Raw genomic sequence first — 50,790 nt, forward strand, 5'->3', positions numbered from 1 at the left:
AACTTTCCAATCGCGAACAACCGCTTTTCAACAGGTAATGTACCCTTGGTAGTAAATCCCTTTTTTCTGTATATCTTTTCCTGAAGGGTGTTTGTTACAAAAAACAAGATAAAGACTGTAATGAATACAATGTTAACTAGCATGCGTGTATATTATCAATTTCTCTATTTTTATAATACCAATCATTTAATAATTTCTTGTGCACCCTTCCGACCTCAAGGATCGCGTACTTCTCTTTCACCACTCCACATGTACAATACTGTACCACACCTATTAGAATGTGTAGCAGAGTACGGTTGCAAATTCAAATAAGAAGGCTTCATAGGAGAGACGATTTAATGAATGGAAGCAACGGGGTCCGCCCTTGAAATGTGTAATGGATTGACAAGCGAGCGTAGTAGAGCAGATGAACGATCATGTCCAGACTATACAGGCTGAAAGGCGAAGACCGTTTTTATCACATCACCAGCCGGGACAATGGCCGGCAGAAGATGTTTATCAGTAACCCTGCTTGAGCGCTGGTTGTGTTTATCGGATTTTCGCAGCAAAAAAAGTCGTCATCGTTTCACTATATGTGGTTGAAAGTTTCCGGTTGGTCTTTGACTTCTGATGAAACTCTGAAAACTCCGGATTTATATTGATAGATGTTCGTGTATCTCGTTAGCAACGTTTATGGGTATGGCCGTTCTTTTTGATATCTCCTCCGGCGTTGTATGCCTGATCTCATCGATACTATTAAAAATGGACAATAAAAGCCTTTTTCTCTTTTCGGATACGCCCGGTATCCCGTCGAGCTCCGATCGCAGAGCTGTCTTTGAACGAAGCTGTCTATGATAAGTAATTGCAAATCTGTGCGCCTCATCTCTTATCCTTTTTAAGAACAATAAAGGTTCTGAGCTGTACTCTAAATTTACAGGCTCTTTTCTGTTTGGAATGTATACCCGATCCTCTTCTTTGTTTACTTTTTGATTGTTCAGTACTGCCCCATCTTCACTGCGTGCTTTTGCAATGCCAATAACATCGGGATATGTAATACCAAGTTTTTTTAATACAGCCATTGCAATACTCAATTGTCCTTTACCTCCATCTACGATAATCAATGATGGGACATCAATGCTGTCTGCATATCTTCGAGACAGTACCTCGTGCATCATTGCATAATCGTCGGATTTTTTTACATCTAATAATCTATAATGCCTGTATTTTGCCTTTACTGGTATACCATTTTCAAATCTTACCATCGAGGATACACTGTTTGTGCCCATAATGTTTGAATTGTCAAAACACTCAATGGACTCGGGCAGGTTTTTTAAGTGTAGAAGTTGTTTTAATGATTCAATAGATGATTTGGACGACTCAAGGTTTTTTAACGTTGCGTGCAAAAACTCGGATGCATTTTTCGCGGATAGCCTTATAAGTTCAAGATTTTTCCCTTTTTCGGGTATGATCACCTTTACCCTTCTGCCCTTCAGGTCGGAAAGCCTTTTAACGATCATATCAAGTTCCGGTATGTCAAACGGAACATACAGCACGTCCGGAATAAAATGACCGTTTTCATAGTACTGGCTGATCGCAGAACTCAACAAGTCTTCCTGTTCAAGCATTGTATTATTAAATGTATAGTTTAATGAGTTTATCATTTGGCCGGAGCGGATAAACAAACCGTTCATAACAACCATAGGACCCTCTTTTGATAGGTTAAATATATCCGCATCGATATTTTTCCCGAGTTCAACTTTTTGAGTTTCGATTGTTTTCTCAATATTAAAAAGAAGATCCCTTATCTGGGTTGCCTTTTCGAATTGTTCTTTACCTGCCTCCTGCTTCATTTGAAGCCTCAGCTCTTTTAAAGCAGTATCCACTTTGCCCTCAAGAAACAATTTGGTCTTTCTTACATAGTCCGTATATTCATCTTTTGATATACGGTTGACGCATGGGGCGGAGCATCTGTTAATCTCATACTTTAAGCATGGTCTTATCCTGTTTTTAAATTCCGCATCGCTGCACGTCCTGAGTTTGAAAAGGCGGGTAATAAGTTTGATCGTTTCCCTTGCAGCATAAGCGGATGAGTATGGTCCAAAAATATAAGATCCATCTCTCATCGGCCTTCTTACGACGTATATGCCCGGGAATTTGTGTTTTGCATTAATGCGGATATGTACATAAGTTTTATCATCCTTTAATCTTATGTTGTATTTTGGTTTATATTTTTTTATCAGGTTGTTTTCGAGAAGCAAAGCCTCTTTTTCTGTGTCCGTGATCATAAAATCTATGTGTTTAATTCTTGGTTTTAAGAAGTTTATAAACGCACGGGTATCCTGATATGATGAAAAATAAGCCCTGACACGATTATTCAGATCAGCGGCTTTCCCGATATAGAGGATCTCAGGATTATCATCTTTGAATATATAAACACCCGGTTGTTTAGGAACAAGATTTAATTTTTCATAAATAGTATTGTCAACATCAATCATACGGTTGTTATAATAAAAAGTTTTTCGAAGTGCAATATCACACAGTCGGACGGGCAAGATTTATTTTTACACAGCACCTTTTTTCTGAAATGATATTAACACAAAAATTGCAGCAGACAATCAGAGGCTTATATCTTAATAAGCTCATGATTCAAACCCGGGATCAACACTTCTAAGTGTTATGGCCCATTATCAGGATGGGTTTTCTTCTTCCTTAGATTTAGGTAAGACAACAGGCTTAAAAGGAATAGAAACAAGCAAACCTTTTCGCGTGTCAGAGCAGTAAGTGTCATTAACCTTTAAGAAGATGCTTTCATTACCACTCCTTCTTGTAATTATTTATATGATAAAAAAATCAGGTGCCGATTGTTTTCGGATATGTTGTGATAGCATATACTGATATGGAGCCGGAAAAAATCCCTGCGATACGATTTTAAGGGGCAGCTGCGTATCTCCAGTAGAGAGCTTCTTATGTAATGCTGCAAACAGCGTTATGGAACAATCATGAACCCATTACCTTATCCATGGCCCTTGTGTGTCCCATGTCTCGGGTAATGCCGTGAAGGGTGTCATATCGGGGGTTGCCTGGAACATGTCATACATGGGCAGTGAGGTAGCATCAAACTCCGTCATGGGCGATAGAGGTTTATTTGTCGACTGGCTCAGTATCAGTTCTATGGTTTTCAACGCACTCGGGAATCCGTAGTGTGCATTTGATATATATCCGTGCTTTGCATAAGGGCTTACAACGATAATAAACGACCTCTCCTGATCGATATGATCAAAGCCCGGCTGTGGATCATCCTCATCAATGAATATTGCTGTAGATCCCCAGTACTTGCTGTTTGCAATTGCCTGAACAATCATTGCTGTTGCAGCGTCATTTTCCGTGTAAGCGGCTATAGGGGTATCGGTTGGTTCATATCCGTCATCACCTAACGACATGAATACAAAGTTGGGGAAGCTGTTGTTTTGAACCATGGTGTTAAATGCCGAGACAAAGTAATCAGCCCTCACGACATCGCTTATGAGATTTCCATAGGTTTGATCAAACTCCGGTAACGAGTTTAAGGGATTGTTGCTGTTGAAGGCACCGTTGTATAGGCTCGGCATGCCCTGTCCAAAATCAGAGAACGATATGCCCGCATTCTTCAGTGCATCAAAGATCGTCCCGCTCGGGACGGACGCTATCGGTTCATCGGAATCTCCCTGTCGGTTCAAACCTCCATAGCCTGTATTTATGGACCAGATTCTCTGAAGATAATCGCTTATCATCCCCTGAAATGACATCGGGTGTCCACATATTGAGGGTACAATGTCGAGATAAAAATTCGTATCAAGGGCGAATTGCCTTGCCATGGCATGGGTGTTGGGTGTTGTAAACCCAATGCCGGCATTGCTGGGATCGCTGCATCCATACGATGCAGGCAATATGTTAAAAGCAGCAATACTACCGGCAGAAAACATCGGGCATGGTACAGGTTCACCATTTGCCTGAGGCCCAAGATCTCCAAACTCCATATCATAAGTTTTATTTTCTCTTAAGATATAAACAACATGTGTTATATGCGACCACGCACTCATGATATTTGCAGGAACAGCAGGGTGCGCCGGTTTAACAAAATCATTTGCGAGCACTTGATTGGTGTATTCTGCGAGCTGTGCGGTTGACGGTTGAGGGATATCCGATACAGAACCGTAACAAAACCAGGCATACTTTGAAAGATCCAGAACTTGTTTTGCGTTCGTGGGTAAGTATGGTCCGTGGCCTACACCGTACATATTCGCAACAAAGATATGATTATTCGCCTTATCAAAGGCTACTCCGGCTGGATATGAAGCTGTCGGTATTCTGCCTACAACCAGATCTGTAGTGGTATCAATAACAGCAACGGCATTGTCGGCACCCATTGAGACGTACAGGTACTTTCCATCACCCGAGAGTGTAAGGTTATTAGGCAATCCTCCCATATTCGGTTCACTGCCGTACATTGCAAGGGATATTGTGGATACCGTTTTTTTTGATGTGTCAATGACGCTTACCGTGTCGCTGAGCGTATTCGCAACGTACATCTTGCTGCCGTCAAGTGAAGAGATAATTGCCGCAGATCCCACCTGTTCAAGAGGGATAACCCTTGTTACCGCGGGTGTACTACCGAGTGATATTACAGAAACTGTACCAAGACCGGTGTTTGATTGGCGGTTGCATACATAGGCCTCTTTACCGTCCGGAGTTATTGCTATTGCCCACGGGTAAAACCCGCCTGTCGTTAATGTAAAGGTTTGAGTATCCGTTGTCAGATTTATAATGGAGACTGTTTCACCTGGATACTGTTTGCCGTTTACGTCATAGGCAACATTATTAGCTGTAATTAAGGTATTGCCGGTTACCGCTATACCTGCAGGCGTTGGCCAAACCTCCACCGAACCAAAAGTGGAGGTTGTGTAAGGTAGAAGAGGTATTGCCTTTTTAAAAGTAAGATTTCTGTTTGCATCTATCCTAATATCAAGGACAAACCCCCTTTGTGACTCTATCCCCGGAACATACACATCCGTACCCGAAGCCGAAGTAGTGACAGCCATACCGTCAAAACTCTCATATCCAAGAGGCGGTGTTGTAAGAGATATATAAGATGCAATCTTGTCTGTTGCTGTATCTATTGCTGTTATCATGTGGCTTTTACCAGCGAAGGCAACCCATCCTGTGCTCAGGACTAAAACAGTTTTGCCATCCGGGGTTACGGCGATTTCACTCGGTTGAGGTATACTCTTACGATCAACTGCGTCGTAGGCAATATTCCCGATTTGTACTCCTGCAGGGCTCAGTGTGTAGCCGTTTGCACCCCAGTATTGGGAAGTTAGCGTTGAGCTGCTACTTTTGCCGCAACCGGTTATGGCTGGTAAACCAATAAAAACCACCGAAACAAATGAAAACAAATATTTTTTAAGCATATTACCTCCTACGTTTTTGGTATATTTGCTGTAGCCCGATTTGTCAAGACCGTGTAGTTATTTGCATGCCTGACCCCGATTTTTGTTTTTCCTTAATTTGTAAAAGTACGGATAAAGCGGCATGATGATCCCTCTTACCGGCTAGAGTTACGGGGATGGAAGAGACATTGGCGATCAATCTCGGCATGTGCGTAGGTTCAAGCACACCAGCAAAAGCCCTCCTGATATAAGGCAGTGTCCTCTTCGTCACGACGAGTACAGCGATATCATTCTCGCGTCCTGATACGGAAGGAAGGGACAGAACCCATGCATCCATGATCAAGGGAATGGATTTGATTTTTTGCTCGATCGCAGTTAGATCAACCCGTTTACCTCCGATCTTTACGATTCCATCTGTCCTGCCATGAAGAGTAAAAGTATCGTTCCCGGAATCCGATGCCCTGTCGCCTGTGGTAAAAAACCCCTTTTTATTTGTGTGCAGGTTAGGTGACAGGAATGGAGATGATACGGAAAGTCGTTCACCATCAATCATCCAGCGGACGCAGGAAAAAGGTTTCCATGAGGATTGTTTTGTTGACTGACAGCGTGTTGCGATACCGCCGGTTTCGGTGGATCCGTAAACTTCAGTAACACCGATGCCGGTTGCATGAGCAAAATGCAGGCTGTGAGATTTCTCCAGAAAACCACCTGAAGAAAAGGCAAGCCTGAGGTGCTTCATGCGGGGTGAAGATGTAGAAAGTGCCCGATAGTGCATCGGTGAACCGATGAATGCGGTACACTTTGTCCTGGCAGCTGTACGGATAATTTCCTGTGGAAAATACGGTATGTCATCGATGACGCGCGCCATGGATACGAAGGGCAGGAGTACCGAGAATAACAGACCATAAATATGCAGCGGGAGAACAGCAGAGAGAAGAATGTCTGTTTCAGTTATTTTAAATATTTTCTTAAGATACAGGGCTTCCCCTATAATGTTGTCAGGGGTTTTAGACCAGAGTTTAGGGGCACCCGTAGATCCGCCGGTATACAACCACAGGAATGGTTTGTCTGCTCCTATGGTAAGCCGCCAGGCCGGGACATCCGTCATTTTCTCGTACAGCGGAACGTATCGGATCCCCTTCGGTAACGCAATGGGTTGATCGGATAGAACAGCGTTTGCACCGGTTATTTTGCACGTATCAGCGATTACGTTATCCGACAGGGATGCAGGGATGACAAGCGAAGGACCGCCGCCGAGAGACGAAAGAATTGCAGCCATAATAAGTGTTTTGCTGGAAGTCGCAAGGCATAAATGTCCAGTCCTTTTATCCTCATTGCGGCTCCATGAAGAGATCGAAGAAGCCAAGCCAAAGATATCTCTGTACGATGCCCCTCCCAGGATGTATTCTTTCGCCATCGACTCCTGATCAAGGGCAAAGTCATGAGACATGTCCTGTAATATTGTGTTCATGGTAGAGTTCCGTTCCCGGCCGATCTCATCGTATAGGTACTGAATGTCTGGAGATGGACATGTCCATAGCTTGTGTGATCATCCATTACCTCACCTTCGAATTCACCATATTGGTTGTCAAGGTTTACAAGCATTTTGCAGGAAGTCCTCAGGCGGCTTCCGACGGGTATGTCCGGAACGGTTAAAACAGCTTTTTTTATTCCGACAATAACGCCTTCTCCCATGGTTTTTGTCTTATTACGATTTTGCCATCCTACGAAGGCAGAGGCAGTTTGCGCGACGAGTTCCACGATAATTATGGAGTTGATCTGTTCACCGTGGCATAATGGCCAAAGGGATGTAGCAATGGATTGAGTGACGCAGTGAACATCATCCACCTCAATGATATCATTGATTATTTTCATCCTGTACCGGTGGGGTATAAAATCGTCGATATTATACATTCACCGTATCCTCATACGTCTTCCCTGTTGACAACAAGTATTCCATCGCACACCCTTATGCTGCCTGACATACATTGAAAAAAAACCTGAGAAACATGGTCTTTGGTTTTCAAGGAAATGGATACATTAAAGTGTGCTTCTGATCCTATAATTTGCCTGAACCGGACCCGTTTGATTTCCCGGATTGTCAACCGCGTGCCGTGATGGGATGTATAGGATGAAAGTGTATCATAAACCATACCCAGCATACCTATTCCAGGGAGTATGGGTATGTTGGGGAAATGCCCTGAAAACCATAGTGAATTGCCCGGAATAAAAAAGTAACCTTCTGTACCTGCTTCATTTTGAATGAACTTCTCAGGAATTATCCATGTCTCGCTCATGGTAAAGGGGATATTATGCTGTAAAATTGATTTTGGAAAAGACATAATCAACGACATTCTGGACAGTCCGGATATTGGCAAGTTCATCTACGTTTACATCAATATCTATCTGGGACTCCAGCATACCAACCATATCCAGAGCATCTATACTGTCCATGCCAAGATCCTCAAAAAGATTGGCATCGGGTTTAATTTTTTCCTTAGGAATCTCAAATTGTTCCGTAAAGAATATGGCAATTAGATTATAAATTTCTGTCCGATCCATATCATTCTCCCTTAAAATCTATTAATACTTTATCGGAGTTAATATAACTCCGGTCTAATTGTCAAGAAACTGTAGAAACTATAATATTGCAATCTTTAAATGATGTGATATTATCATACCATGAAGTGGCCGGGGCTTATTCAATATGGAATGATAATAAGCTTACTTGTGATAAATGGGTCATGTGGCTCATCAAGAAACTCATTTTCCGGTGCATCTCGACAAACCGTTGGTTCACCACCTGCAGCAAGCGCACAGCTTCAGGGTACTCAGCCGGTTAGTTATCAGCTCTCTACACCTGCGGCAACAAATCAGTACGTATTCATAGCAAATACAACGAATAACACCGTTGCCGAGATAAACAAGGTGACTTTTTCAATAAAATCCATATCGGTAGGGAGTATGCCTACCACTGTTGATGTAACCCCCGATAATAAGACAGCAGTGGTGTTCAACTCAGGCGATTATTCGGTTTCTCTTATTGACATATCATCAGATACGGTTACGACACTTCCTGTGGATACCTACGACAACACGATGGTTCTTTCTCCTACAGGCAGCATCGCAATTACATATTTTGATCCATCCAAATCGACAAACCTCACGGCAAATCCGACACGCACATTTAATCAGATCACCATGCTTAATATAGCGGCTATGACCTCACAGGTGATCAATGTGAATTACCTTCCGCAGCGGATTATTTTTACTGGTGACGGGACAAAAGCAGTTGTAGTAACTACTTCTCAGATTGGGGTTGTATCTCTAACCGCAGGCTATCCCGTAACCCGTTATCAGCTTGTAGATCCTTCACAACAGCAGATCGATCCGGAATCATTGAAGCTCACGGCTGACGGTAACTACGCACTTGCAGTCATACAAAATTCCAATGATGTGGCTGTCCAGAACATAACGACTGGTGCACAGAGTATACTCGCGCTTGGTCCCACTGTTACAGACATTGAGCTCACTGCAGATAATGCCCGGGCAATTGCTGTAAACAGCGGTAACGGCAGCCTTTCTTTTATTACACTGAGCACATTCAGCACATCTACGATTTTTACAGGGCTTGATATTAACCGGATAGCAATAGCACAGAATGGCACCAATGCACTGCTATACACAACAAACCCGACTACAACTGTCCATGCCGGTGAGTCGGTGCATGTACTAACATTAACGGATGATACCATTCAGGCATATCCCGTCATTAAAGGGGTGAGTTCGGTAATTATGCTGCCATTTACAAGTACTGTTGGAGTATCTTCGGCAATTATTGTCCATGCCGGACCTGGTGGCTCTTCAAGTGATCCTGTAAAACAATTTTTCTATAACCATTACGCTGTAACGCTTTTCAACATGACTACCGGGGTATCAACACCTATTGCCCTGTTATCTGCGCCGACGTTGTTTGCTTTTAGCGATGATGGTGTGTATGCGTATGCTATGATGCCGGATTCGGATGCGATCGCTGTATTTAATCTCCTCACGCAGATCTCTACGGGTGTGTATGTCCCGTCACCACCGTATTTTGTCGGTGTAATGCCTGCCCTTCATACAGCATATATCGGAGAATCATACCCTCTTGGAAGACTAAGTTTCATTGAACCCGATCAAGGTATGCTTTTGATGACCATTACTGGATTTGAATTGGGGACATATTAAAATGAAGATTAATGATATACCTCCAAACATTATAAAACGCATACCATTTAACCATTTTATGTATGAGGCAAAGTACTGCATTGTACCGATTTTTGCTCTTTTGATGGTTTTGTTTGTTTCATCGTGCGGCGGCGGTACCGGGGGCCCTGCTACATCCGCTTATAAAATGACAAACACGGGAAATAAAATCTATATACTCAGCCCGCAATGGGGCATTGTTACAGGCATTGATATGAATTCTCTAAGCCTTAATACCTACTCTGTTGGTCAGGGGGCAAATCTGATAATGCCTGCCCACAACAATGTTGTTGTGTTGAATCCTACAGAGAATGCGGTGTACATTATAGCAGGGAACACCGTTATAAAAAAGACGGTTGCTGCAAATTTAAACAGTATGGTGGTTTCTTCAGATGGAAGTCATGCAGTAGTTTATCACAATTATATACCAGGGGAGGAAGCTTATTTCAACGGCATACTTGTTTTAAACACATTTTCTATAGTAAATCTTACAACGACTACGGATGATACCGTATCCCTGAGCATTGGCAGCGGTGCTCCACAGCAGGTTGTTTTTACGCCGGCAGGGGATAAAATTATTGTTATATCAAGGAACCAGTGCTTTGTAGTGCCTACCGAAACGCCGTTTGCCAATCACTATATAGAGTTGTGGCCCAATCCGTCACAGGTGGTGGTACCTGATCAGGTGGTTGTTACACCGCAGGGAGACATGGCATTAGTGCGATCCGAAGCTCAAAATTCTGTCTATGTGATCAATCTCCTCACCCCATCTATCAGCAATGTACTTACCGAAAATCAGCCAACACAAATAAGCATGTTTCCGGACGGGAATATGGCTATGATTATGAATGCCGGCTCTGAGAGCATTGGTGTTCTCGGCATTGATCATAATGCACTCACTATCTATGAACAATCGGTTAATATAAGTACGCAGGCGGATACGATTGCCACAGCGTTCTCATGTACCGGGGCATGCTCATCATCCACAGCAGTATACTCTGCACTTGCATACTCACCAACAAGCAGTGCTACAGCCATTACATACTTAAGGGTACAGAATGGTATAATCTCAGCCACGGTCTTCGGCGATCTCTCAGCACCTGTCAACAGCATTATTTTTGTGCCCGATAGCCCTTCAAAAGCGCTGATTATACACAATAATCCCAATTCCCCAGCTTCAGCATACGCGATGTCTTTGATTGATGTGGATGCTCAAAGAGTCAACCCATTCTTTATTCAGGGGGCACCGTCTTCTATCCTTTTTGCAAAACAGCAGGATGGGGATGAACTGGTATTTATGACGCTTACTTTAAACAATGAACTTGTGTACTATGATCTGGTTTCAGGGGCTACCGGTCGTATAGAACTTCCTGCATCGCCGGATACACTCGGATTAACTGGTAACACGCTATTTGTTTTGCATGATCAGCCGTTGGGCTTCATCACTTTAATTGATATTAACACATTTGTACAAAGGTATGTAAACGGTTTCAATGTGTATAAGTTATTTAATAGATAGGTATATATGATTAAGACTATGGGTATTGTATTTCTCATTCTTATTACGCCTGCAGCTGGCTTTGCCGGCTATAAGGTTCCTGTGAACACGTCTTCAACACCCTTCGGTATCGGAATAAGCACCGGCTATTTTGGTACAAAAGTCTCAACCCCGGGGTTCGGGTATATATCTCCGGATAACTGGATTGAGTCATGGTACATCGAAGGTTCCTACACTGTTCATAAGCATGTTGATGTGTTTGCAAACTACGGATATTCGAATATGATAGGAAATGGAACAAACTCCGATATTACCACAACACTTACAACGCATATAATTACTGCCGGCGTACGATATCAGTATGAGTTATCAAAGAGGTTTATCCCTTATGGAGAATTGGGTGTTAGCGGATATATCGGAAACGTGGATGTTAGTGCTCAGTTACAGGATATTAATAAAACAGCCTATGCTGTTGCCCCCGAAATATCCGCAGGCTTTTATCTCCCGGTGATCATCCCTTCAAATTCACATACCACTGTTGGTATTCAGTTCTCTTTCGGCTTGTTCAGAGATTATCTGGTAAAAGCAGCTTATTTTGATTTCGGTTATCTCGGGAAAATTACAATTGACGGCCAGCGGATAACCATTGGGCTGAGGGTTGCATTCTAATAGGGGCTGCAGCAAATTTGATTAAGCATGTTATTCGCAGATATTGAATACCAGGAGAAAACTATTATTGCTTTTTAAAGCCGGTATTGTGTTATATGATTCTGTAAAAAATGTTTGTGCTTTGCTGCGCTCTCCAAGCTTTTTGTATATAAATCCCGTATCAAACTGCGCCAATGCTTTGATCTGCGGTAATGTGATAGTCCTTTTATCTCTCCTTTCCGGATTGTTAAGCGAAATACCGGTTTGAGCAATGGCAATTATTTTACCAAGCGTATTCAGTGTATTATTGTATTTATCGGTTTTGTAAAATATGCATGCTTTTAAAAAATACGCATTGACGATATCGATACTGTCAGGGTGCGATGCGTACACATAATCTTTATAAAGTTTAGACTGATCATCCAGGATTGCGATAGCTTTATCATTTTTACCTGTCAAATGATACAGCAATGCCAATTGATTTTGAAAGTACAGATAATGGGGATAAAGTGTTATGGCAATTTCATACATGCGGACAGCGTTGTTGTAGTCATTATTTGACAGGTATAGCAAACCGGCAAAATCATAGTAAAATGCTTCATATGGATCATCTTTTATGGCGTTTCTTATTGCAACAAAAGCTGTATGGAAGGCATCCTTATTATGGGTTTGTTCAAACAACATCAGGTATAGTTTTGCCATGACGGCGTACGCCTGTTCATTGTGGATGTTGAATATGATTGCATGTTTTGCGGATTCAAAAGCAGCATTGGAATTTCTTTTTAATAGATCTGCTTCTGCAATGTGTGCATAGTCTTTACTCAACGTGTATCTGCTTTCAAAGACGATTAACAGCAGGAAGAATGCCGACAGCAGGAAATATTTTAAGAGTTTATCTGTTCGCATAACCTTTGTCCGATAGTATTAAGGATATCCCTGCATAAATGAATACAAGCCAGACAACAGCAGGCGATGCATAATCAAAATCTATGGAAGTGTGCAGCATAAATGAAACCAGAGAGATCAATAATACCCCTGCTAAAACAGAGCCTCGCTTCCATGCTGAACCAAATGACAGGAGCATCCCTGCTATCAATACAAGATATGCCGTCAAGCCCGGTATGCCTATCTCACTTGCCATTTCCAAATAATTATTGTGCGCATATCTCGAATAGATAGCCCCTTTTTGGTACATCCTGTATGCAATGTTAAATGTCCCGGGTCCCGTCCCTGTCCATGGATGATGCCTAATTATGTCTATGGCTCCCATTGCAAAATCTTTTCTTGCAATAAAAGACATGTCATTCACAGCGGTCAATTTTGAAGGCGCATACTTAAAAGATAGTGTGTGCTTATTTAAACTATTGTAAGATGATATAATAAAGACGAGAATCAGAACGGCTAACAATATAACAGTACTTATATATGCAAGAACTTTCTTTGCACCGTTTTCTTTTTTTAACACCATAAAGAGGAATGGTAAAGATAGGATATAAAGAGCAATTGCGGCCCTTGAATAGGTAACAAATAAACCCAATGTAATAATCAATGCCTCGATGTATAGTAATAGCTTGTATTTGCTTTTTATTAAAAGCATATACACAGGAGGAATGACCATAAGTAAAAAACCCGCCATTACATTGGGATGGATAAATGTTCCGAGTGCCCTGAATGTGTTTTTTGCGGTTTCTGAAACATTATGGTTTAAAATAGTATTGGTTTCAAGAATATGCCTATACCAGAAGTCTGTTTGATATATGCCGTACAGGGCAACTGCAGTGCTTGATACCGCCAGTATAAACAATAAGGTGTCTAACTTTTGTTTGTTAAAAATAAGATAAGAGCTGGTTAATAACAGGAAGCCGTTTATATATATATATACGAATCCCTCGCTCTCAAACATATTTATAGAGCCAAACATTGCAATAACGTTTATGCTTGCATATAAGAAAGCACCGGCTATAACTATCCATTGTTTCGGAGTCAATGCTTGGATTGTTCTCATTGGGTCATCAACAAAGCCAAAAGCCATTAAGCCTGCAATAGTAATGATAAATTCGGAGATAAACACGCCGTTTATATTGCTAATTCCAAACAAGGGATTACCCGCAGAGATAACGGGGAATATAAATGCTACAGCATATAGTAATATACCCGCTGCCTGTTTAATGCCTTTGATTTGTTTTTTCAATATGTCCATTGATCTTTATTGATGTAAAGCGTTTTGATATAAAGCCACGTCCTTCCATGTTATATCAGGGGCTATTAGCTTTCCTGTTTTCGTGTTATATTGAAACGGCTTCCATGATACAACAGAAGGTATTTTATTTATATAGCCTTTTGAAACAAGCGATTCAAGGCTTTTCGGCACACGATGCTCTGAATGTTTATAATTATCAATTGCCTGAGTTAATAATTTTTCGTATTTTTTCACATTCAGTCTTAAGATATTATAGAGACATATATTTTTTGTAATTGTGTCATTGCTTGAATTATACATATCCGTCCACATCTTAAGAGCAATGTCTACGCTGCCCTGCTTCTCACTAAGAAAAGCTATATATTGTTCTATTGTCTTGTGGTGTTCGGTTTTTTTATTTGCGATCTTAAAATAATGAAGTGCGATGGCATTGTTTTTATAGATGGTAAAGGCAATAAAACCTGCCTGAAACGGTATCTCCCAGCTATCCGGATCCCTTTTCATACCTAATTTTAGGAGATTCATAGCTGATGGTGCATCTTTATTGTACTGGGCAAGCATAATAGCTCCAAAGTTATACGCATCTATAAATCTTGGATCCAGCTTTGTTACAACATCATAGATATGATACAGGAGATTGAATTCCCTATCTGTTGCGAGGTGTTTGCCTATGTATTGTACAGACTGCATCCAAGATATATCAGAAAAAAAGTTATCATAGTGGAATACCGCCGCCTTTATGAAAGGTTCTGAAGGGAAAAATGCGAGTTCTTGAAACTCGTCAGTTTTTAATGGTTTTTTGTTATAATGATTTATGAGAAAAATGGAGAAAAAGAAGCATAACAGCCCAGCTATACCTATTAAAGGCCTTTTTATCATGTTAGTTCTTTACCTTCAAACAGAATAACAGTAAACAACAGTAAAAATACGGAGTAAAAAACAGCATAACCAATAAGGAATAAAGCCTGGTTTAAAGAAGGGAGTATGCCGTAAATAGCCTGGTTTTTTAAATCTAAAATAGCAAAATTAGGAAGTATATAATAAAAGAATTTTATAATGTATAACAGAACTGGCGATTTTGCAGACTCTGAAAGCTGCTTTAGTGTGCCTGTGGAGATACCGGCAAGATAGATAAAAAATGTAAAGATAGCACTTATTATGGATGAAGAAGTGATCACGGAAAAGAATATGGAAACAACGTTCAATATGATCAACTGCATCAGGACAAAGAGCATGGCAACTGCTATTGAGAAATAATGGAACTCATGGAAATACCAGATTGAATAATAGATACCTTTATTAATAAGCAGGATATTTGTGAACGCGCCTGCCGACATAATAACAATTACCACCATATCAAACAATACCATGCCGGCGAACTTACCTATTATGAACTCGTATCTTTTTATGGGCCTTGAAAGTACAAGATAAATGGTTTTTCCTTCCATCTCTTTTCTAAGCAAGGATGTGCCTACGAGTATGATAAGTAAAACGCTGAAAAAGGAAAGGAATGCGAGGCTGAGATCCTGAACGATCTTTATCTGTTCTCCCATTGTAAGAGGTGTAATAAGCTGGGATGCAAGTAAACCAAGTATCATAAAAAATATAGCAACGTATACGATCCTGTCTCTTATAGTTTCTTTCAATGTATTAAGAGCAATGGCATATATCCTACTCATTTCTAACCTCTCTAACAAATATGTCTTCCAGGGACTCTGTATGCTGCTCCAGTGATACAAGTTTTAGATTTAATGCTATAATGTCTTTTAATATCGCATCTACATCAGCATGCCTATCAATCTTTAAAACGCCCGTGTTATTATTAACCGATATATTGGTAATAAGTGATCTATATTTATCAACAATGCCATTTATATTATTCCCCTTTACAATCATCTCTGCATACTCAATATGCCCTGATAACAGCTCGTTTAAGCTGCCTTCTTTTACAATCCTGCCGTTTATTAGTATGCCGACTTTATCACATATCATTTCGACATCAGGTATGATATGTGTACTGAAGAACAGGGTTTTACCCTGCTTTCTCAACTTTAAAAAAATATCCCTGAAAAGCCTTCTTCCAATGGGATCAAGATTTGCCATTGGTTCATCAAGTATTAGTAAATCCGGGTCACCAACAAGTGCCTGCGCCATACCAAGCCTCTGTGCCATGCCTTTTGAATAATTGCCGATAGGCATGTCTGAATAGCTGCCAAGCCCGGCAAGTTCGATAAGTCCGTGAACAGTATTATCTATGCCTTTTTTGTCAATGCCCTTTAGCCGTGATACGAAGCTTAAAAACTCATAAGCATTAAGATAGGTATAGAACATTGGGTTTTCAGGCATATACCCTATCAAAGCCCTTGCCGATATATCGCGTGCATCGATATTAAAGACCTTAATAATGCCGGAGCTTTTTTTTATAAAATCATTGATCAGTTTTATTGTTGTAGTTTTCCCGGCCCCATTGGGACCCAAAAATCCGTATATCTGTCCTTTTTCAACAGTAAAACTCAATCCTTTTAAAACATGACTCTTCCTAAAAAAGCCTTTTTTATAATAAAGCTCTATATCCCTGCATTCAATGGCATTCATATTAGATAATCCTGTCTCATAAACACAAAAAATGCAATAAGTGTAGGGTTGAGGTACCCTCGCCCCTACAAGGTCTCTATTTTTTAAATGCGTTTTTGGGTTAAAAAAAATGGTAACCGAAAGGTTACCATTTAATGTAAACCAAAAACAGCCTGTTTTAGTTATGCACTACAAAATATGGGCCAGTACCCTGAACACCACCGGGTGCAAGAATACCGCCTGCATCATTACAGCCATCCAGTGCCCATGCAGTAGGACTTGTAGCTGGACTAAAGTAAAAGGTTATATCACCTTCGGTTGTGGATCCGCTACATCCTGAGTTGGTTAATCCATAAGAGCTTGGATCGGATTGATTGCCTGAACCTGAGGTAGGTGTCATTGTGGAACCTGCTACGTAAGGATTTGCAGGTAGTTGAGAATTCGGCAGGTGAGATGCGAAGTTCTGATCGGTTAACGATATAGGATATACACCGCCTGTTCCAACAGCATAATCTTCCAGTGCCAGATCAACAGTATGCATACCTTCTTTTACTGATGCCTCTTTTGCCCTTTGCTCCATAGCAATAAAGTTTGGGATTGCTATAGCTGCGAGTATGCCGATGATCACAACGACCACCATCAACTCAATTAATGTAAAACCTTTTTGTCCTTTCATAATCTTTCCTCCTTTAAAAATTTTCTATCTTTGAGTGTTGCAATTGTTATGCCAATGTATATATCGTATAACTTACTGATAAATAAACACTTACAATATTGTAGTTTTAATTTTAACATTTTATATCCTTAATCATAACAAAAATTGGCATAATGATTTTAGTTATGTAACACAAGATTTTGCCATAAAGGGCTCGCTGTTATAGTACCGACACTATTGCAGCCATTCATTGCCCATCGAGTAGGGTTTGTACTTGGACTAACATAATAAGTAATATCTCCGGCAGTGGATACTCCAGAGCAGCCGCTGTTAGCCAATGCCCATGCAGATGGATTTGTCTGGTAACCGCTTGATGCGGTTGTTTGAATATAGCCGTTTGTATATGGGTTAAGAGGCATTTTCTTGTCTGGTAAATCATTTATAAAGTTGGGGTCAGAAAGATCAGTAGTGGCCGGATATATACCGGAAAAATCAACTGCATACGTTTCTAATGTTATCTGTATTGTATTCATAGCTGATTCTATGGATGCCTGTTTAGCATGATTTTCCAATGTGATAAAATTGGGAATTGCAATTGCAGCGAGTATGCCGATAATTACCACTACTACCATTAACTCAATAAGAGTAAATCCTTTATGTTTTGATATATCTATTGAGTGCATGTTTTTGAATAACATATAAAAAAACCTCCATGAGAGGAGAATAAGCACAAAACATGCCTTTTTACAGATAAGCCAACTATTTGATTTAAAAAGATATTTTCTGTTTATACAGATTTGTAAGCAGCAATTGCTGAAAAATGAACAAAAATTGAAAAGATGTGTTTACTCGTACCTCAATGCCTCTATTGGATTAAGCATTGAGGCTTTTCTTGCAGGGTATAAGCCGAAGAACACGCCTACAGCAAAGGAAAAAAGAAAAGCAACTAGTATCGGGAGTATATTTATAGTTATAGGTATATGTATGTAATGTCCTGCGACAGTGCTGACTATGATCCCGAGTATTATGCCGACAATGCCGCCCAGGGTGGACAGAGTGACAGCTTCAAGCAGGAACTGCGTAAGTATATCCCTTCTTTTAGCACCAATCGCCATTCTTATACCAATTTCTCTTGTCCGTTCTGTTACCGATACGAGCATAATATTCATTATCCCTATGCCGCCGACAAGCAAGGATATTGAGGCAATACTGCCAAGAAAGATAGTTAATAATCCTGTGATGTTTGAAATGGCCGATAGTATATCTGCAACATTGCGGATTGTAAAATCATCGGGTTGGCCTTTTTTTAAATTATGCCTTTGTCTTAAAAGTGCTTCAATCTCATTTTGTGCCTCATTGATTGACGAGCTTGAGATTGCCTTTACGAAAATAAGACTAATGTATGTAATACCAAGCAGCTTCTTTTGAATGGTTGTATAAGGTGCAAGGATCATATCGTCCATATCCTGCCCAAAACCGGCAGTTCCTTTTGTTGCCATAACGGCTACAACACGGAAAGGAATATTCTGGATCTTTATAATTTTGCCGATCGGATCAATATTACCGAAAAGCTGCTGTCTAACGACCTGTCCGATAGCACATACATTTGCAGAGGCATCAACATCTTCTCTGTCAAAGAAGTTTCCTTCTGCTACGGACCAGTCCCTAATCATGGGAAAGCTTGAACCAACACCCAATATGGTTGTTCCCCAGTTCTGATTCTGAAAGATCACCTGTCCGGTAGTTCTAACACTTGGGGATACATAAAGAACATCAGGGCATTCCTGACTTATAGCATTGGCGTCTGATGGCATAAGATTTGTTCCTGTGCCGAAACCGCCGTGTACTCCGCCCATAGATGTACTTCCGGGGAAGATCATAAGAATATTTGATCCGAGTGCAGAGATTTGGGTTTCTATCTTTTTACTTACACCCTGTCCAATCGATACAAGTGCAACTACTGCGGTTATTCCTATAATTACACCAAGCCCTGTTAGCACGGACCTCATTCTGTTTTTGGATAAAGCCCTAAAAGAAACCTTCATTACTTCAGGGATATTCATCTATCACCATTAATCCATTTATCCGAAACAATAAGTCCGTCTTTAAAATTTATAATTCTTTTTGCATAAGCAGCGATATCGGGTTCATGCGTAACAAGTATAATTGTAACACCTGTTTCTTCATTCAATCTTGTAAGGATTGACATAATTTCTATACTCGTTTTGCTGTCAAGATTACCTGTAGGTTCATCGGCAAGTATAATATCCGGAGTATTTACAAGAGCCCTTGCTATTGCAACACGTTGCTGCTGACCTCCTGAGAGCTGTTGGGGATGATGGGTTTCAAATCCTTTTAATCCCATCATATCAAGCAATTGCATTGCCTTTTCTTTTCCTATACCGTTATTTGTGGTTGAATATATCATCGGTAGTTCTACATTTTCTAAGGCTGTTGTTCTTGAAAGAAGGTTAAAGCTCTGAAAGATAAATCCGATTTTATTGTTTCTTATTTCTGCAAGTCTATCCGGGGCAAGCAATGTTACATCATTACCCTCAAGCAGGTATTTGCCTTCTGTTGGTATATCAAGACAGCCGAGTATGTTCATAAATGTTGTTTTACCGGAGCCGGAAGCGCCTGTTACAGATACAAAAGAGCCTTTTTTTATTTCAATATCAACGCCTTTTAATGCCTCAACCTTAACCTCTTCAAGAAAATAGGTTTTTTTAAGACCAATTGTTTTTACAACAATCCGATCACTCCGCTGTTCCATAACCTGTAACCACCTTATCTCCCTGTTTTATGTCCCCGTTAACAAGCTCCGTAAAGTTATTATTTTTTATACCCGTTTTAACGGGAATAGGAATAAAACGTTCATCTTTATAGCCCCATACCTTAGTTACCCTGTACCACGCCTTTAATTGAGATTCTTCCGGCGGGACACTCACCCATGAGGGTAATCTGTGATTTTTTGCATACTCCGTGATGATTTTATTTGGATCCTTTGGTGTAAATCTGAAAGCAGCATTTGGTATAAGTAATATGTTGTTCTTTTTTGCAACATCGATATTCACATAGCTTGTCATACCCGGCTTTAATAATAGGTCTTTATTATCAACATATATAATCACATCGTAGTTTACCACATTCTGTATTACCATTGGTGCATTTCTTACAATGGCAACCGTACCTGTAAAAGTAATATTGGGATATGCGTCTACGGTAAAATCCGCCCTCTGTCCAACCTTTACCTTACCTATATCTGTCTCAACAACATTCGTATCGCTCTCCATTTTTTTCAGGTTTTCTGCCAGATCAAATAGATCGGGAGTTTGAAATGATGAGGCAACAGTCTGTCCGCTGTTTACCTCTCTTGTTATTACAACACCGCTTAATGGAGAAACAATCCGGGTATGTTCAAGATTAAAACTCGCTATTTTATAATTTGCCTGTGCCTGAAGAAGGGCTGCCTGCGCGGCTGTAAAACTCGCAACTGCCGTTTCATAGTTGGTTTTTGCTGTCTGAAGATTCTCTTGTGAAATGAGATCATGCGGCAGTTGTAATCGCCTTTCGTAAATAGATTTATTTAATGCCATTGTTGCTCTGGTATTTAAAATGCTTGCATGAGCAGATAAAAGGGCGGCCTTTGCCAGTGTAAGTTGAGCCTCAAAAGGCGTTGGATCAATGAGTGCAAGCAATTGACCTTTTTTCACAACACTATTGAAGTCAGCATATAACCTTATGATTTGTCCTGATACCTGAGCACCAACCTGAGCCCAAACTACGGGATTAATCTGGCCTGTTGCAACTACAGTAGCAGTAATACTACCGCGGCCTATTGACCCGAATGTAAGGGTTTGCTTATGATCTTCTTTTTTAAAGTAAAGTACGATAATCACTATTATGATAATAGTTATACCCGTAATGGTCAGGTATTTATTTTTTTTAAGCCAGCTTTTAAATGTTTTTTTATTGTCATTCATTGGGTAATCCTTTCCCTATAACATAATCTAAGTTTGCTATTGCAATATTGTAATTTGCAAGCGCAGATGCATAAGATGATTTTGCATTCTGATAGGTACTTACCGCTGTTAAATAATCAAGATAGTTGTTTACACCAGCCTTATAACCCTTTGATACAAGAGCAAGGTTTGCTTCTGACTGCTTTACCGTATCCCCTGCAACGGATATGCTTTTTTCTGCTTGTTGGATGGTATCTATTGCTGAAGCAACCTGGAGTCCCACACTCAATTTTTCCTGATCGAGATTATACTTTAGCTGCAGCATTCCTGCTCTTGCAACCTCTAATGCAGATGAGTTTTGTAAACCGGAAAATATGTTGAACGTAAGTTCAAGTCCTACCTGCCAGTTCCACACAATAGGGAATGCCTGTCCTGCCCAGTTGTAAGAAGCATTTCCGGTAAGAGACGGGAAAAAAGCGCTGTAGGATTGCTTGTATGAGTATGTTGCAGCATCAAGCTGTTTTTTTAGTGCAAGGTAATCGGGTCTGATGTTTAATGCCTGTTCTGTTGCAGCGTTTATATCCGAGGAAAATGGCGCAGCTGCAAGAGCGCCTTTAAATTCTACATCGTCTGTCAAGGGCATGTTCATAAGGGACAAAAGGTTTAAAATGTATATCTGTCTTGCATTCTCTGCAGTGATGAGATTAAGCCTTATATTCCCAAGGCTTGCTTTTGCACTCAGCACATCTATCTTTGAGTCTATACCGGCTTTGTAATAAACTTCTGCTTGTTTTAATTGTGTCTCTACCTGTTTTATAAGATACTCATCAGTATCTATGATCATGTTGTACTGTAGAAGGTTAAAAAAGTTCTGTTTAACATCATATATCAGTGTATTTCTGGTATTAATAAAATTATATTCGGATGACTTTACAAGTTCCGACGCACTCCTCATTCCGAAATAATTCTTACCGAATGTAAAAATCTGCTGATTTAAGCCAATCGATGCGCTGTAATAAGGATAATTTGTATTACCCGGTGGTACAATAAAGTTTGAAATGTATGGACTCTTTGATGTGGCAGCCAGATTTGCTGTAGCCCTTTGCCAGTCTGCAACAGCATTTACCTGAGGAAGCATGTTAGACCTTGCTATTCCATAATTGCCCTCGCTTGACATGATATTCATTTCAGACGATTTTAATTGAGGATTGCTCTGGAGCGTAAGCTTTATACAATCATCAAGAGTAAGTATCTTGCTATCATCCGCTTTTACCGTTTGAACGCCTATTATTAAAATAAGTGTAATAAGATATATAACAGTTTTTTTCATTTTTCTGCCTCATAATGATTGAAAACAACTAAATTCTATCGTTTACTTCCTGAATCTTCTATCCGCTTTATTTGATATTACTCTTTGTATTAAATCAAATAATTTTTTTTGCTGGGCTTTGTTCAATATCGTTTTTTCATCAAGTATATGGGCAACTATCATATTTTGTATGTCTTCCTGCATATTTCTGATCTCAGATATGTCTTGATGGATAACCTTCATATCGGGCTTGTCTGCACGAAGGGCATTGATAAGTTCCATCCTCTTTTGAAAGATTTGCTGTTTATCTTTAGTTATTTTATTACTTAGTATGTTTCTTTTTTCAACTATTGCCTTTGCCTGATCGGGAGTAAGGGAGAGTTCTTTAACAAGAAATCTGTTGAATCTTTCCATATTGGGTTTCCAGCCGGACGTACGATATTCAATATGTTTACTATATACATATCCCATCGTTATAAGAATGGATATGTTAAAAAGTACTGAGATTAAAAGTATAAATTTTAATGTGCTATTTTTCATTTTGTCCATCCATCATTGCGATATACGCCCCTCCTATAGAATTGGGTTGAACCGCTTCAAATGTATCGAGAGAGAGAGAGGCTACAAGTGCTGTTTTCTGGTTCATAAAGGTTTTACCAATAAAACTACCCGACTTGATCCCTATAACTATTATTCCGATGACAATTAATGTTTCTGCAAGCGTGGCAAATATGGGAAATATTGAGAAAGATCTTCTTGAGTTTTCATTTTCTGCACGAGACATAACCCTTGTCACGAACCCATAAGGGGCATTCAGACTTTTCATATAACTGAAAGTATCGTGTAATGCATGCATCTCCTTAAGTCTTATTTGACATTTTGTGCAATCTCTAATATGGGCGTCGAATAGCTCTTTTTCAGCTTTTGTTAATTCTTTATCTATGTATGGTGAGAAAAGCTTTCTTGCCCTTGAACACCTCATATCTACCTCCCAGTATGATAAACGATGCATGCTTGTTTTTTGTTCCATAAACCGTCTAACTCTGTAAATAGCTTTTTACTGAGTAAACCCTTTTATTAACTTCTTTAACTCTTCCCTTGCCCTTGAAATCCTGGATTTAACAGTACCTATGGATATGTCCAGTATATCGGCAATCTCTCCATATGAAAGCCCTTCTACCTCTTTCATAACTATGATTGTTTTTAGTTTCAGAGATAGCTTATTTAAAGCATTATTTAAGGCATCGGCTATCTGCTTGGATTCATAAGACTTTTCAGGAGAAGGGTCAACCGACGGCTGTTCTTCAATAAGCGATGTATCGTTCGTGGTATGTGGAAAGTGGGTTTCAAAAGTAGATTTTCGCTTATAATCAATACAGGTATTAACTGCAATACGGTATAGCCAGGTATAAATGGATGCATTTGGTCTAAAATTTTTCAGGCTCTGGTACGCTTTAAGAAATGTTTCCTGAGCTGCATCATTGGCAGTGTCCGTATCTCCAAGCATATAGCTGCATAAACTGTATATATTATCCTGATAGGTAAGGACTATTTCTTCAAATGCTGATTTATCCCCATTCTTAAACCGATCAAGAATTACAGGGTCATTGAGTTTTTTCATTCGTATATAATTCAATCCCGATTAGAACAGCTCTGTTACAATACCGTCCATAACGCATATACCTTTAACAGTGAGCGACAGTTTGCCCTCATTTATAATCACCAGACCACCTTCAGAAAGATGTTTTAAAAGCCCTTTGTTCTTTACGAGGCTGAGATCAACACCCTTCCATGTTCTTAAAGACAAAAATATATGTTCGTAAGTTGAAGCGTCCTGATCGAGCGTTTCTACCCTGCTAATCGGGAAAGAGCTGTTTGATAGCTTACTCATATAAGCTGATACAGGATATGAGTTCTCATATCTTGCCTGCGCAGTCATACCTATCCACGGCAAGCCTGTCTTAAAAAAGCCATGCGCACCAGAACCAATGCCGAGATAATCGCCCCTTTCCCAGTAATTGTTGTTGTGCAATGATTGGAAGCCTTCTTTTGCAAAGTTTGATACCTCGTAATGCACATAACCGATGTCTGTAAGCCTATTATGAATATTTGTATAGAGCTGTTCAAATATATCATCATTCATTTTTTGTTTAAATGTTTTGTCAACGGCAAGCGGTGTGCCCTGTTCAATTGTCAAATAGTATAAAGATACATGCTCCGGATTTATCTCCCGGATACCTTTAAATTCTTTTTCTATGTCCTGAGACGGTATGCCATAGATGATATCTATATTTATATTTTTAAAACCGGCTGATCTGGAAAGTTCAATGGCGTTAGTTGCCTCATCAACAGTATGTATTCTGCCGAGAGTATTGAGTATTTTGTTGTCGAATGATTGGACACCTATACTTATCCTGTTTATACCAAGACCATGCAGAGCCTTAAGCTTTTCTCTTGTTACACTCTCAGGATTAAGCTCTACGGTTGCTTCTACATTATCCGTTATCAACAAATTAGACCTTAATGATTCTATGATCTCCCCGAGCTGTTCCTGATTAAGCAGAGACGGTGTCCCTCCCCCGATGTACATGCTTTTTACATGCCTGTCAGAAAGGAAAAGCCTGTACATTGATATCTCAGATTTTACAGCTTTAACATAACGATTTATTTCATCATTTTCAGGCAGGTTCGACAAAAAACCGCAGTATCTGCATTTTTGTTTACAGTATGGTATATGAATATAAACCGTATATGTACTCATAAAAATACAATATAATGCACATATTTTAAACATGCAAACACATAAAGCAATAGATGCATATATTTTAAAGCCTGTTCTTGACAGGTTTTATAAAGAATATGAGCTAAAAGAGCGCATAACTTATGACCCTGTTGAGTTCCCCCATCGGTACAAAAAGCCTGAGGATATAGAAGTTGCCGGGTTTATCGCATCCTGTTTTGCCTATGGACGGATTGACCTGTTTAAGCCTGTCGTTGAAAGGATGCTTTCTTTAACAGAGGGTTCACCCTATGCATTTTTTAGCTCTTTCGATATCCGGAAACAATCCCATCTTTTTAACGATATAAAGTACAGGATGAATAAGACGTCAGATATTTTTGGATTTTTTCATCTTTTATCTCTTATGCTTATGAAATACCATACTATTGGTGAATTTTTTAAATATCATTATAAAAATAGTGATGAAAGCATAGTGCCCGTTTTAAGCAAGTTTGTAAATGCCTTTTACAGTGGTGATACAACAAATGTATACGGCAAACAAATCTACCCATTTGGTTTAAAACAACTCCTGCCGTCGCCTGATAAGGGCAGTACCTGTAAACGCGCCAATATGTTTTTAAGATGGATGGTAAGGTACGGAGATGCTGTTGACTTTGGTTTATGGAGGTTTATCCCGAGGAATAAGCTTATTATTCCTCTTGATACGCATATATCGAGGATTGCAAGACATCTTCTGCTTACGGAAAGGAAAACAACGGATCTTAAAACAGCCATAGAAATAACAAACAATCTGAAACTGTTTGATTCAGATGACCCTGTTAAATATGATTTTGCATTGTGTCATCTTGGCATCTCAGGCAAATGCCCTTCAAACAGGTCTGATTCATCTTGCATGGTTTGTATGCTAAAAGATGTGTGCATTGTTTAATTGATGAACTGCTTAACATTATGCTGTCAATGCATCCTTTGCCCTCACAACCTTTCTGTAAGAATAAATAAACGCAGGAACAACTACAAGAAATGTGAAAGCCGCTATGGTTGCATAGCTTTCATCAAAAGGCAGAATCTTTTCAAGCCCCATAAAATTCCCTATACCTATCAATGCAAACAAGCCTCCGCCAAAGAATAAAGACCTGCCTCCTGTTTCGCTGCCTATTGCCTTGATTTGATCTTCTGTAAGAGCATGTGCTAACTTCAGGGAAACCCCGAATAAGAACCCTATAAGTATGAGCATGAGCATTGTTCCTACTCCAAACATAAGTCCCGGTAAAAATGCCGTCCATGCATCATGCATAGCAGGCGCTGCTATTGTATTAACAAATAATGCAAAGCTGCCGAAACCAAAACCCGCTATGAATCCATGTATCAATGTCCATTTAACCGGCAGGTCTGATTCTTTAGGGTCGCAAGTTTCGCAGTTTGTACTTAAAAGACGGCTACTTTTTTCCATGTTCCGTACATCATTATGGTGGTGCCCTATTAAATGTATATGAGAATAACGTCTTCTTTTAATCACAATAAATCCGGTGAACACCATAACTATACCCACTGCAATATACACATAATCGTTAACCTCGGGCTTTAATAATATTGGAGCAAGCGCAAGATAAGATAGTTCCGATATGAGCATTCTTTGAATGGTAAAAGCCATTGAAAAATATAAGCCTGCCTTCATCCCATGCTTACTTCCGCTACCTATTGCGTAGCTAAACGTTATGGGCCAAGTATGCTCATCGGGTAAGATGCCGTGCAGTATGCCGAGTAAAAAAGAATATACAACTGCTGTAAGTGGGTTCATAATATTTATTCTCCTCCAAATAATATTGATCTTTTATTAAATTAAGGGGAAGTTAAAAAATGTCAACAACATGTTTTATGATATTAAACCAGAGAATATGGCAATAAGGCTTGTCTCCCAAAGTGAGTACATAGTCTGTCTAATTATTTTGCTTGACACAATTACTCATATTATAATATTTTTAAAAAATTAGTATAATTCTAAGCAAAAAACAAGAGGGCGTTTTATGGGCAAATATAAAGTAAGATTGAGACCTCTTCCTTCTTTTAGAGAAGAGGTTTTATGCATGATGGGATGTCCAATACGTACGGATAGCGGTAAGTATGTTCAGAATGTTCATGAGGGTAAGTACGAGGAGGGATACATAATTGCACGATCTCCCAATCCCTTTGCCTCTGTGTGCGGCAGGGTATGCGCTGCTCCTTGTGAAGATAACTGCCGCAAAGGGAAGGTTAACATAAATGAGCCCATATCTATTCGTTCATTAAAAAAATTCCTCTGTGAAAAATATGGGGTTGAATCCAATCAACCCGAGACACAGAAAAAATTATTTGAAGGTGAAATGCCCTATGCTCATAGATGGAGCTGGGATGCACCCGTACTTGTAAAGCAGGGGAAAATAAATAAAAAAGTAGCAGTCCTTGGTGCCGGAGTTGCCGGTTTGTCATGTGCACATGACCTTGCTTTAATGGGATATAAAGTAACGGTCTTTGAAGAATCGGAAAGAGCAGGCGGTATGTTAAGGTATGGAATCCCAAGATATCGTTTACCTTCCGATGTGCTTGATCAGGAGATAGAGGCGGTTGTTAATCTTGGAGTAGAGATAAAGTATAACACAAAAATAACGAAAGAGTTTGGGATCAGTGAACTTAAAAAACAAGGTTATGAAGCCATTTTTATAGCGGTCGGGACGCAGCGGGGACGCGATCTAAACATAGACGGCGTAAACATGCAGGGCGTTATAAAAGCCATTGATTATCTTGTCGGAGCAAACAAGGGAAAACAATTCTATCTTGGTAAAAAGGTTGTTGTAATAGGGGGCGGACTTGTAGCTTTGGATGCAGCGAGGGATGCTTTCCGTTTAATAAAAGAAACCATTCAAAAAGAAGTTTCAATAAATTATCCGGGTGAAAAAGATGAACAGACATCTGTGCAGGGGATGTTTGAAACACTCGATATCGCAAGGACAGCTATTCGTAGGGGTGCTATAGAAGTTGATGTTGTCAGCCTTGAATCGTTGGATGATATGCCAGCTGCCAGGACCATACAGGGAAAGGCTGAGCTTTTAGAAACAATAGATGAAGGCATTAAGTTCCTTCCTTCATGGGGACCGAAAAGCATTATCGGTGAAAACGGAAAGGCAAAAGCTGTTGAGTTTAAAAAGGTATTGTCTGTGTTTGATGAGAACGGCAGGTTTAATCCAAAATTTGATGATGCGGTAACAAAGGTAATAGAAGCAGATTCTATAATCTTAGCTATCGGCCAGGCTACGGATCTATCCTTTTTAAGAGAAGAAGACAATATAAAGATAGCTGGTTCGGGTGTTATAACAATTGATAAAAACACATTGTCATCAACGGCACCCGGGGTGTTTGCAGGCGGAGACTGCGCATTTGGTCCGAGAAACTTAATTGATGCGATCGCAAACGGTAAATTAGCAGCAAGGTCCATGCATGAATACCTATCAAATAAAAAACAGGAAGTAACGTATAAAGTAGAAGTAGAAGTATTGCGGACAGAGCAATATAAAATGCCGGACGATTACGATATAAACAGAAGAAAAACCCCGCCGGTACTTGATGTAGACGAGAGAATTGGTTTAAGGGAATTAGAGCAATCATTTACAGAAAAAGAGGCCAGGATTCAGGGGGGAAGATGTCTAAAATGTCATATAAGTCCGATCTATGACTCTGATCTTTGCATAATTTGCGGCAGATGCACCGATATATGTCCGGAAAATTGCCTTGAATTTGTAACGCTTGAAGAACTGGAACTCAGTAATGAAGATAAAGCAAATATATATAAAAACTTACAATACAAAGAAAATGAAAATGTAACCGTGTTTTTAAAAAATGATGAAAAGTGCATTAGATGCGGATTGTGCGCGATTAGATGCCCTACTAATGCAATAACAATGGAAAAAATTATGGTCTGGGAGGAAGTAAATGTCTGAAGATAAACTCAATAAAAATGATTATAGCCCAAAATTAGAGATTACACGCAGAGGTTTTTTGTCTTTAATCGGACTTGGTTTTTTGGGCGTTATTGGTAGTCTTGTGCTGCAGGGTTTTTCTGCCGTGAGATCTATAATCCCGAATGTTCTATACGAACCGCCAAAAAAGTTTAAAGTAGGCCCGCCGTCCAGGTTTTCAGAAGGTGCAACATTTTTGCCGGAAAGATTGTTTATAATTAACAACAATAACGAATTCCATGCTATTTCGGCAATATGCACGCACCTTGGATGCACTGTTAACCTTGCCCAATATTCACCGCCAAAAACTTATATATCACGAAGAACTGGTAAAACAGTAGACGAGACCTTTGAGTTCCATTGCCCCTGTCATGGTTCAAAATATAGAGAGAACGGCAATGTTTATGCAGGACCAGCCCCATTGCCATTGCCGTGGTATGAGCTTTCTTTGGCACCGGACGGCCAGATAGTAGTTAATACGGACAAAATCGTGGATCATAATTTCAGATTAAAGTTATAAAACTAAGTATTTAAAAGAGGAGTAACAATGATAGAAAAGCTTAGGAAATTAAAAAAACAACTAACATGGACTTATGTTCCGGAAACAGAAAGAGAGGCATCGGATGCGGTTGTAAGAAATTTTGTTCTTCACTGGTTCCCGTCAAAAGTTACATCTAAGAGTCTGTCTTTCTTATACACATTAGAACTTGGAACTATATCCATATTATTATTTGCAATATTACTCATTACCGGAGTTCTTTTAATGTTCATGTATGTGCCTTCTGTAGGGCAGGCTTATTGGGGAGTAAAGGATATTGAATATGTGGTTTCTTTTGGTCCTTTTATAAGAGGTATACATAGAATAGCAGCAAGCCTTATGGTAGCAGTGGTGTTCCTGCACATGATGAGAGTTTTCTTAACAGGGGCTTACAAAAAAGGCGGGAAAGCTATTGGCAGTTTTAGACCGTTAAACTGGTGGATAGGTTTAACACTTTTGCTCGTTACAATGCTCCTTTCTTATACAGGCTATCTGTTACCATGGGACCAGTTAGCAGTATGGGCAGTAACGATAGGGATGAATATAGCTAAATCAGCCCCTTTTATAGGAGAAAAAATCGCCTTTTTGTTAAGGGGCGGTACTATTATAGATCAGAATACTTTACTTAGATGGTATGTTGCCCATGTTGTTTTATTGCCCTTATTTGGCGTTATTTTAATCGTATGGCATATGTGGAGAATCAGAAAAGACGGCGGTTTGGGCAGTGTGGAATCTTTAGCTGAGGAAAGGATTGTTAAAGATAAAATAGTTCAAAAGGGCAAGACGTACAGTTTAATGGGTATTGTAACGGGTGCAACACCAGCCATCATTTCCCATAATGTGCAGGGTGATACATATTTTTCTTCCCCACAGCTCACACGCAGGATTTTAATTGTCTTTACAATTAGTGCTGTTATCCTTTTAGGTATTGCCTTCATATACAAAGCACCTCTTGAAGCACCAGCAAGCATGATTATACCCCCTAACCCGGCAAAGGCTCCCTGGTATTTTTTATGGCTACAGGAACTTGTCGCCGATACAACAATAAGGATTGGAAGCTTCACAATAAGCGGCGGTTTTGTGGGGGGTATATTGGTTCCAGGTGTTTTGATCCTTGCTGCAGTGCTCTGGCCGTTCTTGGATAAAAGCGGTCCGGAAGCAATAGGCGTATGGTTTCATAAAAATAGGAGGCTGCAAAACACAGTTTTTATCCTGACGGTATTGGTAATTATAGCTCTGATTTTTGTCGGCAGTGATATGCGTGGTCCTTATTGGAAGCTTTATATGCCATGGCAAACATGGCCTAAAACGCCTACAAAGTTTTAAACAAATAGAAAAGGAGACTCAAGAATGGAGCGAAAGGATTCTTTACTTTTATTTATAGGTGGCACCTTATTATTAATACTTACACTTGCAATGATCTATAAAGAAACTCACCCGCAATGGGAAAGTTATCAAAAGCAATTTGTAAAAGTAGCAAGCACATATATAGGCGAAGAAAAAGCCAGAAAGGTAGATCTTGGGTTCAGACAAATATATATACCAAAACTAAGACGTGTGGATAGATGTACAATCTGTCATTTAGGTTATAATATCCCAGGATTAGAAAAAGCTGTGGAGCCTTTTACAACGCACCCTGACCTGCCTTTTATGAAATATCATCCGTTTAAAAAATTTGGATGCACCCTTTGTCACGGCGGCCAGGGTTATGCAACAAAGCTGCCCGATGCTCACGGTAATGTATCAAACTGGAATGTTCCTTTGTTAAGCAAAAGACTTGGAATAAAATACGGGTTAGCAGAGCCGGGACATATTATGGAAATCAATTGCAACCGATGTCATAATGATGATCAAAGCACCCAATGGATGGATTACATCAACTCGGCAAAAAATCTTGTTAAGCAATATAATTGTACTTCCTGTCATACTATCAACGGCAAAGGCGGAACAATAGGACCTGATCTAACGGATGAAGGAGATAACAATCCGGAGAACTATAACTACAGTAATGTGAAGGGTGAAAAAACATTCTTTAACTGGTTATATCAACATTTTAAAAACCCCGCCAAAGTGAGCAAGGGAACTGTCATGCCTAATTTTAATCTAAGCGATAAAGATGCACAGGCACTAACAATGTTGGTCCTGAGTTTTAGGCATAAAAACCTGCCCTATTCCTACATACACATTCCCGCTTCACAGCCTGTAACCGTAAGTGCAGTGGTAAAGAAGACAACCAAGATGGCGTATAAGGCTAAGTCGCCAAGAAATGAAGAGATGATAAGTGGGGCTCATCTAATGAAAAAGTACGGATGCACTGCATGCCATACCACCAATGGCTCTCCGCTTGTAGGACCTTCTTACAAAGATTTATATGGAAGAAAAGAAGTTGTGATAATTAACGGTAAAGAGAAACACATAGTTGTTGATGCCGCATTTATCAGAAACAAGATTCTTAATCCAGGTGCTACTGATGTAAAAGGCTTTCCGCCGCATGTAATGCCTTCGTTTAAGGGTAAACTTAACTCCAAAGAGATCAATGAGATCATCGAGTATATAGAGAGTCTTAAATAAAGAAGGGGTGTATATGAAAATAAAAACAATACTCTTTAGTATTTTTTCCATTGCTTTCTTATTTTCTATTAGCTATGCGCAGACTCTTCCCGAAAACCCGCTTGCAGGCAGAATCGTTTTTGAAGAGAAAGGGTGTATCAATTGTCATTCCATAAATGGTGTAGGTAACCATGTTGGTCCTGATTTTGGAGAGCATCTCTTTTTTGGAACGGGCTATAAATTGGCAGCGTACATGTGGGATCATTCCTATAAAATGGTTCCAAAGATGAAAGAGTTGGGCGTCAAGAGGCCCGTGTTTACAGGGAACGAATTTAAAAAATTGCAAACGTATTTATATTTCGTCCGCTATCTTGGCGAGAACGGGGATATAGCAAAAGGGAAAGAACTGTTTGCGCAAAAGGGATGCAATATCTGTCACTCAATCGGCAATAAAAACAGTGTTGGAATCAGACTTGATCGGATGAAGGTTTATCCCTCTCCGCTTTATCTTGCACAAAACCTGTGGAATCACTCTCCACTCATACATGAGAAAATCAGATCAATGGGCATAACAATACCAACATTAACATCAAGTGATATCGTAAACCTTGCAGCCTATCTGCAAGCGGTAAACTATTTCTCAAAACGGGAAAAACAATATTTTTACCCCGGTAATCCTGAAAAAGGAGAAGAGTTATTCAAGAAAAAACATTGCTATTATTGTCATATACTAACAGGAACCGGTCCCAACCTTAAAAAGTTAACAATGAATAAGAGTGTTACAGAGATAGCAGGCATGATGTGGAATCATTCTGATTTTATGCAGAGAAAAGCAATGGAGCTTGACATTAAATGGCCCACATTCCACGGTAATGAAATGGCTGATATAATCTCTTACCTCTATTACATAAACCCGCCTCATGTAAGTGGCTCAGAAGGAGACGGCAGGCTTCTTTTTAAAACGAAGGGCTGTATAAATTGTCATTTTGCAGGCAACAAAATGCATGCGCCTGTTTTTACGGAAAAGAAGTATTATGGCAGCAAGAATGAGTTTTTTGCATCCATATGGAATCACATACCTAGGACAGAAGCAGCATTTTTATTGAATGGTAAAAGGCTTCCGGATCTGACAGCTTCTGATGTGAAATCGCTTTACCTGTTTTTGAAAAGGTAGGGCAGTAAGATGAATATTATTTTTCAGAGACGGGTAAAACATATTATTGCATAATCGTATTTAATACAGTACAAATAACATATATGAGATTTAAAAATTTACCGAAGACACTTATCATGAAGAACAGAAAATCAAAGCTTCAGGATAAATTAAAAATAGAGAAGACAAAGAAAGATACAAAGAAAAAATAGCACTCAATTTCAGGTTAATCGTTATCACAGATATTGACGGCACCATGCCGGATTATTATGCGTACGCTTAAAAGTCTATGGTAGAAGGTATTTGACTACCTAACAAGTACAATATCCCAATTTTATTCTCTGGTAAGCTCAAATCTTCTTTTGAAGCCGGATGGCAAATATGTTGACATAAACATGAATAATGTTGTTAAAATTGGTATCAAATAAATATATGGTTTTACCACGGCAATCAAAAATTATTAAAAAAGAAGGGTTGTATAATGAAGTATAAAACGGTATTAGAAATGTTCTGGGATAAAGTAGCTGAAAAACAGAACAAGGTGGCAATCAAATACAAAAAAAATGGTATATGGCAGGATATATTATGGAAAGATTTTGGCGAACAGGTAAACTGGCTTGCAAAAGGGTTTATTGAACTCGGCATAAATAAAGGGGATAAGATATGCATACTATCGGGAAACAGGCTTGAATGGTATTTTGTAGACCTTGCCTTATTGAGTATAGGTGCCATAGACGTTCCTGTATACCCAACAAGCACCCCATGGCAGATAGAGTATCTGATCAATGATGCTCAGGCAAAGGCTGTTGTTGTATCTACGGCAATCCAGTACAGTAAGATTATCCAGATAAAGAATAAACTCAAAACCCTGGAAGGTATTATTGTTATGGATCCGGATCAAACCTTTAAAGAGAATAATGCCATATTTGACAGGGGCGGATTACAGTCTAAGTACAAGAGGGCAGAGGATGGTATATTATCACTTGCCACGCTTATCAACAAGGGCAGGACGTCCGTTCTTGATAACGAGCTAAAGAAAAGAACAGCATCCGTTATGCCGGATGATCTCATGACGATTATTTATACCTCCGGCACAACAGGTGAGCCTAAAGGCGTTATGCTTACGCATAACAATTTAATATCCGATATAGAGGGGCTTGAAGACAGGGTTACAAAATACATGAGAGAGGGAGAGCTGTCGCTGTGCTTCCTGCCGCTTAGCCATTCTTTTGCAAGGACAGCAGATTATTATGCAATGATGTATTTTGATGTAACAATGACTATAGTAGAGAGCATGGAGCAGCTTATCCAGAATATGCAGGAGATCAAGCCCAGCGTTATGGTCTCAGTTCCTGTGGTATATGAAAAGACTTATGCGAATATTGTGGGTGAGGTAGAACGTGGGAGTACAATACATAAGAAGATTTTTCATTGGGCAGTTGACATAGCAAACAGATTTATAGATTATAAATTTAAAGGAGATAGCATACCATTACCACTCAGGCTCAAGTATGCAGTGTGTGACAGTCTTGTCTACAGTAAGATGCGCGAAAAACTGGGCGGAAGGATAAAATACTTTGTATCCGGGGGTGCACCACTTTCACCTGAGATTGGCAGGTTCTTCTATGGTATAGGTATAAATATAGTGGAGGGATATGGACTTACAGAGGCATCACCGATCCTGGCATTGAATGAGCCTGATTCTATAAAGTATGGAACAGTCGGCAAGCCGTTGAAGAACAGCACTATAAAAACAGCACCTGACGGAGAGATTCTCGTAAAGGGACCAATGATAATGAAGGGTTACTATAACAAGCCGGATATGACCGCAGAGGTCATAGACAAAGAAGGATGGTTACATACGGGAGACATGGGCTTTGTGGACGATGAAGGATACCTGCACATAACCGACAGGAAAAAAGACCTTATTGTAACAGACGGAGGCAAGAATATCGCACCGCAACCTATAGAAAATATGCTTAAAATAAGCAGGTATATAAAGGAAGCCGTCATGATAGGTGATAAGAGACCCTACTGCACCGGATTGGTATTGCCGGATTTTGAGGCATTATATGAGTATGCAAAGGACAATCATATAGCGTACAAGAGTAAAGACGATCTCATTGAGAAGCGGGAGATCCAGCAGCTTTACAAACAGATAATTGATGGGGTTAACAATCACCTCGCGCGGTATGAAACGATAAAAAAGTTTAAGCTTCTGGCGGAAGAGTTCTCGGAGGCTACAGGTGAAATGACTCCTACGTTGAAGATCAAAAGAAGGATAGCAATGGAAAAGTATAAATCCGTAATTGAGGAAATGTACCGGGATACATCAATAAATTTGTAAAAACCTGGAATCAGGTTTTTCTATTTTATCTTTGCGGTTAATAAGGGTTATGGAATCTGTAAGGCTGCGGGCGAGCAAGATATAAAAGCTGATCTATCCGATGCAATATATGAATAAGATTATTTTCCTTGATAGAGACGGAACTATCAATATAGAAAAAGGATACATAACAAAAGTACATCAACTCAAGCTATATGATCATGCAATAAGAGCTATACAACTTCTAAGGAAAATGGGCTACAGGATCGTTATTGTGACAAACCAGGCAGGCGTTGCGAAGGGCCTGTTAACAGAAGATACCTTGGAGCAGATTAATAAAACCTTACTTCGGATGCTTGACTCGGGGAATACGTCTGTCGACAAATTGTATTACTGTCCTCATCATATAGAAGCCACCATACCCGAATACAAAAAGGACTGTAACTGCAGAAAACCAAAAACCGGGATGATCGAACGTGCGCAAAAAGAACTCGGGATTGATCCGGCAGGTGCCTACATGATTGGAGACAAGGCATCAGACATAGAGCTCGCGAAAAACTTTGGAGGTAAAGGCATACTTGTTTTAACAGGTTTCGGGAAGGAGGAGTTAAAAAAGGTTGAGGATAAAGCCCTTCAGCCCGTTTATGTTGCAACAGATATTCTTGATGCCGTTGAATGGATAAAAGCGGAAACGCAGCATTCATAAATGAAACAATTTTAGAAGCTTTTTTTCTTATTATTATAGGTATGATCTCAAGGCTGGTTGGTTTTGTTGGGGATGGAGACAGCCGCATATTTTCAAAACTTGTATTCAACATAACCCTTCATTAAAAGGTATGGTAAAAATGTTCTTACGCCCCCTTTAACTGCGCTATTTATAGGACTTGTTTTCCCATCATCTATCCGTTTGCCGGGATTCATCATGGACGCATTTAATATGATTGCTAATATAACAACACCTTTTATGATGCTTGTTGTAGGGATGAATCTGACAAAGCCCGTAAGATTGCATACCCTTCCATTTCTAAGCTGTGCAAGCATTATAAAACTTGCAGTTATGCCCGGTGTGATGTACCTGCTCGCAATTATTATGAGCATACCGAATTTCCCTATGAAGATAATGGTCTTGCAATCTGCAATGCCGGCAATGATGACCAGTGTTTTTTTTGCACACGTATACGATCTTGATGAATCCCTTGAGGCGCAGATTGTTTTCGGCAGCACATTTATAAGTTTTTTCAGCCTTCAGTTTGTATGAAAAATGCTTGCATGATATTTTGTTTGATGTTTTGCTTGAAGCCTATTAAATCATAAGCAATGTCAATGAGTCCTAAAATTAAAGATGATATAATTTACTGGCTTGCCTTAAAACAGGTGCAGGGCATAGGAAATGTAATATATAAAAAGCTTATCAATGCGTTTAATACACCTGACAGGATATTCAAGGCACCCATAGAGGAATTAAGAAAGGCAGAGGGCATACCGGAATCCCTGCTTGAACGTATCAAGGCTTTTAACAGCTTCGAGGAACATGAGAAGGAACTGCAGGCAATTAAACATCTGGATGTGTCAATAATAACTTTTAACGACGAAAGCTATCCTCCATTATTAAAACAGATAAATGACCCTCCGCCGTACCTTTATGTAAAAGGGGATCTTTCAATAAAAAATAATAAGGTTGTCGCTGTTGTAGGTACAAGATACCCTTCACCTTATGGACAGACAGCTACAAAAGAGCTTGCACAGAGGCTTGTGGAGGAGGGATATACAATTGTAAGCGGTATGGCAAGGGGTATAGATTCAATGGCACATAAATCGGCAATCGACAATAAGGGCAGGACCGTTGCCGTGTTTGGATGCGGTATAAATGTTGTATATCCGGAGAGTAACAAGGAGCTTTCAAAAAAGATTATCGATCATGGTGCTTTGATAACAGAGTATTCTATCAATACACCTCCTTTGCAGATGAATTTCCCTGAGAGAAACAGAATCATCAGCGGCATGGCTACTGCTCTGATCGTTGTCGAGGCATCTCTTAACAGCGGGACCATGATTACGGTTTCACACGCACTCGATCAGGGCAGGGAGGTTTTTGCAGCGCCTGGTCAGATATATTCTATGATGAGTCAGGGGACAAATAGACTAATAAAACACGGCGCAACAATGATTGATTCTATCGATACACTCATTGAAGAACTCAACAATTTAACATCTTTTGAGGACGAAGATAAAAGACCTCAACAAGTACCGGATGCTTATGTAGATATTTTAAAATACATTTCGAATGAACCCGTTGCCCTTGATACGGTAATCTCACAATCAAACATTGAAACTTCAAAAGTAATGAGTATCCTTACAGAGATGGAACTCAATGGTTTTGTGAAACAGCTGCCGGGTAAAAGATACATAAAAATGGAGTGAACATGGCAAAAGAAAAATACCTGATTATTGTGGAATCACCTGCAAAGACAAAGACGCTCAAGAAATTTCTTGGAAATGAGTATGAGGTTGTTGCGTCAATGGGGCATATAAAAGATCTGCCTAAAACAAAACTTGGCGTTAATACAAAAACATTTAAAGCAGAGCATGTTATACTTAAAAACAAAGTAAAGGTCCTATCAGCCATAAAAAAGGCAGCACAATCAGCTTCCATTATCTATCTTGCACCGGATCCGGATAGAGAAGGGGAGGCCATTGCATGGCATATAGCCGATGAACTGCATGGTTTTAAAGGACAGATTCACCGGGTTATGTTCAATGAGATCACACGTCAGGCAGTTATCGGTGCAATCAAGAATTACGGTATACTGAACAAAAACATGTATGAATCATATCTTGCAAGGCGCATCCTGGATCGCCTTGTAGGGTATCAGATAAGTCCTATACTCTGGGAAAAGATCAGAAGAGGTTTAAGCGCCGGCAGGGTTCAGTCCGTAACAGTGAAGCTTATATGTGACAGGGAAAAAGAGCGGCAGGCATTTGTATCTCAGGAATACTGGACAATTGCTGCGGTTTTTATAACTAAGACCGGGGATAGCTTTGAGGCCAGGCTTTTTAAAGTAAACAATGAAAATATAAATATACCCGGTAAGGAGCAGGCCGACAGCCTCGTGAAAGAACTTACATCACAAAGATTTGCTGTTATCGATGTAGATGTTAAAGAAAGAAAATCGTATCCATTGCCGCCTTTTATAACAAGCACGATGCAGCAGGAGGCAATAAAAAGGCTGAGGTTTACAGCGGATAGGACAATGAGGATTGCTCAAAAACTTTACGAAGGTATAGACCTTGGTCAGGATGGTGCTACAGCATTGATAACATACATGAGGACCGATTCCGTAAGGATTGCAGATGAGGCGCTGGCAGCTGTGAGGGGACACATAGCGGCAGCTTATGGCAGTGAGTATCTGCCGCCAGGGGCATTGATTTACAAAAACAAAAAAACCGCTCAGGACGCGCACGAAGCAATAAGACCGGCGCACTTTGATTTGCCTCCCGAGAAGATAAAAAAATATCTATCATCTCAAGAATATGATCTGTATAGACTTATATGGAACAGGTTTGTTGCGAGCCAGATGCAGCCGGCGGTATTTAAACAACTCTCCGTTTTGATAAATGCAGGTAGATTTTTATTAAAAGCGACGGGAGCAACACTCATATTTGACGGGCATCTTAAGGTTTACAATGAAGAGAGGGAAGACAGCCTTTTGCCTGAGATAAAAAAGAATGATGAACTAAAACTCAAACATATAAAACCGGAACAGCATTTTACAGAACCGCCCCCAAGATACACTGAGGCATCTCTTGTGAAAGAACTTGAAGAAAAAGGCATTGGCAGGCCATCAACCTATGCAACCATTTTAAGTACAATACAAAAGCGGGAATACGTTGTAAAAGAAGACGCAAAATTTCTGCCGACGGAGCTTGGTACGCTTGTTACAGACATGCTTGAGAAAAACTTTCCGCAGATCATGGATATCGGATTTACAGCCAATATGGAAGAAGAATTAGATAAAATAGAAGAGGGTACCGAAACATATATAAATCTTTTAAAAACATTTTATGACACATTTCAGAAAACGCTCTCCAATGCGGATAAAAAGATGAAAAACATGAAAAAGATTGAAGAAAAAACAGACATTTTGTGTGAAAAATGCGGTGCACAGATGGTTATAAAATGGGGAAGGAACGGTATGTTTCTTGCGTGTTCAAATTATCCGGAATGCAAAAACACAAAAAATTTCAAAAAGGATCAGAACGGGAAAATAATCATTGTCGAGGAAGAGAAGTCCTCGGAAAAATGTGAGCTGTGCGGTTCTCCAATGTTTATAAAGCGTACAAAAACGGGTGTAAGGTTCATTGCATGCTCAAACTACCCGCAGTGTAAAAACACAAAGCCATTCACTATAGGCGTTAAGTGCCCTGCATGCGGGGCTGAGGTTGTGGAACGTTCTACAAAAAGCGGCAGGATATTCTATGGGTGCAGCGGCTATCCCAAATGCAATTTTATTTCATGGAACAGACCTGTGAATGAGGCGTGTCCAAAGTGCGGTTCAAACTATCTTATCGAAAAGTATAATAAAAAAGAAGGCAGAATCATAGCGTGTCCCAATAAGAATTGCGATTATACAAAGAAAATTGAATAGATGAAAAAAAGTATCACACCTTTAATTCAACAGTACCTTGAAATAAAGGAAAAATACAGAGATGCGATCCTGTTTTACAGGCTAGGGGATTTTTATGAAATGTTTTTTGAGGATGCAATTAAGGCGGCTCCTTTACTCGATCTCACACTTACAGCAAGAGACAAAGATGCGGCGGAGCAGGTCCCTATGTGCGGTCTGCCTTATCATGCAGCAGCGCCTTATATAAAAAGGCTTATTGATAACGGATTGAAGGTTGCGATATGCGAGCAGATGGAAGATCCGTCCTTCGCAAAGGGCATTGTAAAAAGAGAGGTAATAAGGGTTGTAACGCCGGGTCTGATCTACGATCCAGACATGCTTGCAGCGAATCAAACAAACTACATCTCTGCTATCCTGAAGAGACAGGAACTTTATGCAGTAGCGTTTTTTGAGTTTACAACCGCCGAGCTTCTTCTGTTGGAAACAAAGGATGTGGAGCAGGTTTTATCCGAGATAAGAAAGCTTATGCCAAAAGAGATGTTGTATGAAGACGGCTTTTTGCCGCTTCACATATTAGAGCAGTTTGGAAATGAGATCCCTTTTATTATTACCCCATTATCAAGAGAGAATTTTGTATGGGATACTGTAAAAGACAGATTGTTAAATATTTGGGGTACGCAGATCTCTATTGCGGGTGCGGGAGAACATGATCTTGTATTATCTTTACTGGCAGCTTTGTTCCGATATCTTGAGGATACAAAAACGCCCATAAGTAATGTTTCAATGAGGGTACTGGTGTCCTCGCAGTACCTCTATCTGGACAGCACCACGATAAGAAACTTAGAGCTTTTCAACTCAATCATAGAAGGTTCCGAGAAGGTAAGCCTTATAGGCGTGCTTGATAAGACCATTACCCCGATGGGCGCAAGGATGTTAAGAAACTATTTAAGGTTTCCCTCTATTTCAATTCTCGAGATCAGAGAGAGACAGTCGGTCGTGCAGCACTTTTTTGAAGAGCCTGTTTTAAGGAATGATGTAAGGCAAAACCTGAAAGAGGTTGGAGACATAGAGAGGGTTGTCATAAAGGCTCTTAACATGACTATTACACCTCAGGCACTCGAAAGATTTGTGAATTCTATAGACGCTGTTAAAAACATCAAATCGCTTATCAAGAAAGATATATCTCTGCTGATAAGATTATATGAAAGTATAGACACAATTGAGGATATAAAGGCTGCCATAAAAGACACTGTTCAAATTTCAGAAGACCAATCAATTCATGGCTGGTTTGTAAAGCCCGGCATTAACCGCGAACTTGATGAGCTAAAGGCTCTTGTAAAAGACGCAAAAGGCTGGATAAGGCATTTTGAGAAACAGGAAAGAGAACGTACCGGGATAGGTTCATTAAAAATCGGTTATAGCAGTGTGTTTGGTTATTACATTGAAGTTACAAAGGCAAATTTAAAACTTGTTCCCGATGATTATATAAGAAAACAAACCATAGCAAGCGGGGAAAGATTTATTACTCCACAATTAAAAGATATGGAGGTTAAGCTTTTAAGTGCAGAAGCCGATATAAAAAACATGGAGAATGAGTATTTAAAGTCCATGGTTTCAGGTATCGCAGCAGCTTCATCCCGTATACTGAAAACGGCATCAGCAATAGCAAGTGTCGACGTACTTTCAACTTTTGCGGAGATCGCAGTCAGAAATAATTATGTAAAACCCATAACAGAGGAAGAGGACTCAATAGATATAAAATCTGGCAGACACCCTGTTATAGAACAGTATATCAAAGACAATGCATTTATACCAAACGACATAATGCTCAATTCAACAAACAGGCAAATCATCATACTTACAGGTCCAAACATGTCGGGGAAATCCACGGTCATACGGATGACGGCACTGATCGTATTGATGGCCCAGGTTGGTTCTTTTGTTCCCGCATCATACGCGAGAATAGGAATCGTAGATAGGATCTTTGCAAGGGTTGGGGCATCCGATCATCTTGCAAAGGGCCAGAGTACGTATATGGTAGAAATGGCGGAAACGGCAAACATACTCAGTAACGCAACGAAAAAAAGTCTGATCATTCTTGATGAAATCGGCAGAGGGACAAGCACCTATGACGGTATAAGTATTGCGTGGGCAGTGCTTGATTATATAGCAAACGATCTCGGGGCAAAGACCCTGTTTGCAACACACTATCATGAACTTATAGAGTTTGGTCAAACCCATCCGGCGGCTGTGAACCAATCGATCCCGGTGAAACAATGGCAGGGTAAACTGATCTTTTTAAGAAAGGTTGTGGATGGAGGCTCGAATGAGAGCTTTGGCATTGAAGTTGCAAGGATGGCGGGGCTGCCCCTAAAGGTAATTACGCTCGGACGGATGATCTTAAAAAAGCTTCAGGATGGAGAGATAGATAGCCTTGGCAGACCGAGACTGGCACAAACCGATGAAACGATCCCTTTACAGCTTGGATTATTTAAATCAGGAAACTCAGAGCTCTATGATATGCTTGGAAGCATAGATGTGGATAAGATAACGCCGTTAGAGGCATTGCAATACATTGTTAAGATGAAAGAAATTATTGAAAAACAAAAATCCGGAGATAAGGTTTGAAACGGTGTAAAACACCCTATATCGTTTATGTGGTATCAATGGCAGTCATTGCTGTTGCTCGTTATACGCATGCATTAGACCAGTACCTGGGGACAATAGCTGCCGTATTGTTCCTCTACATACCAGTAATGATACTCTTCATAAAAAAGAAGTCACCGGAGTTATACGGGCTTGGCAAAAAAGGTATGCTCAGCGGCATGATTAAGGCAATAGCAATGGTTATAATCATATTTCCTCTGTACAGTACAGGTTTTTATTTTTATATGAAATGGTTTTATCATTTAGCCATGACATTATCTTTTATACATACATTATCCATACTCAGGTTTGCATTCTATGACCTATTAATGGTTGCAATACCGGAAGAGGTTTTTTACAGAGGCTATTTACAATCAGAATTAAAGCGGTGCGACAGGAAAAAATTCCATTTTGCCGGTATAGAAATTGGCGTGTCCTTTGTTATTGTAAATATACTTTTTGCATTAGGACATCTTATTGTGATTCAAGATATAGCAAGACTTGCTGTATTTTTTCCAGGACTGGTATTTAGCTGGTTGAAAGAAAAGGATTATAATATATCCGGCTCAGTAACATTCCATTGGCTCAGCAATGTCCTGTCATTCCTGCTGTTTAGTATGCTTAGATAGCCGATGTGGTATGTGCATCGCATGTGTAATCATTGGTATTAAAGACGGACATCCCTATGCCGGATTTGCCAATGATTTGTGTAAACGCTTGATAGAGAATAATTCCTGACAGTCTCAAGCGCTTCCTGTCTCTAACCGGGTGAATGTCGCGGGTTTACAAGGGACTCAAACAGCATTACGTAATCGTCCGTGACCTTGTCCCAAAGGTAAGCAGCCCTGATCCTGTCCTGCGCCTTTCTTCTCAGTGATGCATGCAGTTCTTTATCGTTAAGCAGCATGGAAAGCTTCTCCGGTAGTGAAGTGCCGCCTGTTTTGCCGTCATACACAATGCCTGCATCCGCTGTGACCTCAACACTCGAAGGTATATTGTTCACGATCACCGCATTGCCTGCCGCAAGTGCCTCGATAAGCACAGGATGGGTGCCGCCAACCTCTGAGGCAAGTACGTAGATGTATGCATTCCTCATAAGGCATTTATAGTCCTCACCAAACACATAACCCAAGAACATAATTCTTTCATTGTTAACAGACAGCGCCTTCAATTCAGCCTTGTACCCATCCGCATAAGGTGCATCGCCTACTATCACAAGTTTTTTGTTTGTTTTGATCACCCTATAAGCCTTTATCAGCTGATGGGCATTGTTCTCTGGCACAAGCCTTCCAACATAGAGTATGTACTCATCAGGTTCAAGTCCGTATTTTTTTAGTGTTTTTGTATCATCCGAGATACGATGATCAAGCTCTGTACCGTAAGGTATGAAGAAGCTTTCAGTATTGTAATGATCTCTATAATACCTTTTTACCGCCATTGAATCCGCAATAACAATATTCGGGAAAACGGTTGCCAATCTTTCGCTCGCTTTTAAAAACCATCTTGCGAAAATACCCCATTTCTTCCTTTCCCAGTCCGCTCCGTCAACATTTAAGATAACCTTGGCACCCGCGGCTCTCAGGATATAAGATACTATGCTATTCCCGACACCACATATATAAACTATATCGTATCTTTTGAATATGCCGTGCATCACGGAGAGAAATGTGTGCGTTATTGTGTCGAGATGCTTTGTGGGTATTGTAGGCAGGCTTACTATCTTTACGCCTTTGTATGAATTACCCCTATACTTTACATGCGTTGAGCGATTATAAACCGTGACATCATGACCTCTCCCTGCGAGTCTTGTTGAAATGCCCTCAACGAATGTTTCAAAACCGCTGTAGCTTGCGGGAATACCCCTTATGCCCATAAAAGCTATCTTCATAATACGGTAACGATCGTGGTACCTGTATTAAAGACGGGTCTGTTAAAACAAAACAGGGCTGTTCCATGAATCGCCCCTGCAATAGAATGCATATGTGTGTCCTCTATACGTTTATATTCAGACAGCTTCCATTATTTTTCTTGTTATGAAGCTCTATGCGTATATTTTTTTCCATGCTCAGTATTGATTGATCTCTATGTCAGAGAAAAAATAATGGATCTCGCTTTTAGCGTTTTCCATACTATCGGAGCCGTGAACAATATTTTGCTCGATATTCTCTGCGTACGCATTTCTTATAGTTCCTTTTTCTGCTTTTTTCGGATCTGTTGCACCCATTATCTCTCTTACCCTGTTAATAACATTTTCTCCTTCAAGCACCATAACGACCGCAGGTCCTGAAGACATAAATGCGGTAAGACTATTAAAAAACGGCTTGTCTTTATGTACACTATAAAATCCGTTTGCCTGTTCTTTTGTCATATTAACCATTTTTATAGCTACTGCCTTTATACCTTTTTCTTCAAACGCCGATACAACCCTGCCGATGATCTGTTTTTTCACTCCGTCCGGTTTCACAATTGATAATGTTCTTTCCACACTGCCTCCTTATGTTTAATTTAACAAACATGATACCACATTTTTATAAGCTTCCGCGCATAAATTATTGTAATCACAAGAGATACGACGTTTGTTAAGGTATATAATTCCCATGCCTTTCGTACCAAGGTATCTTATTTAAGATGAATTTTTATGTCAACAAACAGAAGAAATTTTATAATATGGTATTACACGATGCCCGGTTGCCGACGAAATCGTTTACCCATTTACGGAATAAGCCCAAAGGCATGCAATAAAAGATTCTTCCATGCAGCCCGGTTGCCAAAACTATTCGAATAAACTGAAAACTTTAGAAAATCAAGTATTCTCAAAACAGCTTGCCCCTATAAGCCTGAATGATAAACGAGCCGAAGAGTATTAAGAAGACCGAAACGAAGATAAAGAGCAGAGGGAATGTCATCTTCACTGGTGCCTCCATTGCAAGCTTTTCTGCCCTCTGAAACCTCTTTGTCCTGTACTCCTGCGACTGGATTCTCAGTGTCCTTGCAAGCCCGGACCCGAGCTCCTCACTTTGAACAATCGCATTTGTAAGTGATGTTATCTCAGGGATGTTCATTCTCTTTGCCATATCATTTAATGCCTCTTTTCTTGGCTTACCCATTTTTAATTCCTGAAGAAAATGGAACAGCTCAAGGCTCAGTATACTTTTTTTTGATTTTTCAACAACCCTGCTAACGCTGCCTGTAAGATCAAGTCCGGCTTCTATTGACAGCGTTAGCAGGTCGAGTATGTACGGGAGCTCCTTCAATACGGCAATTCTTCGCCTTTTGTATCTTTCTCTAAGCCACAAATCGGGATAGAAGAATCCGGCAATACATAGCATCAGTGCCGCAAATAATGAAAAACCCATGATAAGACTTATGATAAGCATTGCTGCTGCAAATAATTCCTTGATCGTTAGAAATTCCTCCGGTAGTAAAGACAATGGCTCGCCCGCAAGTATCAGCCGTTTCTTTGCACGAGAAAAATAGCTTTCAAGTCTGTTTTTTGGATGCAAACTTATAATAAGCCTTGAGAGCTTTACAAATAATCTGTATGAAGGGCTTTTCATAAGCAGCGTGCGATCCGACCTTTTCTTTATGCCTTCGGGTTTATCAGGCCTTTCAAGAAAGGCTATTATAATGAGATACGCACATATACCAAAAAATATGTTTGTTAAAAACAGATATAATATTATCATACATCTATCCTTATAATCTTTACTATAAAGAACGCCCCTATCCCCTCAAACACCATAACAATAAGAAGGATGAGCCATCCGATTGGATCTGTAAAAAGCGGTTTTATAAAATTCGGATCAAGCTTATAAAGCACAAGCCCAAGAGCAACCGGCATAAGCCCTATTACTATGCCCTGCATCCTGCCCTGAGAAGTCAAAGCCTTTATCTTGCCCTGAATGGTGTTTCTTTCTCTTATTGTATCCGTTATCCTATCAAACATTTCTGATAGATTTGCCCCAACGTCCTTCACAACGTTTGTTGCTGTTACAAATAACTCCACATCCTCACTCTTAACCCTCTTGGAAAGATTTATAAGAGCCTGTTCAAGCGGTGTGCCGAGTGCGATCTCCTTAATTACCATGGACAGCTCCTGTGATATCGGTGCAGGATACTGCTCTGCAACCCTTGCTATTGCCTGCTGTAATGATAAACCCGATTTTAGTGCATTGCTTATAATACCGATTGCATCAATAAACTGTTCATTGAATATTCTGATCCTTTTTTTACGAATAAATATGATCCACACCTTTGATATAAACAGTCCTAAAGGTGATACAGCAATACCTGCTATTATGCTTGATGTGAAAATGCTTACCAGTGCAAATGTAATAAAAGATATAAAGAGATTAAGATATAGAAGCCTCTGTGGTGTAACACTCATATAAAGGCTATCGAGCTCTTTTACCTGGCTTATTACCTTTAATTTATAAATATCAATACCATGCTCAAAACGGTCAATTCCCTCAGTAACAAGTATGAACATACCCAATCCTGCAAATATAGAACTCAGTATAATAAATATGATCACAGGAAAATCTCCTGAGGTACACTGATATTAGATGCCCTGAGTTCTTCTATAAACATTGGAACAAAGCCTGTTGATCTGGCTGTATAATTGATCTTATTATCCGCCATAGCCTTTGTCTCAAGAATAAATATATCCTGCAGTACTATAATGTCTCCCTCTATTCCCTGAACCTCTGATATAGCGGAGAGCCTCCTTGAACCGTCTTTAAATCTTGTTTGCTGAACAATAAGATCAATAGCTGATCTGATTTGTTCCTTTATTGCCCTTATCGGTAATTCCATACCGGACATAAGCACCATTGTCTCAAGTCTTGACAGTGCATCTCTTGGGGTGTTCGCATGCAGGGTTGTTAATGAGCCGTCATGTCCGGTATTCATTGCCTGAAGCATATCAATCGCCTCACCACCTCTGCATTCTCCTACTACAATTCTATCAGGCCTCATCCTTAATGCATTTCTCACAAGGTCTCTTATAGTCACAGCGCCTTTACCTTCTAAGTTTGAAGGCCTTGCCTCAAGAGATACTACGTGAGATTGATTTAATTTAAGTTCTGCCGAATCCTCTATTGTTATTATACGTTCATCTTCAGGAATAAAGCTTGAAAGTACATTGAGCAATGTTGTTTTACCGGAACCAGTGCCGCCAGATACAATGATGTTCTTTCTTGCTGTTATTGCTATCTTTAAAAAATCAGCCATCCTTGAAGTGAGCGAGCCAAATCTTACAAGATCATCCATCGTGTAAGGCTTTTTTGAGAATTTCCTTATGGTGATCGTTGGTCCTTTTATTGCAAGCGGCGGAATAATTACGTGCACTCTTGAGCCATCCTTCAACCTTGCATCAACAGTTGGGGAGCCTTCATCAACCCTTCTACCAAGCGGAGATACGATCCTTTCTATTATGTTTAAAACTGCCCTGTCTGAAGAAAATCTTAATAATGTTTTTTCAAGTCTGCCTTCCTGTTCTATATAGATTTCATCCCTTGCATTAACCATTATTTCATTTATCGTTTTATCTTCAAGCAGGGATTCAAGAGGACCAAGCCCCAGAGCCTCATCAATTACATCCTGGATCAACTTTGTCTCATCCGTATGATCAGGTAATAACCCGCCTGTTTCCAATTTTGTAACGATATTTTTTACGATGACTACTGCCTTTTTTCTAACTTCTCCTGTTTCAAGTTTTGCAAGATCAATATTTTTCAGATCCAGTTCTTCAAGCAGTTGTTTATGGATCTCGATCTTATGTGTATCAAGTTCTATTGCAGGTTTAGCTGTATACTCGGGAGAACTTTCTTTTTCATGAAACGGAGGTTTAGGAATTAAAATGTTTTTGATTAGAACTTCATGATCTCCTATTTTGAGTTTATCATTTTGATTTAATTTTACCGGGGCTTTTAGCTTTTCATTGTTATAAAACGTGCCGTTTGAGCTCTCCAAGTCGGCAGCAAACCAGATTGATTCTTCCATGTATATCTTTGCATGCCTTCTTGAACAAAGATGATCATCAAGCCTTATATCGGCATCATTTGCCCTGCCGATGATAATTGTCTTATCTACAATTTCTGTTTTTATAAGCCTTTCTTTATGAAAGATTTCTATCTCCAGCATTTTTAGTCCAATGGATCATATCCAATAGATTTATCTGTCTCATTGTATCTTTTTTTCATCTCTTTAATCTTTCTATCATCAATACTTCCAGGGCTAATGATCTGAGGGGTTAAAAAAACAAGGAACTGGGACTGAGACTGCTGATACTTTCTTGATTTAAACAACTCACCGATAATAGGTATGCTTCCAAGAACAGGGAACTTGGCAACTGTTTTAAAGCCCTTATCGTTGAGCAATTCGGAAAGCACGAGCGTCTCTCCTTGAACAAGGTTTACAACCGTTTCTGTTTTTCTTGTCACAAAGGCGGGCAGATTAATACCATTCGCCTGAACAGCATTGCCCATGTCTATATCGCTTGTTTCCGCATGTATTTTTAAACTGATGTTGTTAAACTCATCTGTTGATGGCTCTATGTTAAGTATCACGCCAAATTCTTTCCAGTTAACATTTGTCTGGCCAAGCGCTGATGATGTCGGAATAGGTATCTCACCCCCTCCTATAAAGCTTGCTTTATCACCCGATCTGCAAACAAGTACAGGATTACTCAAAACCCTGCCGAGATTATTCGTAACAATAAGATTGAATAAGAAGACGAAGTTGGTGAGTATTGAACCGCCTATTGAAAAAGAACCCATCGTGGGCTGGCCCTGAACAGGAGGCATTGTGCTGTTAAAATTGAACTTGTGTGTAATCAGCTGAGGCCAGCCAATGCCGATATCCTTTAAAAAACCCTTATCAACCTCCATCATCTTGACATCAATCTGAACCATCTTATCCATGCGCACATCATTTTTTTTAACAAAATTAATTGCCTGCGGATAAAGTATGATTATCTGTTTAATACGCTCGTAATCATCTGCTCTGATAGCCTGTCCCTCAAGTACAACCCTTTGACCAATCACATTTACCTGTACGCCTTCTACGTCATGCAGCAAAGATTTAATGTCTCCTGCGATAATTCCTGGGTTTTCAGCACTTACGCGAATAGAATAATCCTTTTTCTTCCCTGTCAACTGCCACATTGATAGGTTTGTTGTTCCGCTTGATAATGCAGTTATCAGGATCTGGTGTCCGCTGATCACCTTGACGCTTGCTATTGTTGCATCACCAATTGCAACTTTTGATATCTGCGGCTCATCTATGACCCTGCTTTCGCCCTGAACGAGTGTGAGTATTTTATCTGCATAGGTAGTTCTGGCAGTGAAGAACAGAAGAAACAAAATACTGATAGTGCATAAACCCAATAATACAATTTGGCCACAGGGGCGATTCAACGAATCGCCATTTTTTTGGGCGACCCGCCGGGTCGACACTGCATATTCGTTCAACGCAGTGATCAGGTTATTAACCATCTAATCACCGCCCTTTCCTTTGATAATTCTTATATTTCTCTCATGCTGTATTTTCTGAAGCTTACCTATCTTCATAATATCCTGCCATTCAATAAGAGGCATATTTTCTTCTGTTCTTATGTTATCTACATTCCTTAAAACAAAGTTCAATCTCGCTCTCTCCGATGCAAATGTGAGAATCTCTCCCTCAACAGGTGAAACAGCAAGTGTTAAGGATGAATAGTTGTATGC

At 39.9% G+C, this 50,790-nt stretch carries 43 protein-coding genes and 2 pseudogenes; 15 read left to right on the forward strand and 30 right to left on the reverse strand.

Features of this window, described 5'->3' with window-relative positions; all coding sequences use genetic code 11:
- Nucleotides 1-632: 632 nt before the first annotated feature.
- The 6 genes from uvrC to M1381_09025 all read right to left on the reverse strand — a co-directional run bounded on the left by uvrC (nt 633) and on the right by M1381_09025 (nt 7,967).
- Nucleotides 633-2,474: an excinuclease ABC subunit UvrC gene (gene uvrC, locus M1381_09000; GenBank protein ID MCL4479216.1), complete on the reverse strand. Its 1,842-nt coding sequence runs from the start codon at nt 2,472-2,474 to the stop codon at nt 633-635.
- A gap of 513 nt (nt 2,475-2,987) precedes the next feature.
- Nucleotides 2,988-5,426, reverse strand: a complete 2,439-nt coding sequence (locus M1381_09005) for a bifunctional YncE family protein/alkaline phosphatase family protein (protein ID MCL4479217.1) — start codon at nt 5,424-5,426, stop codon at nt 2,988-2,990.
- A gap of 43 nt (nt 5,427-5,469) precedes the next feature.
- Nucleotides 5,470-6,876: an AMP-binding protein gene (locus M1381_09010; GenBank protein ID MCL4479218.1), complete on the reverse strand. Its 1,407-nt coding sequence runs from the start codon at nt 6,874-6,876 to the stop codon at nt 5,470-5,472.
- The gene (locus tag M1381_09015) at nt 6,873-7,319 is read right to left on the reverse strand and encodes a hypothetical protein (GenBank protein MCL4479219.1); all 447 of its coding nucleotides are present in this window, start codon (nt 7,317-7,319) and stop codon (nt 6,873-6,875) included. Before M1381_09015 ends, M1381_09010 begins: the two co-directional genes overlap by 4 nt.
- Nucleotides 7,320-7,330: 11 nt before the next feature.
- Complete coding sequence (locus M1381_09020) at nt 7,331-7,747, reverse strand: hypothetical protein (protein MCL4479220.1); 417 nt, start codon at nt 7,745-7,747, stop codon at nt 7,331-7,333.
- On the reverse strand, nt 7,716-7,967 hold the full coding sequence (locus M1381_09025; protein MCL4479221.1) for an acyl carrier protein: 252 nt from the start codon (nt 7,965-7,967) through the stop codon (nt 7,716-7,718). The genes M1381_09020 and M1381_09025 overlap by 32 nt, the downstream gene beginning before the upstream one ends.
- Before the next feature lie 120 nt (nt 7,968-8,087).
- On the opposite strand from M1381_09025, the gene M1381_09030 reads away from it, so the two are divergent.
- Genes M1381_09030 through M1381_09040 form a run of 3 tightly spaced genes read left to right on the forward strand, consistent with a single transcriptional unit; the run spans nt 8,088 to nt 11,817 of the window.
- Entirely contained in the window at nt 8,088-9,632 is a 1,545-nt protein-coding gene (locus tag M1381_09030; GenBank protein MCL4479222.1) for a hypothetical protein, read from the forward strand.
- Between the two features lies 1 nt (nt 9,633).
- Complete coding sequence (locus M1381_09035; protein MCL4479223.1) at nt 9,634-11,169, forward strand: hypothetical protein; 1,536 nt, start codon at nt 9,634-9,636, stop codon at nt 11,167-11,169.
- Between the two features lie 6 nt (nt 11,170-11,175).
- On the forward strand, nt 11,176-11,817 hold the full coding sequence (locus tag M1381_09040; GenBank protein MCL4479224.1) for a hypothetical protein: 642 nt from the start codon (nt 11,176-11,178) through the stop codon (nt 11,815-11,817).
- A 30-nt stretch (nt 11,818-11,847) separates the two neighbouring features.
- On the opposite strand, the gene M1381_09045 is transcribed toward M1381_09040, so the two are convergent.
- The 15 genes and pseudogenes from M1381_09045 to hemW form a co-directional block, all read right to left on the reverse strand.
- A complete protein-coding gene (locus tag M1381_09045) occupies nt 11,848-12,702 on the reverse strand; it encodes a tetratricopeptide repeat protein (GenBank protein ID MCL4479225.1) in 855 nt (284 codons plus the stop codon).
- Nucleotides 12,689-13,996 carry an O-antigen ligase family protein gene (locus M1381_09050; GenBank protein MCL4479226.1) on the reverse strand — a complete coding sequence of 436 codons (1,308 nt, stop codon included), beginning with the start codon at nt 13,994-13,996 and terminating at the stop codon, nt 12,689-12,691. The genes M1381_09045 and M1381_09050 overlap by 14 nt, the downstream gene beginning before the upstream one ends.
- A 6-nt stretch (nt 13,997-14,002) precedes the next feature.
- Entirely contained in the window at nt 14,003-14,875 is an 873-nt protein-coding gene (locus M1381_09055; protein MCL4479227.1) for a hypothetical protein, read from the reverse strand.
- Nucleotides 14,872-15,675, reverse strand: coding sequence for an ABC transporter permease (locus M1381_09060; protein ID MCL4479228.1), 804 nt, complete (start codon nt 15,673-15,675; stop codon nt 14,872-14,874). Before M1381_09060 ends, M1381_09055 begins: the two co-directional genes overlap by 4 nt.
- Nucleotides 15,668-16,591, reverse strand: a complete 924-nt coding sequence (locus M1381_09065) for an ABC transporter ATP-binding protein (GenBank protein ID MCL4479229.1) — start codon at nt 16,589-16,591, stop codon at nt 15,668-15,670. Before M1381_09065 ends, M1381_09060 begins: the two co-directional genes overlap by 8 nt.
- 565 nt (nt 16,592-17,156) lie before the next feature.
- Nucleotides 17,157-17,246: pseudogene (locus M1381_09070) on the reverse strand (prepilin-type N-terminal cleavage/methylation domain-containing protein).
- A gap of 551 nt (nt 17,247-17,797) precedes the next feature.
- Nucleotides 17,798-17,893: pseudogene (locus M1381_09075) on the reverse strand (prepilin-type N-terminal cleavage/methylation domain-containing protein).
- Between the two features lie 177 nt (nt 17,894-18,070).
- The gene (locus M1381_09080) at nt 18,071-19,270 is read right to left on the reverse strand and encodes an ABC transporter permease (GenBank protein ID MCL4479230.1); all 1,200 of its coding nucleotides are present in this window, start codon (nt 19,268-19,270) and stop codon (nt 18,071-18,073) included.
- Between the two features lie 14 nt (nt 19,271-19,284).
- On the reverse strand, nt 19,285-19,998 hold the full coding sequence (locus M1381_09085; protein MCL4479231.1) for an ABC transporter ATP-binding protein: 714 nt from the start codon (nt 19,996-19,998) through the stop codon (nt 19,285-19,287).
- Nucleotides 19,982-21,208 carry an efflux RND transporter periplasmic adaptor subunit gene (locus tag M1381_09090; protein ID MCL4479232.1) on the reverse strand — a complete coding sequence of 409 codons (1,227 nt, stop codon included), beginning with the start codon at nt 21,206-21,208 and terminating at the stop codon, nt 19,982-19,984. The genes M1381_09085 and M1381_09090 overlap by 17 nt, the downstream gene beginning before the upstream one ends.
- Complete coding sequence (locus M1381_09095) at nt 21,201-22,517, reverse strand: TolC family protein (GenBank protein MCL4479233.1); 1,317 nt, start codon at nt 22,515-22,517, stop codon at nt 21,201-21,203. The genes M1381_09090 and M1381_09095 overlap by 8 nt, the downstream gene beginning before the upstream one ends.
- A 42-nt stretch (nt 22,518-22,559) precedes the next feature.
- Nucleotides 22,560-23,036 carry a periplasmic heavy metal sensor gene (locus M1381_09100; GenBank protein ID MCL4479234.1) on the reverse strand — a complete coding sequence of 159 codons (477 nt, stop codon included), beginning with the start codon at nt 23,034-23,036 and terminating at the stop codon, nt 22,560-22,562.
- Nucleotides 23,026-23,526 carry a zf-HC2 domain-containing protein gene (locus tag M1381_09105; protein MCL4479235.1) on the reverse strand — a complete coding sequence of 167 codons (501 nt, stop codon included), beginning with the start codon at nt 23,524-23,526 and terminating at the stop codon, nt 23,026-23,028. Before M1381_09105 ends, M1381_09100 begins: the two co-directional genes overlap by 11 nt.
- Nucleotides 23,527-23,553: 27 nt before the next feature.
- Nucleotides 23,554-24,132: a sigma-70 family RNA polymerase sigma factor gene (locus tag M1381_09110; GenBank protein MCL4479236.1), complete on the reverse strand. Its 579-nt coding sequence runs from the start codon at nt 24,130-24,132 to the stop codon at nt 23,554-23,556.
- 6 nt (nt 24,133-24,138) lie between these two features.
- Nucleotides 24,139-25,257: a radical SAM family heme chaperone HemW gene (hemW, locus tag M1381_09115; protein MCL4479237.1), complete on the reverse strand. Its 1,119-nt coding sequence runs from the start codon at nt 25,255-25,257 to the stop codon at nt 24,139-24,141.
- A gap of 31 nt (nt 25,258-25,288) precedes the next feature.
- Between hemW and M1381_09120 the strand changes: the two genes are divergently transcribed.
- The gene (locus M1381_09120) at nt 25,289-26,164 is read left to right on the forward strand and encodes a TIGR02757 family protein (protein ID MCL4479238.1); all 876 of its coding nucleotides are present in this window, start codon (nt 25,289-25,291) and stop codon (nt 26,162-26,164) included.
- Between the two features lie 18 nt (nt 26,165-26,182).
- On the opposite strand, the gene M1381_09125 is transcribed toward M1381_09120, so the two are convergent.
- On the reverse strand, nt 26,183-27,034 hold the full coding sequence (locus M1381_09125) for a hypothetical protein (GenBank protein ID MCL4479239.1): 852 nt from the start codon (nt 27,032-27,034) through the stop codon (nt 26,183-26,185).
- A gap of 226 nt (nt 27,035-27,260) precedes the next feature.
- Between M1381_09125 and M1381_09130 the strand changes: the two genes are divergently transcribed.
- The 7 genes from M1381_09130 to gmhB all read left to right on the forward strand — a co-directional run bounded on the left by M1381_09130 (nt 27,261) and on the right by gmhB (nt 36,498).
- A complete protein-coding gene (locus tag M1381_09130; GenBank protein MCL4479240.1) occupies nt 27,261-29,207 on the forward strand; it encodes an FAD-dependent oxidoreductase in 1,947 nt (648 codons plus the stop codon).
- On the forward strand, nt 29,200-29,745 hold the full coding sequence (locus tag M1381_09135) for a ubiquinol-cytochrome c reductase iron-sulfur subunit (GenBank protein MCL4479241.1): 546 nt from the start codon (nt 29,200-29,202) through the stop codon (nt 29,743-29,745). Before M1381_09130 ends, M1381_09135 begins: the two co-directional genes overlap by 8 nt.
- A gap of 27 nt (nt 29,746-29,772) precedes the next feature.
- On the forward strand, nt 29,773-31,089 hold the full coding sequence (locus M1381_09140; GenBank protein ID MCL4479242.1) for a cytochrome b N-terminal domain-containing protein: 1,317 nt from the start codon (nt 29,773-29,775) through the stop codon (nt 31,087-31,089).
- A gap of 24 nt (nt 31,090-31,113) precedes the next feature.
- Complete coding sequence (locus M1381_09145) at nt 31,114-32,334, forward strand: c-type cytochrome (GenBank protein ID MCL4479243.1); 1,221 nt, start codon at nt 31,114-31,116, stop codon at nt 32,332-32,334.
- A gap of 13 nt (nt 32,335-32,347) precedes the next feature.
- Nucleotides 32,348-33,487, forward strand: a complete 1,140-nt coding sequence (locus M1381_09150) for a c-type cytochrome (GenBank protein ID MCL4479244.1) — start codon at nt 32,348-32,350, stop codon at nt 33,485-33,487.
- Between the two features lie 460 nt (nt 33,488-33,947).
- Complete coding sequence (locus tag M1381_09155) at nt 33,948-35,813, forward strand: long-chain fatty acid--CoA ligase (GenBank protein ID MCL4479245.1); 1,866 nt, start codon at nt 33,948-33,950, stop codon at nt 35,811-35,813.
- Nucleotides 35,814-35,922: 109 nt separating this feature from the next.
- On the forward strand, nt 35,923-36,498 hold the full coding sequence (gmhB, locus tag M1381_09160; GenBank protein MCL4479246.1) for a D-glycero-beta-D-manno-heptose 1,7-bisphosphate 7-phosphatase: 576 nt from the start codon (nt 35,923-35,925) through the stop codon (nt 36,496-36,498).
- A 92-nt stretch (nt 36,499-36,590) separates the two neighbouring features.
- Here the strand turns inward: gmhB and M1381_09165 are convergent, their stop codons facing one another.
- Nucleotides 36,591-37,016: a hypothetical protein gene (locus M1381_09165; protein ID MCL4479247.1), complete on the reverse strand. Its 426-nt coding sequence runs from the start codon at nt 37,014-37,016 to the stop codon at nt 36,591-36,593.
- A 99-nt stretch (nt 37,017-37,115) separates the two neighbouring features.
- Here M1381_09165 and dprA point away from each other — a divergent pair, with 99 nt between their 5' ends.
- The 4 genes from dprA to M1381_09185 are packed head-to-tail and all read left to right on the forward strand — an operon-like array spanning nt 37,116 to nt 43,692.
- Nucleotides 37,116-38,213, forward strand: coding sequence for a DNA-processing protein DprA (dprA, locus tag M1381_09170; GenBank protein MCL4479248.1), 1,098 nt, complete (start codon nt 37,116-37,118; stop codon nt 38,211-38,213).
- Nucleotides 38,214-38,215: 2 nt separating this feature from the next.
- Nucleotides 38,216-40,438 (forward strand): type I DNA topoisomerase, encoded by a 2,223-nt coding sequence (topA, locus tag M1381_09175; protein ID MCL4479249.1) that lies wholly within the window; start codon nt 38,216-38,218, stop codon nt 40,436-40,438.
- Nucleotides 40,439-43,045, forward strand: a complete 2,607-nt coding sequence (gene mutS, locus M1381_09180; protein ID MCL4479250.1) for a DNA mismatch repair protein MutS — start codon at nt 40,439-40,441, stop codon at nt 43,043-43,045.
- The gene (locus M1381_09185) at nt 43,042-43,692 is read left to right on the forward strand and encodes a CPBP family glutamic-type intramembrane protease (GenBank protein ID MCL4479251.1); all 651 of its coding nucleotides are present in this window, start codon (nt 43,042-43,044) and stop codon (nt 43,690-43,692) included. Before mutS ends, M1381_09185 begins: the two co-directional genes overlap by 4 nt.
- Before the next feature lie 131 nt (nt 43,693-43,823).
- Here the strand turns inward: M1381_09185 and M1381_09190 are convergent, their stop codons facing one another.
- From M1381_09190 to M1381_09220, 7 genes are all read right to left on the reverse strand, one after another.
- Nucleotides 43,824-44,951 (reverse strand): glycosyltransferase, encoded by a 1,128-nt coding sequence (locus M1381_09190; GenBank protein MCL4479252.1) that lies wholly within the window; start codon nt 44,949-44,951, stop codon nt 43,824-43,826.
- Nucleotides 44,952-45,128: 177 nt separating this feature from the next.
- On the reverse strand, nt 45,129-45,548 hold the full coding sequence (ndk, locus tag M1381_09195; GenBank protein MCL4479253.1) for a nucleoside-diphosphate kinase: 420 nt from the start codon (nt 45,546-45,548) through the stop codon (nt 45,129-45,131).
- 328 nt (nt 45,549-45,876) lie between these two features.
- Nucleotides 45,877-46,749, reverse strand: a complete 873-nt coding sequence (locus M1381_09200) for a type II secretion system F family protein (GenBank protein MCL4479254.1) — start codon at nt 46,747-46,749, stop codon at nt 45,877-45,879.
- Nucleotides 46,746-47,597 carry a type II secretion system F family protein gene (locus tag M1381_09205; protein MCL4479255.1) on the reverse strand — a complete coding sequence of 284 codons (852 nt, stop codon included), beginning with the start codon at nt 47,595-47,597 and terminating at the stop codon, nt 46,746-46,748. Before M1381_09205 ends, M1381_09200 begins: the two co-directional genes overlap by 4 nt.
- Nucleotides 47,594-49,207 (reverse strand): Flp pilus assembly complex ATPase component TadA, encoded by a 1,614-nt coding sequence (tadA, locus tag M1381_09210; GenBank protein MCL4479256.1) that lies wholly within the window; start codon nt 49,205-49,207, stop codon nt 47,594-47,596. The genes M1381_09205 and tadA overlap by 4 nt, the downstream gene beginning before the upstream one ends.
- A 2-nt stretch (nt 49,208-49,209) precedes the next feature.
- Nucleotides 49,210-50,559 (reverse strand): pilus assembly protein N-terminal domain-containing protein, encoded by a 1,350-nt coding sequence (locus tag M1381_09215; protein ID MCL4479257.1) that lies wholly within the window; start codon nt 50,557-50,559, stop codon nt 49,210-49,212.
- A partial coding sequence (locus M1381_09220; GenBank protein ID MCL4479258.1) for a hypothetical protein occupies nt 50,560-50,790 on the reverse strand: 231 nt, incomplete at its 5' end.

The sequence above is a fragment of the Deltaproteobacteria bacterium genome (assembly GCA_023382265.1).
Taxonomy (GTDB): Bacteria; JAMCPX01; JAMCPX01; order JAMCPX01; family JAMCPX01; genus JAMCPX01.

Excerpts from the sequence above, each read along its gene's own strand:
- M1381_09045 (MCL4479225.1), bottom strand. The coding sequence starts at position 12,702 with ATGCGAACAGATAAACTCTTAAAATATTTCCTGCTGTCGGCATTCTTC.
- M1381_09155 (MCL4479245.1), top strand. The coding sequence starts at position 33,948 with ATGAAGTATAAAACGGTATTAGAAATGTTCTGGGATAAAGTAGCTGAA.
- M1381_09020 (MCL4479220.1), bottom strand. The coding sequence starts at position 7,747 with ATGTCTTTTCCAAAATCAATTTTACAGCATAATATCCCCTTTACCATG.
- M1381_09150 (MCL4479244.1), top strand. The coding sequence starts at position 32,348 with ATGAAAATAAAAACAATACTCTTTAGTATTTTTTCCATTGCTTTCTTA.
- M1381_09015 (MCL4479219.1), bottom strand. The coding sequence starts at position 7,319 with ATGTATAATATCGACGATTTTATACCCCACCGGTACAGGATGAAAATA.
- uvrC (MCL4479216.1), bottom strand. The coding sequence starts at position 2,474 with ATGATTGATGTTGACAATACTATTTATGAAAAATTAAATCTTGTTCCT.
- hemW (MCL4479237.1), bottom strand. The coding sequence starts at position 25,257 with ATGAGTACATATACGGTTTATATTCATATACCATACTGTAAACAAAAA.
- M1381_09095 (MCL4479233.1), bottom strand. The coding sequence starts at position 22,517 with ATGAAAAAAACTGTTATATATCTTATTACACTTATTTTAATAATAGGC.
- M1381_09085 (MCL4479231.1), bottom strand. The coding sequence starts at position 19,998 with ATGGAACAGCGGAGTGATCGGATTGTTGTAAAAACAATTGGTCTTAAA.
- M1381_09190 (MCL4479252.1), bottom strand. The coding sequence starts at position 44,951 with ATGAAGATAGCTTTTATGGGCATAAGGGGTATTCCCGCAAGCTACAGC.
- M1381_09030 (MCL4479222.1), top strand. The coding sequence starts at position 8,088 with ATGAAGTGGCCGGGGCTTATTCAATATGGAATGATAATAAGCTTACTT.
- M1381_09055 (MCL4479227.1), bottom strand. The coding sequence starts at position 14,875 with ATGATAAAAAGGCCTTTAATAGGTATAGCTGGGCTGTTATGCTTCTTT.
- M1381_09215 (MCL4479257.1), bottom strand. The coding sequence starts at position 50,559 with ATGGTTAATAACCTGATCACTGCGTTGAACGAATATGCAGTGTCGACC.
- M1381_09035 (MCL4479223.1), top strand. The coding sequence starts at position 9,634 with ATGAAGATTAATGATATACCTCCAAACATTATAAAACGCATACCATTT.
- M1381_09140 (MCL4479242.1), top strand. The coding sequence starts at position 29,773 with ATGATAGAAAAGCTTAGGAAATTAAAAAAACAACTAACATGGACTTAT.
- M1381_09145 (MCL4479243.1), top strand. The coding sequence starts at position 31,114 with ATGGAGCGAAAGGATTCTTTACTTTTATTTATAGGTGGCACCTTATTA.
- M1381_09005 (MCL4479217.1), bottom strand. The coding sequence starts at position 5,426 with ATGCTTAAAAAATATTTGTTTTCATTTGTTTCGGTGGTTTTTATTGGT.
- M1381_09060 (MCL4479228.1), bottom strand. The coding sequence starts at position 15,675 with ATGAGTAGGATATATGCCATTGCTCTTAATACATTGAAAGAAACTATA.
- M1381_09065 (MCL4479229.1), bottom strand. The coding sequence starts at position 16,591 with ATGAATGCCATTGAATGCAGGGATATAGAGCTTTATTATAAAAAAGGC.
- M1381_09025 (MCL4479221.1), bottom strand. The coding sequence starts at position 7,967 with ATGGATCGGACAGAAATTTATAATCTAATTGCCATATTCTTTACGGAA.
- M1381_09125 (MCL4479239.1), bottom strand. The coding sequence starts at position 27,034 with ATGAACCCACTTACAGCAGTTGTATATTCTTTTTTACTCGGCATACTG.
- M1381_09080 (MCL4479230.1), bottom strand. The coding sequence starts at position 19,270 with ATGAAGGTTTCTTTTAGGGCTTTATCCAAAAACAGAATGAGGTCCGTG.
- M1381_09040 (MCL4479224.1), top strand. The coding sequence starts at position 11,176 with ATGATTAAGACTATGGGTATTGTATTTCTCATTCTTATTACGCCTGCA.
- mutS (MCL4479250.1), top strand. The coding sequence starts at position 40,439 with ATGAAAAAAAGTATCACACCTTTAATTCAACAGTACCTTGAAATAAAG.
- M1381_09100 (MCL4479234.1), bottom strand. The coding sequence starts at position 23,036 with ATGAAAAATAGCACATTAAAATTTATACTTTTAATCTCAGTACTTTTT.
- tadA (MCL4479256.1), bottom strand. The coding sequence starts at position 49,207 with ATGCTGGAGATAGAAATCTTTCATAAAGAAAGGCTTATAAAAACAGAA.
- M1381_09135 (MCL4479241.1), top strand. The coding sequence starts at position 29,200 with ATGTCTGAAGATAAACTCAATAAAAATGATTATAGCCCAAAATTAGAG.
- M1381_09010 (MCL4479218.1), bottom strand. The coding sequence starts at position 6,876 with ATGAACACAATATTACAGGACATGTCTCATGACTTTGCCCTTGATCAG.
- M1381_09105 (MCL4479235.1), bottom strand. The coding sequence starts at position 23,526 with ATGGAACAAAAAACAAGCATGCATCGTTTATCATACTGGGAGGTAGAT.
- gmhB (MCL4479246.1), top strand. The coding sequence starts at position 35,923 with ATGAATAAGATTATTTTCCTTGATAGAGACGGAACTATCAATATAGAA.
- M1381_09050 (MCL4479226.1), bottom strand. The coding sequence starts at position 13,996 with ATGGACATATTGAAAAAACAAATCAAAGGCATTAAACAGGCAGCGGGT.
- dprA (MCL4479248.1), top strand. The coding sequence starts at position 37,116 with ATGAGTCCTAAAATTAAAGATGATATAATTTACTGGCTTGCCTTAAAA.
- M1381_09200 (MCL4479254.1), bottom strand. The coding sequence starts at position 46,749 with ATGATAATATTATATCTGTTTTTAACAAACATATTTTTTGGTATATGT.
- M1381_09120 (MCL4479238.1), top strand. The coding sequence starts at position 25,289 with ATGCAAACACATAAAGCAATAGATGCATATATTTTAAAGCCTGTTCTT.
- M1381_09090 (MCL4479232.1), bottom strand. The coding sequence starts at position 21,208 with ATGAATGACAATAAAAAAACATTTAAAAGCTGGCTTAAAAAAAATAAA.
- M1381_09130 (MCL4479240.1), top strand. The coding sequence starts at position 27,261 with ATGGGCAAATATAAAGTAAGATTGAGACCTCTTCCTTCTTTTAGAGAA.
- topA (MCL4479249.1), top strand. The coding sequence starts at position 38,216 with ATGGCAAAAGAAAAATACCTGATTATTGTGGAATCACCTGCAAAGACA.